Annotated in this window: 53 protein-coding genes (2 of these 53 only partly in view); 30 read left to right on the top strand and 23 right to left on the bottom strand. The window is 54.1% G+C overall.

Features of this window, described 5'->3' with window-relative positions; genetic code table 11:
- Together CMR03_RS16130 and sbcD are read right to left on the bottom strand one after the other, a co-directional pair.
- On the bottom strand, nt 1–490 hold the start of the coding sequence (locus CMR03_RS16130) for an SbcC/MukB-like Walker B domain-containing protein (RefSeq protein ID WP_096012017.1). It extends 3,185 nt beyond the left edge of the window; only the first 490 of its 3,675 coding nucleotides appear in the window; its start codon is at nt 488–490; its stop codon lies off the left edge, out of view.
- Complete coding sequence (sbcD, locus tag CMR03_RS16125; RefSeq protein WP_096012016.1) at nt 487–1,683, bottom strand: exonuclease subunit SbcD; 1,197 nt, start codon at nt 1,681–1,683, stop codon at nt 487–489. The genes CMR03_RS16130 and sbcD overlap by 4 nt, the downstream gene beginning before the upstream one ends.
- A 197-nt stretch (nt 1,684–1,880) precedes the next feature.
- Between sbcD and phoB the strand changes: the two genes are divergently transcribed.
- The 6 genes from phoB (at nt 1,881) to proY (ending at nt 9,440) form a co-directional block, all read left to right on the top strand.
- A complete protein-coding gene (gene phoB, locus CMR03_RS16120) occupies nt 1,881–2,570 on the top strand; it encodes a phosphate response regulator transcription factor PhoB (protein ID WP_014606457.1) in 690 nt (229 codons plus the stop codon).
- 14 nt (nt 2,571–2,584) lie between these two features.
- Nucleotides 2,585–3,898, top strand: coding sequence for a phosphate regulon sensor histidine kinase PhoR (gene phoR / locus CMR03_RS16115; RefSeq protein ID WP_096012015.1), 1,314 nt, complete (start codon nt 2,585–2,587; stop codon nt 3,896–3,898).
- 19 nt (nt 3,899–3,917) lie between these two features.
- A complete protein-coding gene (locus CMR03_RS16110) occupies nt 3,918–4,838 on the top strand; it encodes a PstS family phosphate ABC transporter substrate-binding protein (RefSeq protein WP_096012014.1) in 921 nt (306 codons plus the stop codon).
- A 371-nt stretch (nt 4,839–5,209) separates the two neighbouring features.
- Nucleotides 5,210–6,313, top strand: coding sequence for a cobalamin-independent methionine synthase II family protein (locus CMR03_RS16100; RefSeq protein ID WP_063878615.1), 1,104 nt, complete (start codon nt 5,210–5,212; stop codon nt 6,311–6,313).
- Nucleotides 6,314–6,703: 390 nt separating this feature from the next.
- A complete protein-coding gene (gene brnQ / locus CMR03_RS16095) occupies nt 6,704–8,023 on the top strand; it encodes a branched-chain amino acid transport system II carrier protein (protein ID WP_096012012.1) in 1,320 nt (439 codons plus the stop codon).
- A 70-nt stretch (nt 8,024–8,093) separates the two neighbouring features.
- Entirely contained in the window at nt 8,094–9,440 is a 1,347-nt protein-coding gene (proY, locus tag CMR03_RS16090; protein WP_096012011.1) for a proline-specific permease ProY, read from the top strand.
- A 234-nt stretch (nt 9,441–9,674) separates the two neighbouring features.
- On the opposite strand, the gene CMR03_RS16080 is transcribed toward proY, so the two are convergent.
- The 3 genes from CMR03_RS16080 to CMR03_RS16070 form a co-directional block, all read right to left on the bottom strand.
- Complete coding sequence (locus CMR03_RS16080) at nt 9,675–10,946, bottom strand: histidine-type phosphatase (RefSeq protein ID WP_096012010.1); 1,272 nt, start codon at nt 10,944–10,946, stop codon at nt 9,675–9,677.
- Nucleotides 10,946–11,758, bottom strand: coding sequence for an inositol monophosphatase family protein (locus CMR03_RS16075; RefSeq protein ID WP_063878619.1), 813 nt, complete (start codon nt 11,756–11,758; stop codon nt 10,946–10,948). The genes CMR03_RS16080 and CMR03_RS16075 overlap by 1 nt, the downstream gene beginning before the upstream one ends.
- 221 nt (nt 11,759–11,979) lie before the next feature.
- A complete protein-coding gene (locus CMR03_RS16070) occupies nt 11,980–12,561 on the bottom strand; it encodes an ACP phosphodiesterase (RefSeq protein WP_096012009.1) in 582 nt (193 codons plus the stop codon).
- Between the two features lie 101 nt (nt 12,562–12,662).
- Here CMR03_RS16070 and queA point away from each other — a divergent pair, with 101 nt between their 5' ends.
- The 5 genes from queA to secF are packed head-to-tail and all read left to right on the top strand — an operon-like array spanning nt 12,663 to nt 18,110.
- Nucleotides 12,663–13,733, top strand: coding sequence for a tRNA preQ1(34) S-adenosylmethionine ribosyltransferase-isomerase QueA (gene queA / locus CMR03_RS16065; RefSeq protein ID WP_096012008.1), 1,071 nt, complete (start codon nt 12,663–12,665; stop codon nt 13,731–13,733).
- A 44-nt stretch (nt 13,734–13,777) separates the two neighbouring features.
- A complete protein-coding gene (tgt, locus tag CMR03_RS16060) occupies nt 13,778–14,926 on the top strand; it encodes a tRNA guanosine(34) transglycosylase Tgt (RefSeq protein WP_096012007.1) in 1,149 nt (382 codons plus the stop codon).
- Nucleotides 14,926–15,258: a preprotein translocase subunit YajC gene (yajC, locus tag CMR03_RS16055; RefSeq protein ID WP_006117993.1), complete on the top strand. Its 333-nt coding sequence runs from the start codon at nt 14,926–14,928 to the stop codon at nt 15,256–15,258. Before tgt ends, yajC begins: the two co-directional genes overlap by 1 nt.
- Before the next feature lie 25 nt (nt 15,259–15,283).
- Nucleotides 15,284–17,131: a protein translocase subunit SecD gene (gene secD / locus CMR03_RS16050; RefSeq protein ID WP_096012006.1), complete on the top strand. Its 1,848-nt coding sequence runs from the start codon at nt 15,284–15,286 to the stop codon at nt 17,129–17,131.
- 10 nt (nt 17,132–17,141) lie between these two features.
- Nucleotides 17,142–18,110 carry a protein translocase subunit SecF gene (secF, locus tag CMR03_RS16045; RefSeq protein WP_063878624.1) on the top strand — a complete coding sequence of 323 codons (969 nt, stop codon included), beginning with the start codon at nt 17,142–17,144 and terminating at the stop codon, nt 18,108–18,110.
- A gap of 56 nt (nt 18,111–18,166) precedes the next feature.
- Here the strand turns inward: secF and CMR03_RS16040 are convergent, their stop codons facing one another.
- On the bottom strand, nt 18,167–18,721 hold the full coding sequence (locus CMR03_RS16040) for a SadB/YajI family lipoprotein (RefSeq protein ID WP_096012005.1): 555 nt from the start codon (nt 18,719–18,721) through the stop codon (nt 18,167–18,169).
- Between the two features lie 543 nt (nt 18,722–19,264).
- On the opposite strand from CMR03_RS16040, the gene nrdR reads away from it, so the two are divergent.
- The 6 genes from nrdR (at nt 19,265) to pgpA (ending at nt 23,337) form a co-directional block, all read left to right on the top strand.
- Nucleotides 19,265–19,714 (top strand): transcriptional regulator NrdR, encoded by a 450-nt coding sequence (nrdR, locus tag CMR03_RS16035; RefSeq protein ID WP_006117986.1) that lies wholly within the window; start codon nt 19,265–19,267, stop codon nt 19,712–19,714.
- A 3-nt stretch (nt 19,715–19,717) separates the two neighbouring features.
- A complete protein-coding gene (gene ribD / locus CMR03_RS16030) occupies nt 19,718–20,821 on the top strand; it encodes a bifunctional diaminohydroxyphosphoribosylaminopyrimidine deaminase/5-amino-6-(5-phosphoribosylamino)uracil reductase RibD (RefSeq protein ID WP_063878626.1) in 1,104 nt (367 codons plus the stop codon).
- A 90-nt stretch (nt 20,822–20,911) separates the two neighbouring features.
- On the top strand, nt 20,912–21,382 hold the full coding sequence (gene ribH / locus CMR03_RS16025) for a 6,7-dimethyl-8-ribityllumazine synthase (RefSeq protein WP_063878627.1): 471 nt from the start codon (nt 20,912–20,914) through the stop codon (nt 21,380–21,382).
- Between the two features lie 19 nt (nt 21,383–21,401).
- Nucleotides 21,402–21,821 (top strand): transcription antitermination factor NusB, encoded by a 420-nt coding sequence (gene nusB / locus CMR03_RS16020; RefSeq protein ID WP_063878628.1) that lies wholly within the window; start codon nt 21,402–21,404, stop codon nt 21,819–21,821.
- 54 nt (nt 21,822–21,875) lie between these two features.
- The gene (gene thiL / locus CMR03_RS16015; protein ID WP_096012004.1) at nt 21,876–22,853 is read left to right on the top strand and encodes a thiamine-phosphate kinase; all 978 of its coding nucleotides are present in this window, start codon (nt 21,876–21,878) and stop codon (nt 22,851–22,853) included.
- The gene (pgpA, locus tag CMR03_RS16010) at nt 22,840–23,337 is read left to right on the top strand and encodes a phosphatidylglycerophosphatase A (protein ID WP_096012003.1); all 498 of its coding nucleotides are present in this window, start codon (nt 22,840–22,842) and stop codon (nt 23,335–23,337) included. The genes thiL and pgpA overlap by 14 nt, the downstream gene beginning before the upstream one ends.
- Before the next feature lie 172 nt (nt 23,338–23,509).
- Here the strand turns inward: pgpA and CMR03_RS16005 are convergent, their stop codons facing one another.
- The 4 genes from CMR03_RS16005 to xseB all read right to left on the bottom strand — a co-directional run bounded on the left by CMR03_RS16005 (nt 23,510) and on the right by xseB (nt 27,588).
- Nucleotides 23,510–24,484: an aldo/keto reductase gene (locus CMR03_RS16005; RefSeq protein WP_096012002.1), complete on the bottom strand. Its 975-nt coding sequence runs from the start codon at nt 24,482–24,484 to the stop codon at nt 23,510–23,512.
- Nucleotides 24,485–24,561: 77 nt separating this feature from the next.
- Nucleotides 24,562–26,427 (bottom strand): 1-deoxy-D-xylulose-5-phosphate synthase, encoded by a 1,866-nt coding sequence (dxs, locus tag CMR03_RS16000; protein WP_096012001.1) that lies wholly within the window; start codon nt 26,425–26,427, stop codon nt 24,562–24,564.
- A gap of 19 nt (nt 26,428–26,446) precedes the next feature.
- Nucleotides 26,447–27,346, bottom strand: coding sequence for a (2E,6E)-farnesyl diphosphate synthase (gene ispA, locus CMR03_RS15995; RefSeq protein WP_063878633.1), 900 nt, complete (start codon nt 27,344–27,346; stop codon nt 26,447–26,449).
- Nucleotides 27,346–27,588: an exodeoxyribonuclease VII small subunit gene (xseB, locus tag CMR03_RS15990; RefSeq protein WP_063878634.1), complete on the bottom strand. Its 243-nt coding sequence runs from the start codon at nt 27,586–27,588 to the stop codon at nt 27,346–27,348. Before xseB ends, ispA begins: the two co-directional genes overlap by 1 nt.
- A 232-nt stretch (nt 27,589–27,820) precedes the next feature.
- On the opposite strand from xseB, the gene thiI reads away from it, so the two are divergent.
- Entirely contained in the window at nt 27,821–29,269 is a 1,449-nt protein-coding gene (gene thiI, locus CMR03_RS15985) for a tRNA uracil 4-sulfurtransferase ThiI (RefSeq protein WP_096012000.1), read from the top strand.
- A 99-nt stretch (nt 29,270–29,368) separates the two neighbouring features.
- Here thiI and yajL read toward each other — a convergent pair whose 3' ends face one another.
- Nucleotides 29,369–29,968: a protein deglycase YajL gene (gene yajL, locus CMR03_RS15980; RefSeq protein ID WP_096011999.1), complete on the bottom strand. Its 600-nt coding sequence runs from the start codon at nt 29,966–29,968 to the stop codon at nt 29,369–29,371.
- A complete protein-coding gene (gene panE, locus CMR03_RS15975; protein ID WP_063878637.1) occupies nt 29,922–30,842 on the bottom strand; it encodes a 2-dehydropantoate 2-reductase in 921 nt (306 codons plus the stop codon). Before panE ends, yajL begins: the two co-directional genes overlap by 47 nt.
- A gap of 133 nt (nt 30,843–30,975) precedes the next feature.
- On the opposite strand from panE, the gene CMR03_RS15970 reads away from it, so the two are divergent.
- Nucleotides 30,976–31,467, top strand: a complete 492-nt coding sequence (locus CMR03_RS15970) for a YajQ family cyclic di-GMP-binding protein (protein ID WP_063878638.1) — start codon at nt 30,976–30,978, stop codon at nt 31,465–31,467.
- Here CMR03_RS15970 and CMR03_RS15965 read toward each other — a convergent pair.
- Complete coding sequence (locus CMR03_RS15965) at nt 31,464–33,245, bottom strand: sigma-54-dependent Fis family transcriptional regulator (RefSeq protein ID WP_063878639.1); 1,782 nt, start codon at nt 33,243–33,245, stop codon at nt 31,464–31,466. The two genes, CMR03_RS15970 and CMR03_RS15965, sit on opposite strands and share 4 nt — an antisense overlap.
- A gap of 273 nt (nt 33,246–33,518) precedes the next feature.
- Here CMR03_RS15965 and exaC point away from each other — a divergent pair, with 273 nt between their 5' ends.
- Together exaC and adhP are read left to right on the top strand one after the other, a co-directional pair.
- Nucleotides 33,519–35,039 (top strand): acetaldehyde dehydrogenase ExaC, encoded by a 1,521-nt coding sequence (exaC, locus tag CMR03_RS15960; RefSeq protein WP_063881116.1) that lies wholly within the window; start codon nt 33,519–33,521, stop codon nt 35,037–35,039.
- Nucleotides 35,040–35,066: 27 nt separating this feature from the next.
- A complete protein-coding gene (adhP, locus tag CMR03_RS15955; protein WP_063878640.1) occupies nt 35,067–36,107 on the top strand; it encodes an alcohol dehydrogenase AdhP in 1,041 nt (346 codons plus the stop codon).
- A gap of 142 nt (nt 36,108–36,249) precedes the next feature.
- On the opposite strand, the gene CMR03_RS15950 is transcribed toward adhP, so the two are convergent.
- From CMR03_RS15950 to CMR03_RS15915, 8 genes are all read right to left on the bottom strand, one after another.
- On the bottom strand, nt 36,250–37,614 hold the full coding sequence (locus CMR03_RS15950) for an MFS transporter (RefSeq protein ID WP_063878641.1): 1,365 nt from the start codon (nt 37,612–37,614) through the stop codon (nt 36,250–36,252).
- Nucleotides 37,615–37,746: 132 nt separating this feature from the next.
- Nucleotides 37,747–38,634, bottom strand: coding sequence for a heme o synthase (cyoE, locus tag CMR03_RS15945; RefSeq protein WP_096011998.1), 888 nt, complete (start codon nt 38,632–38,634; stop codon nt 37,747–37,749).
- A 12-nt stretch (nt 38,635–38,646) separates the two neighbouring features.
- Nucleotides 38,647–38,976, bottom strand: a complete 330-nt coding sequence (locus CMR03_RS15940; protein WP_013024878.1) for a cytochrome o ubiquinol oxidase subunit IV — start codon at nt 38,974–38,976, stop codon at nt 38,647–38,649.
- Entirely contained in the window at nt 38,976–39,590 is a 615-nt protein-coding gene (locus tag CMR03_RS15935; protein ID WP_063878643.1) for a cytochrome o ubiquinol oxidase subunit III, read from the bottom strand. Before CMR03_RS15935 ends, CMR03_RS15940 begins: the two co-directional genes overlap by 1 nt.
- Nucleotides 39,590–41,572 (bottom strand): cytochrome o ubiquinol oxidase subunit I, encoded by a 1,983-nt coding sequence (cyoB, locus tag CMR03_RS15930; RefSeq protein ID WP_063878644.1) that lies wholly within the window; start codon nt 41,570–41,572, stop codon nt 39,590–39,592. The genes CMR03_RS15935 and cyoB overlap by 1 nt, the downstream gene beginning before the upstream one ends.
- Nucleotides 41,573–41,576: 4 nt before the next feature.
- Nucleotides 41,577–42,503: a cytochrome o ubiquinol oxidase subunit II gene (gene cyoA / locus CMR03_RS15925; RefSeq protein ID WP_063878645.1), complete on the bottom strand. Its 927-nt coding sequence runs from the start codon at nt 42,501–42,503 to the stop codon at nt 41,577–41,579.
- A 433-nt stretch (nt 42,504–42,936) separates the two neighbouring features.
- Complete coding sequence (gene ampG, locus CMR03_RS15920; protein WP_096011997.1) at nt 42,937–44,424, bottom strand: muropeptide MFS transporter AmpG; 1,488 nt, start codon at nt 44,422–44,424, stop codon at nt 42,937–42,939.
- Between the two features lie 46 nt (nt 44,425–44,470).
- Nucleotides 44,471–45,049, bottom strand: coding sequence for a lipoprotein (locus CMR03_RS15915; RefSeq protein ID WP_063878647.1), 579 nt, complete (start codon nt 45,047–45,049; stop codon nt 44,471–44,473).
- Between the two features lie 265 nt (nt 45,050–45,314).
- On the opposite strand from CMR03_RS15915, the gene bolA reads away from it, so the two are divergent.
- The 9 genes from bolA to CMR03_RS15870 all read left to right on the top strand — a co-directional run bounded on the left by bolA (nt 45,315) and on the right by CMR03_RS15870 (nt 55,698).
- Complete coding sequence (gene bolA / locus CMR03_RS15910; protein ID WP_063878648.1) at nt 45,315–45,629, top strand: transcriptional regulator BolA; 315 nt, start codon at nt 45,315–45,317, stop codon at nt 45,627–45,629.
- A 294-nt stretch (nt 45,630–45,923) separates the two neighbouring features.
- On the top strand, nt 45,924–47,228 hold the full coding sequence (tig, locus tag CMR03_RS15905; protein ID WP_063878649.1) for a trigger factor: 1,305 nt from the start codon (nt 45,924–45,926) through the stop codon (nt 47,226–47,228).
- A 335-nt stretch (nt 47,229–47,563) separates the two neighbouring features.
- Nucleotides 47,564–48,187: an ATP-dependent Clp endopeptidase proteolytic subunit ClpP gene (clpP, locus tag CMR03_RS15900; RefSeq protein WP_096011996.1), complete on the top strand. Its 624-nt coding sequence runs from the start codon at nt 47,564–47,566 to the stop codon at nt 48,185–48,187.
- Nucleotides 48,188–48,319: 132 nt separating this feature from the next.
- Nucleotides 48,320–49,591: an ATP-dependent protease ATP-binding subunit ClpX gene (gene clpX, locus CMR03_RS15895; protein WP_063878651.1), complete on the top strand. Its 1,272-nt coding sequence runs from the start codon at nt 48,320–48,322 to the stop codon at nt 49,589–49,591.
- Between the two features lie 186 nt (nt 49,592–49,777).
- Complete coding sequence (gene lon, locus CMR03_RS15890) at nt 49,778–52,132, top strand: endopeptidase La (RefSeq protein WP_063878652.1); 2,355 nt, start codon at nt 49,778–49,780, stop codon at nt 52,130–52,132.
- Between the two features lie 215 nt (nt 52,133–52,347).
- On the top strand, nt 52,348–52,620 hold the full coding sequence (gene hupB / locus CMR03_RS15885) for a nucleoid-associated protein HU-beta (RefSeq protein WP_014606441.1): 273 nt from the start codon (nt 52,348–52,350) through the stop codon (nt 52,618–52,620).
- Between the two features lie 249 nt (nt 52,621–52,869).
- Nucleotides 52,870–54,738, top strand: coding sequence for a peptidylprolyl isomerase (gene ppiD / locus CMR03_RS15880; protein WP_096011995.1), 1,869 nt, complete (start codon nt 52,870–52,872; stop codon nt 54,736–54,738).
- A 139-nt stretch (nt 54,739–54,877) separates the two neighbouring features.
- On the top strand, nt 54,878–55,201 hold the full coding sequence (locus CMR03_RS15875; protein WP_063878654.1) for a helix-hairpin-helix domain-containing protein: 324 nt from the start codon (nt 54,878–54,880) through the stop codon (nt 55,199–55,201).
- Nucleotides 55,202–55,299: 98 nt separating this feature from the next.
- Nucleotides 55,300–55,698, top strand: coding sequence for an acyl-CoA thioesterase (locus CMR03_RS15870; RefSeq protein WP_063878655.1), 399 nt, complete (start codon nt 55,300–55,302; stop codon nt 55,696–55,698).
- A gap of 46 nt (nt 55,699–55,744) precedes the next feature.
- On the opposite strand, the gene queC is transcribed toward CMR03_RS15870, so the two are convergent.
- Together queC and CMR03_RS15860 are read right to left on the bottom strand one after the other, a co-directional pair.
- Nucleotides 55,745–56,440, bottom strand: a complete 696-nt coding sequence (gene queC / locus CMR03_RS15865) for a 7-cyano-7-deazaguanine synthase QueC (RefSeq protein WP_063878656.1) — start codon at nt 56,438–56,440, stop codon at nt 55,745–55,747.
- Between the two features lie 393 nt (nt 56,441–56,833).
- Nucleotides 56,834–57,671 carry the 3' portion of a PLP-dependent cysteine synthase family protein gene (locus tag CMR03_RS15860; protein ID WP_063878657.1) on the bottom strand. 197 nt of this gene lie beyond the right edge of the window, so 838 of the gene's 1,035 nt are visible here — the last part of the coding sequence; its start codon lies beyond the right edge, outside the window; the stop codon is at nt 56,834–56,836.

Genomic DNA, 57,671 nt, shown 5'->3' with positions numbered 1-57,671 from the left:
CATTGAGAAACGCGGCGAACTGGCCCTGTGACAGCATCATTGAGCGGGTAAAGCGCGCAAAATCCAGACCACTGAGCGTTTCGGTGAGCTTGAGTTTGTCGCCCACTTTGTCTGCAACAATCTGGTTATCCGCACAGCGTGCCAGCTCGACGCGCGGTGCCTGCAGTTTGCCGTCTGCCGTACCCCGTGCGCGGTTCTGGCTCCAGAATGCACGCCAGGCTTCACCTTTAATTTCAAATTCGACTTCAGCCAGGCATTCTGCGCAGTCACGCGTCATCAGCGGATTGTGCCCCTGAGAGAGCACGCCCAGTCGCGGCGTCTGGTGATACAGCGCCAGACAGATCGCATCCAGCAGGGTGGTTTTACCCGCGCCCGTCGCCCCGGTAATGGCAAACAGACCATTGCTGGCGAAAGGCTCGGTGCGAAAGTCGATAAACCATTCCCCTTTCAGCGCATTAAGGTTTTTGAATCGCAGCGTGAGGATCTTCATGGGTTCTCCTCCAGGTCGGCCAGCGTCTGCCTGAACAGCGTTGTCACCTGGGCCATCTGCTCATCGTCAAGCGCATCGTTTAGTGCCAGACGCCGGGCAAAAACCTCTTCAACATTCAGTTCGCTCAGGGTTTCATTATCCGTTTGCGTCAGGCTGTGCTGACGCTGTTCACGACTGCGCCGTAACAGCAGCACTTCCACCGGTAACTCTGCGGTCAGGGCTTCCACCTGGCGCTGCAGGTCACTTAAGTACTCCTGAGTCGTGACTTCAATATCCAGCCAGACCGGTTTTTCGCCGCTCGGATGGGAAAAGTCGGCTAGCTGCTGGCTGATTTGCGCCAGTGAACCTTTGAGCTTCTTCATCGGCTGGAACAGCGGAATGGGCAGGGCATCGATCTCCAGGCCTGCGGAGCCGAACGTCAGCAGATACACACTCTTTTCGCTGCCCAGCTCGTCAAAGCTAAGTGGAATAGGGGAACCGCTGTAGCGAATATGGTCGCTGTTAGCCACACGCTGAGCACGATGAATATGCCCAAGGGCGATGTAATCCGCTGGCGGAAATGCCGAGGCAGGGAAGGCGTCCAGCGTGCCGATGTAGATATCACGCACCGAATCACTTTTGCTGACGCCAAGGGCCGTAAGGTGGCCGGTTGCAATGATGGGCAGGTGCTTGTTCCACGCCTGCGCCGCCGCAAAACTGCGCTGATAATGCGCGGCAATCGCTTCCAGTAGACTGATCTGTTTGTCCCGCCCCGACTGACCGGCCTGGCTGCGCATGATGTCGCGCGGACGCAGGTAAGGAATCGCGCACAGTAACGCGCCGGGTTCGCCCTGACGGGTGGTCAACATCAGCACATCATCATTTTCTTGCGGCGTGGCAACCACTCGCGTATTCAGACAGGCCAGCAGTTCACGCGACTCGTTTAACGTCGCCACCGAGTCATGATTACCTGCCAGCACCACCAGCTGACAGCCGCTGGGCTGTAATGCCACCACGAAGCGGTTAAACATTTCACGCGCATAACTGGGCGGCGTACCGGTATCGAATAAGTCGCCCGCCACAATCAGGGCATCAACCTGGTGCTGCTCAATCTGGATTAACAGCCAGTCAAGAAAGGCCTGGTGTTCAGCGCCACGGCTCTTGTTATAAAAGAACTGCCCCAGGTGCCAGTCCGCGGTGTGGATAATGCGCATAACACTCCCTGCCATAACAATTTGCCCGGCAATTATACTGGCTCTATCACTAAAGCCACAAAACATGTCGTCATGTTGTCATAAATGGTTGTTGCAAGCCGACTTTTATGGCTAACTTTTTCATAAAACTGTCACAAAACTGACGCATAATGACGCCGCAAATATCAGTGAAAGCCGTCCTACCTGCAGGAGTAATAATGGCTAAGCGCATTTTAGTTGTGGAAGATGAAGCTCCAATCCGTGAGATGTTATGTTTTGTTCTGGAACAAAACGATTATCAGCCGATTGAGGCCGAAGATTATGACAGTGCTGTCAGCAAGCTGATTGAACCCTGGCCTGATCTGATCCTGCTGGACTGGATGTTACCCGGCGGTAGCGGCATACAATTTATTAAACATCTTAAGCGTGAAGCCATGACGCGCGATATTCCGGTTATGATGCTGACCGCGCGCGGCGAGGAAGAAGATCGGGTTCGTGGGCTGGAAGTCGGGGCGGATGATTACATCACTAAACCCTTTTCGCCTAAAGAGCTGATGGCACGCATCAAAGCGGTTATGCGTCGTATTTCGCCGATGGCGGTTGAAGACGTGATTGAAATGCAGGGCCTGAGCCTGGACCCGTCATCGCACCGCGTGATGTCAGAAACCACACCGCTGGAAATGGGGCCGACAGAATACAAGCTGCTGCATTTCTTTATGACCCATCCTGAGCGTGTTTACAGCCGTGAGCAGCTACTCAATCACGTCTGGGGCACCAACGTCTATGTTGAAGATCGCACCGTTGACGTTCATATTCGTCGTTTACGTAAGGCGCTGGAACTGACCGGCCACGATCGCATGGTACAAACCGTACGCGGAACAGGCTATCGTTTCTCTGCCCGCTTTTAAACGGAGCTTTAACCGTGCTGGAACGCCTCTCCTGGAAGAGATTATTGTCCGAACTGGTGCTGGCGTGTCTGCCTGCGCTGGTGCTTGGCCTGCTGTTTGGCTATTTGCCGTGGCTCTTGTTACTTAGCGTCGTCGGCATGTTATTGTGGCATTTTTACAACCTGATGCGCCTTTCTCACTGGCTATGGCTCGATCGCACGATGACGCCGCCTTCAGGCCAGGCTAGCTGGGAGCCGCTGTTTTACGGGTTGTATCAAATGCAACTGCGCAACCGGCGGCGGCGGCGCGAGTTAGGTAATCTGATTAAGCGCTTTCGTAGCGGCGCGGAGTCGCTGCCTGACGCCGTAATCCTGACCACGGAAGAGGGCACTATTTTCTGGTGCAACGGCCTGGCACAGCAACACCTGGGGCTGCGCTGGCCAGAGGATAACGGGCAAAATATCCTTAACCTGCTGCGTTATCCTGAGTTTTCACGCTACCTTCGCCAGCGGGATTTCGATAAGCCACTGACGCTGGTGCTGAATAACCAGCACCATATGGAATTCCGTGTCATGCCTTACAGCGAAGGCCAGTGGTTAATGGTGGCGCGCGATGTTACTCAGATGCATCAGCTTGAGGGAGCACGGCGTAACTTCTTCGCCAACGTCAGCCACGAACTGCGCACGCCTTTAACGGTGCTTCAGGGCTATCTGGAAATGATGAACGACTCTGTAATGAATCAGCGCTCACGGGACAAAGCGTTGCAGACGATGTCGGAGCAAACCCGACGGATGGATAGCCTGGTCAAACAGCTCCTGACGCTGTCGCGTATTGAGGCTGCCCCGGTCATCAACATGAAAGAAAAGGTTGATGTGCCCGTCATGCTAAAACTGCTGCAGCATGAGGCTGAAACCCTGAGCGGCGGACGTCACGCTATCCATTTTCATACCGATCCCCATCTGAAAGTGTTTGGCAATGATGAGCAATTACGCAGTGCCATTTCCAACCTCGTTTACAACGCGGTTAACCATACGCCAGAGGGCACGCGCATCGATATCAGCTGGCTACGCAGCAAGCAGGGCGCGGTATTCAAGGTGTGCGATAACGGCCCCGGCATTGCTTCTGAGCATATCCCACGTCTGACAGAACGTTTTTACCGCGTGGACAAAGCGCGTTCACGCGCCACCGGCGGCAGCGGGCTTGGGCTGGCCATCGTGAAGCATGCACTGAGCCATCATAATGCGCGGCTGGAGATCACCAGCATCCCGCATCAGGAAACCTGTTTTACGTTTACCCTGGCACCACGGTTGATTGTTACTAACGGGATGCAGGAGAATGCCGTCCATTAACTGCTGACGGATCGGAACAATGCGCGCGCTTTTTTTGCTGCTCTTCTCTCTGTTGCCTGCCGTGGTGCAGGCGCAGCCTGTTATGCTTTCAGGCAATCTGAGCAGCGCAGGCTCGGACACGCTCGGCTACCTGATGACCTTATGGGGCGATGACTTTAGCCGTCAGTCGCCCGGCGTAAACGTCCAGGTCCAGGCATCGGGCTCGTCAACCGCGCCCACCGCGCTCACCGCCGGTAGCGTCCAGATTGGGGCCATGAGCCGGCCCATGCAGGCGGATGAGCGCCAGGCATTTGAGGCGCGATATGGTTATCCTCCGCTGGCAGTACCGGTTGCGATGGACGCGCTGGTGGTGGTGGTGAATCAGCGCAATCCGCTGCAGTCTGTCGATCCCCGCCAGCTTGATGCCCTGTTCTCTGTCACCCGTCTCTGTGGCGCGCAGCAGGTGCCTGAGCGCTGGGGCGATCTGGGCCTGCATCAGCCAGAGTGGCAGCAGCGTGCTATCCAGCGTTATGGCCGCAACTCGGCCTCCGGAACATGGGGATTCTTCAAGCAGCAGGCACTGTGCCAGGGCGATTTTCGCAACGACGTGGCGGAATTTCCCGGATCGGCGGCGGTGGTTCAGGCCGTCGCCGGCGATCTGCGCAGCATTGGCTATGCCAGTTTTGGTTTTCACCTGAGCGGAGTAAAACTGCTGCCGGTGATGACAAAAAGCGGTGAAGCGGTTGCTCCCGATCCGGATTCTATCCGCAGTGGTCGCTATCCCTGGGCGCGCCCGCTCTATCTGTATGTGAATAAAGCCCCCGGTAAGCCCTTGCCGCCGCTGTTAGCCGCTTTTTTACAACAGGTGCTGTCTAAAGCGGGCCAGCAGCGCGTGAGTGAAGCGGGTTATCTGCCGCTGTCTGAGACGCAAATGGCCGGGGCGCGTAAGGCTCTCCAGTAGGCTTTCCTGACTGTGCAGAACCCAAGGATCACCAGGCATCCTTGATAAAGAACATTCTACGTTTTAGCCGCGTACCCTGTGCGCGGGCTACATCCTGGCTATGCTGTTCAGCGTCCATAGCATCCACAGATTCCACAGCGTCAGTTGCGCCGGGTAATAATGCTGATGCGTAAAAGGACGACCGCAAAATCCACTCTTCTCGCCGCAACATGAATCTTTTTCATCCCCAGTGAATTTTTTTCGTTTGCGCAGAAGCAGGTCACATGACAATCTGCATTCAGACGTTTAGCCATCTGGAAGGCTAAAATTACATTGTGTAACTATTCCCGCCCGAAATTATCTACTGATCTGGCGGGTGATCAGGAGTCATTATGCAAAGACAAACCGCCCCGTTTCGTGCCGATACCGTTGGCAGCTTCCTTCGTCCCGTCGCCATTAAGCAGGCTCGTGAAAAATTTCATGCGGGCGAGATCAGCGCTGACGAACTGCGTGATGTTGAAAATGAAGCGATTCGTGACGTGGTGGCGAAGCAGCGTGAAAATGGCCTTCAGGTTGTTACCGACGGGGAATTTCGTCGTGGCTGGTGGCACTTTGACTTTTTCTACGGCCTGAAAGGTGTTGAACATTATGAAGCGGATCAGGGCATTCAGTTCAACGGCGTTCAGACCAAAGCGCACGGCGTAAAAATTACCGGCAAGCTGGGTTTTGATGGGCATCCAATGCTGGCGCATTTCCGCTTCCTGCAGAGCGTAGCGGGGGATGCGGTGGCAAAAATGACCATCCCCAGCCCAAGCGTGCTGCATTTCCGCGGCGGACGTAAAGTGATCGACGCAAAGGTTTACCCCGATCTGGATGTGTACTTTGACGATCTGGCGCAGACCTACAAAGAGGCGATTAAAGCCTTTTACGATGCAGGCTGTCGCTATTTACAACTGGACGATACCGTCTGGGCCTATCTCTGTTCAGAGGAGCAAAAGCGTGAGATCCGTGAGCGCGGCGACGATCCCGAGCAGTTGGCTCGCACCTATGCACGTGTACTGAACAAGGCGTTAGAAGGCAAACCGGCCGACCTGACCGTCGGTCTGCATGTGTGCCGTGGCAATTTCCGCTCGACCTGGATTTCTGAAGGGGGCTACGAGCCGGTGGCTGAAATCCTGTTCGGCTCTGTGAATGTGGATGCGTTTTTCCTTGAATATGACAATCACCGTTCTGGCGGCTTCGAACCGCTGCGTTTCATCAAGCCTGGCCACCAGAAGGCGGTGCTGGGTTTGATTACCACCAAGGTCGGTGAACTGGAAGACGCCGCGCAGGTAAAAGCGCGTTTACAGGAAGCGACACAGTACATCAGCCTCGACCAGATTTGCCTCAGCCCGCAGTGTGGATTTGCCTCAACGGAAGAGGGCAACAGCCTGACCGAAGAGCAACAGTGGCAGAAGATTCGTCTGGTAGTGGATGTCGCCAGCCAGGTGTGGTAAGCGCTGAATCTGTGCAACGTGGCGCAATACATGCGCCACTTGTGCACAAAAACCCGCATGTATGCTGATATTTCCCATCGCCTGTTTATTTTTAAAGCACATCATCTGATGCGCTTTCTGCGAATATTGATGTGATCCTCTGATATTGGTTTAAATTGCGAAATAAGCCTCTGGTTTTCCGATCCTGTATTGCCTTTCTCCGCTATAAACGTTTTACTTACCGCCGTTGTCGATTTATCCCTCTGTGAACAGAAAAAAAGCAGCTCAAATCACCTGCGCTAAACCAGACGCTACGCATAATGCGCTGTTATTGTCTGGCAAGTCGTCGTATTAACGCAGCGAGGGGACAACGCAAACTTATCTTTCATCGCAACATCAGTGACAGGCCGTATGACACATCGTTTAACCGTTAAAGACATTCTCGCGCTGGGCTTCATGACGTTTGCCCTGTTTGTTGGCGCGGGTAACATCATCTTTCCTCCCATGGTCGGTATTCAGTCAGGCGAACATGTCTGGGTGGCCGCTGTGGGCTTTCTGCTTACCGCCGTGGGCTTACCTGTTATCACCGTGATCGCCCTGGCGCGCGTCGGCGGCGGTATTGATGCGCTGAGCACGCCCATTGGCAAAGTCGCTGGCGTGGTGCTGGCAACGGTCTGCTACCTTGCGGTCGGGCCGCTTTTTGCCACGCCGCGCACCGCCACGGTCTCATTTGAGGTGGGCATTGCACCTATCACTGGCGATGGCCCGCTGCCGCTGTTTATCTACAGCCTGATTTACTTTGCGCTGGTGATGGTGATTTCCCTCTATCCGGGTAAATTGCTGGATACGGTCGGCCATTTTCTGGCCCCGCTAAAAATTGCAGCCCTGACGCTGCTGGGCGTCGCGGCTTTGCTGTGGCCGGCGGGCGGAACGATTCCCGCGACAGCGGACTATCAGCGCGCCGCATTTTCCAGTGGTTTTGTGAACGGCTATCTCACCATGGATACGCTGGGCGCGATGGTCTTCGGCATTGTCATCGTCAACGCGGCACGTTCGCGCGGCATTGATAACGCGGCGCTGTTAACCCGCTACACGGTTTTAGCTGGGGTGATCGCTGGCGTCGGTTTGACGCTGGTCTATCTCAGCCTGTTTAAACTGGGCGCGGGCAGCGGTGCGTTAGTGGATCAGAATGCCAACGGTGCGGCGATTCTGCATGCTTACGTCCAGCAGACCTTCGGTGACATGGGCAGCTTCTTCCTGGCCGCACTGATTTTCATTGCCTGTATGGTGACGGCTGTGGGCCTGACCTGTGCCTGCGCAGAGTTTTTTGCGCAATATCTGCCCTGGTCTTACAAAACGCTGGTCTTTGTACTGGGCCTGTTCTCGATGGTGGTGTCTAACCTGGGGCTGAGCCATCTGATTCAGATTTCCATTCCGGTGCTGACGGCCATTTATCCGCCGTGTATCGTGCTGGTCGTACTGAGTTTTACGCTGAACTGGTGGAACAAAAGTAGCCGTATCATCGCACCGACTATGCTGGTCAGCCTGCTATTTGGTATCCTTGACGCCATCAAAACCACCGGGTTTAAAGAGGCGTTACCCGCATTTAGCCAGCATCTGCCGTTAGCCGACCAGGGCCTTGCCTGGTTGCCGCCATCGCTGGTGATGTTGCTGGCTGTGGCGCTGGTCGATCGGTTGAAAGGGCCAGAGCAGGTGTCGGTTCACTCGTAACGGCTAAGATTGATTCTTCTTTAACCACGGGCTTGCCCGTGGTTTTTTCATTTCACAGGTACAGGTTGTTATGCAAGAAACCAACAAGCTCAAACGCGGACTGAGCACGCGCCACATCCGTTTTATGGCGCTGGGATCGGCGATTGGCACCGGGCTGTTTTACGGCTCGGCGGACGCCATCAAAATGGCAGGACCGAGCGTACTGCTTGCCTATATCATTGGCGGCGCGGTGGCGTACATCATCATGCGCGCGCTGGGTGAGATGTCGGTCAACAACCCGCAGGCCAGCTCGTTTTCCCGCTATGCGCAGGATTATCTTGGTCCGCTGGCGGGCTACATCACCGGCTGGACCTACTGCTTTGAAATTCTGATCGTGGCTATCGCGGACGTAACGGCGTTCGGTATCTATATGGGCGTCTGGTTTCCGGAGGTCCCGCACTGGATCTGGGTGCTCAGCGTGGTGCTGATCATCGGCGCGGTCAATTTAATGAGCGTGAAGGTGTTTGGTGAAGTGGAGTTTTGGTTCTCCTTCTTCAAGGTCGCCACCATCGTTGTGATGATCCTGGCCGGGTTTGGCATGATCATCTGGGGGATAGGCAACGGTGGCCAGCCCACCGGCATTCATAACCTGTGGACCAATGGCGGCTTTTTTGCGCACGGTCTCGTGGGAATGTTGCTGTCGCTGCAGATGGTGATGTTTGCCTACGGTGGCATTGAAATCATCGGTATCACGGCGGGTGAAGCCAACGATCCGGCCATCTCTATCCCGCGCGCTATCAACTCCGTCCCGATGCGTATTCTGGTTTTTTATGTGGGTACGCTGTTTGTCATTATGTCGATTTATCCCTGGAATCAGGTGGGCACCAACGGCAGCCCGTTTGTTCTGACATTCCAGCATATGGGGATTGCGGCGGCAGCGTCTATCCTGAACTTTGTGGTGCTGACCGCCTCGCTGTCGGCGATCAACAGCGATGTGTTTGGCGTGGGACGTATGCTGCATGGCATGGCACAGCAGGGCCATGCACCCAAAATGTTTATGAAGGTCTCTTCGCGCGGTATTCCCTGGGTGACGGTGGTGGTGATGATGTTTGCCATGCTGATTGCGGTGTACCTCAACTACCTGATGCCAGAAAAAGTCTTCCTGGTTATCGCCTCGCTGGCGACTTTTGCCACCGTCTGGGTTTGGATCATGATTCTGCTGTCACAGATGGCGTTTCGACGCAAGATCGGCAAAGCCGCCGCCCGTGGGTTAACCTTTGCGCTGCCTGGCGGAAGCTGGACAGCAGGCTTTGGCGTGGCATTTCTGTGTTTTATTATTGGCCTGATCGGCTACTTCCCGGACACCCGCATTTCACTGTATGTCGGGATGGTATGGATTGTGGTACTGCTGCTGGGCTATAAGCTGGTGCGTAAATAACGCGGTTGATTTGTCCCAGCCCGGATATCAACGGGTTGGGGCAAAACAGGATTGGCGGTAAGGCAAAATAAAATCGGCGAAATGACTCGCCGAAAACAGATATGGCAAATGAAACAAATAGAGGGATGATTGACGAAATCATGCTAATGCAAAACGCGCCGCCATTAAATAAGTTGCCGTAAAATAAGACAAAGGCCAGCGCTACGCCCGGCGAAACCGTCCGGGCCGCGTGGGTTATCCGTCCGAAGACGGCAATATCATGCTGACCGGAACGCGCGCGCTGTTATCTGTCTGCTTACCCAACTGCGTAATGGCCGCCTGTAACGGGCAAAGCGTTCCGACCGCTGTGATTTTGCATCCGGGTTGCCGCCATTCCTGACGCAACAGGGGATGGCTGTCGCTCACCGGTTGCAACTGACGCAGGCCATCCAGACTTTGTGCCTGAAAATAGAGGCGTAGATAGCGCTGATGCGTATTTCGGTCCCGCCAGCGTTCCAGCACCAGGCCGCTTCCTGGTGGAATATTGCCGCGCGTATAGCCGGGCAGTTGCCATTCAAATCCCATTAAGCGGCGCACCATCGCAATGTTGGTGTCATGTGCCACCAGAAGCAGCCAGCGCACGTCGGGATCATTACCTTTAATAGCCTCAAGCATCTGGGACAGCAGCAGGGAACCGTGACGTTGTGCCATGTAGAGCACATCATTGCTGAGATCATAATTGGCTGTCAGCAGCGGGAGCAGGGCGGTGATCTGTTGGGCGGACGTAATGTGCCCCCAGGCCAGCTTCGCGAACGGTAAATTTTCGCTGTAACCCAGCCGCAGTGTCTCGACCATGGCGGCCATGGCGCTTAAGCCTTCAACATAAACGCTGCCGCTTTTTGTCTGTTTGAACTGCCAGGGGCGATCGAAAAACGGACAATCGCTGCTGGCCGGACATACCGACTGTTTAAGCAGCGCAATCGCAGGCTGAAGCTGCTGCTGACGTTGGGCTAAATCGCCCGCCACGCGATGTTTTGCCGCCAGTTCGCGCTGCGGATCGGTCTGGGCAAAGGGGAGCTTTTCCGTCTGAAACAGCGGATCGACATCGCCCTTAACGGTATGAACCGCCACACCACAGCCGGGAAAGGCACCGTCCACCAGCGCCTCGGCGGTAGCGTGCGTTCGCTGCAGCGGGCTGGCGCGCACGTAGAGCGCTGTCGCATCAGGGCAACCCGCGTTGAGTAAACCCAACTGGCGATAGTGCTTCCCTTCCCAGCGTGCTTTATTCACCACCGCGCTGTAGCCATGGCCCGTCAGTTCACCGTCTGCCGTGCTCCAGACGTACCATGGCTGCTGGCTTGCCGCTTCAATCTCTTTACGATTACCGGGCGTCGGCGGACGTACCCCGTGTCGGCTCAGTTCTACCACTTTCTCAAGTTGGTATTCCGGGGCCGCGTGCAGCGGCCCCGCCAACAACCACAACGCGCAGAGCGCAATTAAGCGCCGGGGAACATGGGCAGGCATCATCAATCCTCAATTTCATGCGTCGCAAGCAGCGCTTTAATTTGCGGATAGATTACCGCATTCGCCAGCAAAACAGGATTGCCCTTTTTCAGACCGTCGTTGCGCAGATAATCGTTGGTCACGCCGCCGGCCTCACGCATTAACACGATGCCGGGCAGGCTGTCCCAGGGATGCATATGTGCTTCATAATAGCCAATCAGACGGCCTGCGGCGGCCCAGGCACTGGTTAAAGCCCCGGAGCCGATGCGAATAAACATCCCACCTTCCCTGAGCAGGGCATCGATGAGCTGCGTCACTTTTTCACCGGGAACACGGCTGGAGTTACTGATCCCCAGCAGGCCTTCATTGAGGTGCCGGGCTTTATGCACTTCGAGCCGGGTCTCGTTGAGCCAGGCGCCGTTTCCTTTGCGGGCGTGAAACAGCTCGTGATGATTGGGATCGCAAATCACGCCAACGACCGGCTCGCCATCGCACACAATCGCCAGCGAGACGCACCAGTTATGCAGGCCGTTAACAAAGCAGGCTGTGCCATCAATGGGATCGATCACCCATACAATACGGGCACCTTGCGTGTCACCGCCGCTCTCCTCGCCTAAAACGGCATCATCTGGATAACGTTCTGAGATCAATGATTTAATTAATTCTTCAACGTTGCGGTCAGCTTCACTGACCACATCCTGAAGATCCCTTTTATGTTCCACCACCAGTTTTTGACGCTGTTGATACCATGACCAGGCGCGGCTTGCCGCCGCACGGGCGATTTCGCAGGCGTAATGATAGCGCGCGTCAATTTCAGAATGCGAAGCGGATGACATGTTTCCCTCTTATGATTTTAAACCATATCGGATAAAGGAAGCGCCTGAACAGGCGGTCTGACAGTGAGAGCAACGTAAATCATAGTTAAGCAAGGCTTATTAAGCCGCAGACCGGAAGTAATGGCAATACGGCTGTATGACTGACTGCGCGCTTTTTCAGCGTTACAGGTTGATGGTGCAATGAAAAGCGCTCACAAACCCGATGTAAAAAGGAGGGGAGGTTATAGCTGCTGCTCGACAGCCAGGGTCATCAGGCGCGGATAAAACTGGAAAAAGCAGGCTTCAAACGCAGCATAATGCGCCCTAAAGTCGTGGTAAGAGTCGCGCAGAGCGGCCAGTTTTGGCCGACGGCTCGCCATCCCGTTCAGCACCCGTTCAAGACGCTGTGGATCAGCGTAATGCTCGAACCAGCGTTCACGCCACATCACCGCATTGAGGGCTTTAAATTCGTCAGGCGTGGCCGCCAGTTGCGGAAGGATTTCGCTTTCGGCTTTGGCGGTAAATTGTTGCAACGTGTGTGCCTGATGAAAGCGATCCCAGTGGCGCGCCAGAAAATGGTCCCAGATAACATCCAGGGTAATGGGCGCGACACGGTAGGTTTCAGCCCGAAACCGCTGACGCGCCTCTCGCACTTCCGGCAAGGCATCGGTCATAACATCCAGGCGACGATGCATCAGAATGCCGTCGGCCACCGGTTTGGGCCAGTGTTGATGCGGCGCACCGCGAACGAAATCCGCCATCAGATTGCCGAGTAGCGAGCTGTCTGCAAGATGGGCTAAGTGAAGATGAGCAAGAAAATTCATGCGCCATTATAAGCGCAACTCGCTTTGCGCAGCCAGTTGTTCAGAATTGAGCGATTTTCCGCTAAACTGTGCCGCCTGTTTTTCTGAGTAAGAAGTCTGTCATGCGTGTCGCCGATTTTGCTTTTGAATTGCCCGAATCCCTTATCGCCCATTATCCCCAGGCGCAGCGTAGCGGTTGCCGCTTACTGTCGCTGGACGGTACAAGTGGTGCACTGAGCCATGGCGTGTTTACCGATGTGCTGGACAAGCTGCAACCTGGCGATCTGCTGGTGTTTAACAACACGCGCGTGATCCCGGCCCGGGTGTTTGGTCGCAAGGCAAGCGGCGGTAAAATCGAAATGCTGGTTGAGCGCATGCTTGATGACAAGCGCGTGCTGGCACACGTGAGGGCGTCCAAAGCGCCAAAGCCTGGCGCAGCGCTGCTGCTGGGCGACGATGAAAGCGTTAACGCCACGATGGTCGCGCGCCACGATGCTCTGTTTGAGATTGCGTTCGAGGACGATCGGGCCGTTCTGGACATCCTCAACAGCGTAGGCCATATGCCGCTGCCGCCGTATATTGATCGTCCCGATGAAGAGGCCGATCGCGAGCTTTACCAGACGGTATACAGCGCCCGCCCGGGGGCCGTCGCGGCCCCGACCGCCGGTCTGCACTTTGATGAACCCCTGATTCAGGCGCTGAAAGACAAAGGCGTTGAAATGGCCTTTGTTACCCTGCACGTTGGGGCAGGGACGTTCCAGCCGGTGCGCGTAGAAACGATTGAAGAACACCATATGCACGCCGAATATGCGGAAGTTCCGCAGGAGGTTGTGGATGCGGTGCTGGCCTGTAAAGCCCGTGGCAACAAGGTCGTCGCGGTGGGGACAACCTCAGTACGCTCGCTGGAAAGTGCAGCCAAAGCCAGCCAGGATGCGCTGATTGCGCCGTTCTTCGATGACACCCAAATCTTTATCTATCCGGGCTATGAGTATCAGGTGATTGATGCGTTGATCACCAATTTCCATCTGCCCGAATCGACGTTGATCATGCTGGTATCGGCCTTTGCCGGTTATCAGCACACCATGGCTGCTTATCGTGCGGCGGTGGCGGAAGAATACCGTTTCTTCAGCTACGGCGACGCGATGTTTATCAGCAAAAACCCACAGGCTCCGCAGGAAAAAGTGGGTGCCTGATCTGTTTAATTTGAACATCGGACTGTTTCTCCGATGGAGGTCTTGTGAAATTTGAACTTGATACCACAGACGGTCGCGCGCGTCGCGGTCGTCTGATTTTCGATCGTGGCGTGGTGGAAACCCCGGCGTTTATGCCCGTGGGTACCTATGGCACCGTGAAGGGCATGACGCCGGAAGAAGTGCAGGAAACCGGCGCGCAAATTATTCTGGGCAACACTTTCCACCTCTGGCTGCGTCCCGGCCAGGAAATCATGAAGCTGCACGGTGATTTGCATGATTTTATGCAGTGGAAAGGCCCGATACTGACCGATTCTGGCGGCTTCCAGGTGTTTAGCCTGGGCGACATTCGTAAGATCACCGAAGCCGGTGTTCATTTCCGCAATCCGATCAACGGTGACGCGATTTTCCTCGATCCGGAAAAATCGATGGAGATCCAGTACGACCTGGGATCAGACATCGTGATGATCTTCGATGAGTGCACGCCGTACCCGGCAGACTGGGATTATGCCAAGCGCTCTATGGAGATGTCTTTGCGCTGGGCGCAACGCAGTCGTAACCGTTTTGACAGCCTGGGGAACAAAAATGCGCTGTTTGGCATTATTCAGGGCTCGGTTTACGAAGATTTACGTGATGTCTCTGTGAAAGGTCTGGTAGAGATTGGCTTTGATGGGTACGCTGTGGGCGGCCTGGCGGTCGGTGAGCCTAAAGAGGATATGCACCGTATCCTTGAGCATGTTTGCCCGCAGATTCCCGAGGACAAACCCCGTTACCTGATGGGCGTCGGTAAACCTGAAGATCTGGTTGAAGGCGTGCGTCGCGGCGTGGATATGTTTGACTGCGTCATGCCAACGCGTAATGCGCGTAACGGCCACTTATTTGTGACCGATGGCGTGGTAAAAATTCGCAATGCGAAGCATAAAGACGATGTTTCGCCGCTGGATGCGGAGTGTGATTGTTACACCTGTCGCAATTACAGCCGTGCGTACTTGCATCATCTTGATCGCTGTAACGAAATACTGGGCGCACGTCTGAACACGATTCATAACCTGCGCTATTACCAGCGTTTGATGGCGGGTTTACGCCAGGCTATCGAAGAGGGTAAATTAGAGCGCTTTGTTAGCGAGTTCTACCAACGGACGGGCAAAGCGGTTCCGCCTTTAACGTCTGATAATTCATCAATGAGGGAAATTTAATGAGCTTTTTCATTTCTGACGCTGTGGCTGCAGCAGGCGCACCGTCTCAGGGAAGTCCGTATTCTCTGGTGATCATGCTGGTCGTCTTTGGCCTGATCTTTTACTTCATGATCCTGCGCCCGCAGCAGAAGCGTGCAAAAGAGCACAAGAAGCTGATGGATTCTATCTCCAAAGGTGATGAAGTCCTGACGAACGGTGGCCTGGTGGGTCGCGTAACAAAAGTGGCAGAAACCGGCTACATTGCTATTGCGCTGAACGACACTACTGAAGTGGTTATCAAACGTGATTTCGTGGCTGCCGTCCTGCCGAAAGGTTCTATGAAGGCGCTGTAATTTTTACTTCCCTAAGGGAACTGCCGTGTTAAATCGTTATCCTTTGTGGAAGTACATAATGCTGGTCGTGGTGCTTGTCATTGGCCTGGTGTATGCACTTCCCAACCTTTATGGTGAGGATCCGGCTGTTCAGATCACTGGCGCGCGCGGAAGCGCCGCCAGTGAGCAAACGTTGGATCAAATTCAGAACGTATTAAAACAAGACAATATTCAAACTAAGTCTGTTGCCCTGGAAAATGGCGCGATCACTGCGCGTTTTGCCAATACGGATGTGCAACTGCGCGCCCGTGAAGCGATCATGAAAGCGCTGGGCGAAAACTATGTGGTTGCCCTGAACCTCGCACCGGCAACGCCGCGCTGGCTGGCTCTGCTGGCGGCACAGCCAATGAAGCTTGGCCTCGATCTGCGTGGTGGTGTGCACTTCCTGATGGAAGTGGATATGGATACTGCCCTGAGCAAACTGCAAGAGCAGAATGCTGACAGCCTGCGCAGCGACCTGCGCGAAAAAAATATTCCCTATACCAACGTCAACAAGATTGCTAACTACGGCGTGGAAATTCGTTTCCGTGATGCTGCCAGCCGCGATGCTGCGGTGAAGTGGTTGTCATCCCGTCATCAGGATCTGGTCATCAACAGCAGCGGCGATGATTCGCTGCGTGCCACCATGACCGATGCGCGTCTCAGCGAAGCACGTGAATACGCTGTTCAACAGAACATCACTATTCTGCGTAACCGTGTCAACCAACTGGGCGTCGCTGAACCCCTGGTACAGCGTCAGGGTTCTGACCGCATCGTGGTTGAACTGCCAGGTATTCAGGACACCGCACGTGCCAAAGAGATTTTGGGCGCGACAGCGACGCTGGAATTCCGTCTGGTTAACACCAGCGTGGACCCAAGCGCCGCCGCCAGTGGCCGCGTACCGGGCGACTCGGAAGTGAAAGACACGCGCGACGGACGCCCTGTGGTGCTCTATAAGCGTGTCATCCTGACGGGGGACCATATTACCGACTCCACATCCAGCATGGATGAGTACAACCAGCCTCAGGTGAACATTTCACTGGACGGCGCGGGCGGTAATATTATGTCTAACTTCACCAAGGACAACATCGGTAAGCCGATGGCGACCCTTTTTGTGGAGTACAAAGACAGCGGTAAGAAAGATGCTAACGGTCGAGCCATTCTGGTGAAACAGGAAGAGGTGATTAACGTCGCCAATATCCAGTCGCGCCTTGGCAACAGCTTCCGTATTACCGGTATCGGCAACCCGAACGAAGCACGTCAGCTGTCGCTGCTGCTGCGCGCTGGTGCGCTGATTGCGCCTATCCAGATTGTGGAAGAGCGTACCATCGGTCCAACCATGGGTCAGCAGAACATTACTCAGGGTCTGGAAGCCTGCCTGTGGGGCCTGGTCGCCTCTATCCTGTTTATGGTGCTGTACTACAAGAAAGTGGGCCTGATTGCCACCAGCGCGCTGCTGGCAAACCTGGTGCTGATTGTCGGTATTATGTCCCTGTTACCGGGTGCGACGCTGACGATGCCAGGCATTGCCGGTATCGTCCTGACGCTGGCGGTGGCAGTCGATGCTAACGTACTGATTAATGAACGTATTAAAGAAGAACTGCGCAACGGGCGTTCCGTACAGCAGGCAATCCATGAGGGCTATAAAGGCGCCTTCTCCAGTATTGTCGATGCTAACGTAACCACCCTGATCAAAGTGGTGATTCTGTATGCGGTGGGTACGGGGTCCATTAAGGGCTTTGCGATTACAACGGCTATTGGTATCGCGACCTCAATGTTCACATCGATTGTCGGTACCCGCGCCATCATTAACCTGATGTACGGTGGCAAGCGCGTCAAAAAGCTGTCTATCTGAGGAGTGCGTTGTGGCACAGGAATATAACATTGAGCAGTTAAACCACGGCCGTAAAGTCGTCGACTTTATGCGCTGGGATACGCTGGCATTTATTATTTCGGGATTGTTAATCATCATCTCGATTGCCATTGTTGGCGTACGTGGCTTTAACTGGGGTCTCGATTTCACCGGCGGTACGGTGATTGAGATCAACCTGGAGAAACCTGCCGATCTCGACACGATTCGTGGCGAGCTGGTTAAGGCCGGTTTCCAGGAGCCGCTGATCCAGAACTTTGGCAGCAGCCGTGACGTGATGGTGCGTATGCCACCAGTTACTGGCCCTGCAGGCACCGAGTTAGGTAATAAAGTGGTGACGGTAATTAACCAGACCACGCAGCAAAACGCGACGGTAAAACGTATCGAGTTTGTTGGACCCAGCGTAGGCAGCGATCTGGCGCAGGCCGGTGCGTTAGCTTTGATGTCGGCACTGATTGCGATTCTGATCTATATCGGTATTCGCTTTGAGTGGCGTCTGGCGCTGGGGACGGTGCTGGCACTGGCACATGACGTGATCATCACCTGTGGCCTGCTGTCGCTGTTCCGGGTGGAGATCGACCTCACCATTGTGGCCTCGCTGATGTCGGTTATCGGTTATTCGCTTAACGATAAAATCGTGGTGTCGGACCGTATTCGTGAGAATTTCCGCAAGATCCGCCGCGGGTCCTCTTACGATATTACCAACGTGTCCCTGACCCAGACCTTGAGCCGTACCTTGATCACCTCGCTGACGACGTTGGCGATGATCCTGATTCTGTTCATCTTTGGTGGTGCGCTGCTGAAAGGCTTCTCGCTGACCATGCTGATCGGTGTCACTATTGGTACGATTTCATCGATTTACGTCTCTTCAGCGCTGGCGCTGAAGCTGGGCATGAAACGCGAACACATGCTGGTGCAGAAAGTCGAGAAAGAGGGCGCAGACCAGCCTTCCATCCTGCCGTAATAATCTGTGCATCATGGAAAAGCCGCCAGCGCAATCTGGCGGCTTTTTTTTTGTCGTTAAGACCAGGGCGCAGCCGTTTTGGCCAGCACCTGATGAACCCGGATATAGCCGAGCTGCTCTGGCGTAATACCGCTCAAACGTAACGGAACCGTGACCGAACTGCGCGGCGTCAGCGCGGTGGGCACCGCGATGGTCTGAGTCAGGCTGTCGGCTTCAAGCGGCTTGCCCGTTGCGGGGTCAAGCTGGCCCCACACCACGGTGGCCTCCAGCGCAGGCAGCGGCTGATTATCGCGTGTCTGCAGAGTCAGGTTAGCGCGTGATCCGCCAGCTTCTGCCTCAACCTTTGATAACGATAAGCGCAACGTACCGGCCTGGGTTTGCAATTCAACAGGCGTATTGGCCTGCGGTAATAGCCATGCGCCCTGCTGCGAGTGCGCGTTAAGCTGTCCCTGAATCTCCACCGCGCCTGCCTGGCTGGTGAGCTGCTGCATCTGCTGATTGAGTTGGCTGACTTCCTGATGGAGCTGTTTCACCTGCGGCTGTTGCGTTGTGCTGCAACCACTCAACAGAACCAGCGACAGGGCCGCAGGTGCCCAAACCGTCCTGATCATCATTTATCCTTTTCCGTTATAGAGAAATACCTAAAAACCGCCCCGGCACAGGTTGTCCGTGGGGCTGCAATGATTTATCGAAATCAATGGCGTTCACGTATCCGGTCGTGCCTTTTAACCTGACCGTTGCCGACATCACGTTATCTTCTACGTGAGCGATGGCGTCAAGACTGCCTTTAGCGACCAGGCGTTTCTTTTTCCGTTAACGGAATAGTCTGACGACCTGAGGTTCACCCTTGACGTCCCCATCCAGATTCTTTCTGTCGCGTAATCCGGCCGTGTAAACCCACTGCCGCGTTGCGTCCGGGTTATCGCCAATAAGCAAGCCGCACCGGCGTTTGTGCCAGCTTCTTTGCAAAGATAACGCCTGCTGCCGGGGATAACATTTAGCGCATGACGCGGTAAGCGGCCTGCTTTTTGTCTTCGTGAGCGTTTTGCTCCCTCAGGCTGTAAGGACGACAGGGTAAAGCACGGGAATCGATTTTGTTGACCTGCAGTTCGCGCTACACTGTATGACCTATTTATCTCGTGTCAGGAAACGTCATGCATTGCCCATTCTGCTCCGCTGTAGACACTAAAGTGATTGATTCTCGTCTGGTTAGTGAGGGTTCATCAGTGCGGCGCCGTCGTCAATGTCTGGTGTGCCATGAGCGTTTTACGACGTTTGAAGTGGCTGAGCTGGTGATGCCGCGCGTGGTGAAAAGCAACGATGTGCGTGAACCTTTCAATGAAGACAAACTCGCCAGCGGCATGATGAAAGCGCTGGAAAAGCGTCCGGTCAGTGCGGATGCGGTAGAGAGTGCGGTAAGCCATATTAAAACCCAGTTGCGCGCGACCGGTGAACGTGAAATCCCCAGCAAGCTGATTGGGAACCTGGTCATGGATGAACTGAAAAAGCTCGATAAGGTGGCCTATATTCGCTTTGCTTCCGTTTATCGCAGCTTCGAAGATGTGCGTGATTTTGGCGAAGAGATTGCCAGATTACAGGATTAAATCATGACTGATGAACACGCTATGGCGCGCGCGCTGGAACTGGCGCGGCGCGGCCGCTTTACGACCACGCCCAATCCGAATGTCGGCTGCGTGATTGTACGCGACGGCCAGATTGTTGGAGAAGGCTGGCACCAGCGCGCCGGTGAACCCCATGCAGAAGTGCATGCGCTACGTATGGCGGGTGACCGCGCCCGGGGGGCGACCGCCTATGTGACGCTGGAACCCTGCAGCCATCACGGCCGCACGCCGCCCTGTTGCGACGCGCTTATTGCCGCTGGCGTAACGCGGGTAGTTGCTGCCATGCAGGACCCCAATCCGCAGGTGGCTGGGCGGGGATTGCATCGTCTGCGCCAGGCGGGCATTGAGGTCAGCCACGGACTGATGATGCAGGAAGCGGAAGCCCTGAATCGCGGTTTTCTGAAACGCATGCGCACCGGCTTTCCCTGGATACAGTTAAAACTGGGCGCATCGCTGGATGGCCGCACAGCAATGGCAAACGGTGAAAGCCAGTGGATCACCTCGGCGGCTGCCCGGCGGGATGTACAGCGGTTGCGCGCCCAGAGCTCTGCCATCCTCAGCACGAGCGCAACGGTTCTGGCGGATGATCCCTCGTTAACGGTGCGCTGGTCAGAACTGGACAGCGACAGCCAGCGTCTGGTGGATGAAGCACAGCTGCGTCAGCCGGTCAGAGTGATCGTCGATAGCCAGAATCGCGTAACGCCTCAGCACAAACTTATTGAACAATTGGGCGAAACCTGGCTGATGCGTCAGCAGGCCGACGATCTGCGCTGGCCCGAAACGGTCACGCAAATTCCTGTTCCGCTGCGCGACAGCCAGCTGGATTTAGTGGCCCTGATGATGGTGCTGGGCCAGCGGCAAATTAACAGCGTCTGGGTAGAAGCGGGTGCCACGCTGGCGGGTGCGCTACTTCAGGCAGGCCTGGTTGATGAGCTGATTTTATATGTCGCCCCGAAATTACTCGGCAATGACGCGCGTGGTTTATGCCAGCTGGCGGGCCTGACAGCGTTGGCCGATGCGCCAGTCTTTGCCTTCAGCGATATCCGTCAGGTCGGCAGCGATGTGCGCCTGACCCTGACACCGCAATAACAGAGGCGGAAAAGCGAGAGCACGCCGTCAAAGAGTATGTTAGAATCCGCCCCCCTGCGCGGGGCCAAACAAACCCCTGAAAGGATATGTATGAAAGTTATCGAAGCTGCCGTTGCAACGCCTGAGGCAAACCTTGCCATCGTTATCGCGCGTTTTAACAACTTCATCAATGACAGCCTGTTAGACGGCGCAGTCGATGCCCTGAAGCGCATCGGCCAGGTCAGCGATGACAATATCACCGTTGTCTGGGTGCCTGGTGCTTATGAACTGCCGCTGGCAGCGCGTGCGCTGGCAAAAACCGGCAAATACGATGCCGTTATTGCTCTGGGTACCGTGATTCGTGGTGGCACTGCGCACTTCGAATATGTCGCAGGCGAAGCCAGCTCCGGTATTGCCAGCGTTGCCATGGACTGTGATATTCCTGTGGCATTTGGCGTACTGACGACCGAAAATATCGAGCAGGCCATTGAGCGTGCTGGAACCAAAGCGGGTAATAAAGGTGCCGAAGCGGCCCTGACCGCGCTTGAAATGATCAACGTATTGAAAGCCATTAAAGCCTGATTTTTGTAAGGGGAATTTTGTGAAACCTGCTGCTCGTCGTCGCGCCCGTGAGTGCGCTGTCCAGGCGCTTTACTCCTGGCAGTTGTCCAACAACGACATTGCCGATGTGGAATACCAGTTTCTGGCGGAACAAGACGTCAAAGACGTCGACATTACCTATTTCCGCGAACTGCTGACCGGTGTGGCGACCAACAGCGCGTACCTGGATGGCTTAATGAAGCCCTATCTGTCGCGTCAGCTGGAAGAGCTGGGGCAGGTGGAAAAAGCCATTCTGCGTATTTCGCTGTATGAATTGAGCAAGCGTTCTGATGTGCCCTACAAAGTGGCCATCAACGAAGGTATCGAACTGGCGAAAGTATTTGGTGCCGAAGACAGCCATAAATTTGTCAACGGCGTACTGGATAAAGCTGGTCCACAGATTAGACCCCAACGCAAATAATCAATAAGGCCGGCTTGCCGGCCTTTTTCATTAATGGTTAAGCGGAACGCAATTATGTCATGTGGTGAATTTGAACTCATCGCACGCTACTTCAACCGCAGAACGCGGAGCCGCCGTGATGTCGAACTCGGCATCGGCGACGATTGCGCGTTGCTTAGCGTGCCCGAAAAACAGACGCTGGCGGTCAGCACCGATACGCTGGTTTCAGGCGTCCACTTCCTGCCTTCTATCCATCCTGCCGATTTAGCCTATAAATCTCTGGCGGTTAACCTGAGCGATTTGGCTGCAATGGGGGCCGATCCTGCCTGGCTGACGCTGGCGATGACCTTGCCTGAGGTCAATGAAGCCTGGTTAAGCAGCTTTAGCGAAAGCCTGTTCGACCTGCTGGAATATTACGACATGCAACTGGTCGGTGGTGACACGACGCGCGGGCCGCTCAGCCTGACGCTGGGAATTCATGGTTTGATCCCGCACGGCAAAGCATTGAAACGATCGGGCGCTAAACCGGGCGACTGGATCTACGTGACCGGCACGCTGGGTGACAGTGCCGCCGGACTGGCGTTATTACAACATCACTGTCGCATTGACGATCCGGCGATACATGAAGCCCTGATCAAGCGCCATTTGCGCCCGATGCCGCGCATTCTGCAGGGGCAGTCGTTGCGTTCCCTGGCGTCATCGGCCATTGATTTATCGGACGGGTTGATCTCCGATTTGGGTCATGTGCTGAAAGCCAGCGGCTGTGGTGCCAGGATCAATCTTGATGCGCTGCCGCTGTCTTCTGCACTGCGTGAAAACTTTGATGCCGCGCAGGTACTGCGCTGGGCGCTGAGCGGCGGAGAGGACTACGAACTGTGCTTTAGCGTACCGGAAGTCAATCGCGGCGCGCTGGACGTGGCACTGGGTCATCTTGGCGTGCCTTACACCTGTATCGGCCAGATGGCACCGGAGTCAGAAGGACTGTCCCTGCTGGACAACGGCAAACCGACAGAATTCCGCCATAAAGGATTCGACCATTTTGACCACAGATAAAAGCCTCGCCAAAAGTCGCCTGCGCCTGCGCAATCCCTGGCATTTACTGGCGACCGGCTTCGGCAGCGGACTCAGCCCGTTTATGCCGGGTACGGTGGGATCGCTGGCTGCCATTCCGTTTTGGTGGCTCATGACCTTTCTCCCTCATGACCTGTACTCGCTGGTCGTGTTATTGGGCATTAGCGTGGGCGTTTACCTCTGCCATCGCACCGCCAAAGATATGGGCGTGCATGACCACGGTAGCATTGTCTGGGATGAGTTTATCGGGATGTGGATTACCCTGATGGCGATTCCGGTTAACAGCTGGCAATGGGTGGTCAGCGGCTTTGTCCTGTTCCGGGTGCTGGATATCTGGAAGCCCTGGCCGATTCGCTGGTTTGACCGCAACGTGCACGGCGGTATGGGCATCATGGTGGATGATATTATCGCAGGTATTATCGCGGCGGCGATGCTGTACGGTACAGGCGTTTATCTGGCGGGATAACCTTGCCGGGTGACGTAAAACAACATCGTCTTAACCTGCATATTGTCTTACAGCATAATGACCGTTCCCGTGCAATCGCGGGAACGGTCGTCACCATCACGTCAGTGCTCAGATTTGCGCATATTCAACAGACAATGCCGCTGCCCGGATAGCGCACCTCCCTGAAAATCCCTTACTGATAGCCCGTTGCGGGATGCGGTTGATAAGCCTCTTCCAGTTTGGCGATATCATCTGGCGTCAGCTCGACGTTTACCGCATTGACCAGATTGGCAAACTGCTCTGCACGGGAGGCACCGATAATCGGCGCGGTGACGGCAGGCTTGCTAAGCAACCAGGCCAGAGCCACCTGTGCACGCGTCGCGCCTTTATCTGCCGCAACCTGCGCCAGGCGCTCGGCTATCACGGCGTCGTTTTCCTCGGTTGAGGCATAGAGCGATTTGATGACCTCATCCGACACGGAGCGTGCAGTCGTTTCTCCCCACGGACGGGTAAGCTTGCCGCGCGCCAGCGGACTCCAGGGCAGAACCGCAATGTTTTCCCGCTGGCACAAGGGGTGCATCTCACGCTCTTCTTCACGCTGAATCAGATTGTACTGATCCTGCATGGTGACAAAGCGCGCCCAGCCCTCCTGGTCCTGCAGTGCCAGGGCCTGAGCAAACTGGTTGGTATGCATTGAGGAGGCACCGATATAACGCGCCTTTCCGGATTTCACCACCTCATTAAGCGCATCCAGCGTCTCTTCCAGCGGCGTGTCATAGTCCCAGCGGTGAATTTGCAGCAGATCGACATAGTCCATGCCGAGCCGTTGCAGGCTGTCGTCAATGGATTGCAGGATATTTTGACGGGATAAGCCCTGCGACAGATTGCTCATGGGAAAGAAAACTTTGGTGGCGACCACCACCTCGTCACGCCGGGCGAAATCGTGAAGCGCCCGGCCTAAAATTTCCTCGCTACTGCCATCCGAATAGCTGTTCGCAGTATCGAAAAAATTGATCCCGGCGTCGAGTGCCTGGCGGATGAGCGGACGGCTGCTGTCTTCAGGCAGTGTCCAGGCGTGCTTGCCACGATCGGGTTCGCCGAAGGTCATACAGCCCAGGCAAAGCCGTGAAACCCTTAAGTCGGTATTCGCTAATTGAATGGTTTTCATGGTGACTCCTGCTATGTCTTTCCCAGGGGATCAAGCATAGCAGGAATACCGCTCTCCGCAGAGAGCGGGGCAGGGAACTATTGCGCCAGCCAGCGACTGATTTGCTGTTGAATACCGTCAACGTCCAGTTGGTAGACGTGACGCATCTCTTCCTGCGTGCCGGGTGGAATAAACTCATCAGGCAGGCCGATATTCAGCACCGGCACACCCAGGCGCTTAGCCATGACATACTCATTCACGCCGCTACCGGCGCCGCCTTTAATCGCGCCTTCTTCCAGCGTAATCAAGGATTCGTGACGGGCCGCCAGCTCAGTGATCAGTGCCGTATCCAGCGGTTTCACAAAGCGCATGTCAACCAGCGTGGCATTGAGCGCTTCCGCCACCTGGCTCGCTTCTGGCAACAGCGTACCAAAGTTGAGGATAGCCAGTTTTTCGCCCTGACGTTTTACCACGCCTTTACCCAGCGGCAGGCTTTGCAGCGGCGTTAATGCCGCGCCAGTGCCGGTGCCGCGCGGATAGCGAACCGCAGCCGGGCCATCCTGATAGTGATAGCCGGTATACAGCATCTGGCGACATTCGTCCTCGTCGCTCGGCGTCATAATCACCATGTCCGGAACGCAGCGCAGGTAGGCGAGATCGAACGCGCCCTGGTGCGTTTGACCGTCAGCACCCACGATGCCGCCACGATCGATGGCAAACAACACCGGCAGCTTCTGAATCGCCACATCGTGAATCACCTGATCGTAGGCGCGCTGCAGGAAGGTGGAATAGATAGCCACCACCGGTTTATAGCCGCCAATGGCCAGGCCCGCTGCAAAGGTTACCGCATGCTGTTCCGCAATAGCGACATCAAAATATTGATTGGGATACTTGCGAGAGAAACCCACCATGCCGGAACCTTCGCGCATGGCTGGCGTAATGGCCATCAGTTTCGCATCGTCAGCGGCCATCTCGCACAGCCAGTTACCGAAAATTTTGGAATAGCTCGGCAAACCTTCGGCGCTTTTTGGCAGCTCGCCGCTGGCAACGTCAAATTTTGGCACCGCATGCCAGGCGATAGGGTCCTGCTCCGCCGGCGCATAACCTTTGCCCTTTTTGGTCATAATATGCAGGAACTGCGGGCCTTTCAGGCTGCGCATGTTGCTCAGCGTATTCACCAGCGTCAGGACATCATGTCCGTCAACCGGGCCGATATAGTTAAATCCCAGCTCTTCGAACAGCGTACCGGGCACGACCATGCCTTTCAGGTGCTCTTCGGTGCGCCGGACTAACTCTTTGATCGGTGGCAGGCCGGTCAGGACGCGCTTACCGCCCTCGCGCAAACGGGCATAGGTTTTGCCGGATAAAATCTGCGCCAGTCGGTTATTCAGGGCACCCACGTTTTCGGAAATCGACATTTCATTGTCATTCAGAATGACGAGCATATCGGACTTGATATCGCCCGCATGGTTCATGGCTTCAAACGCCATGCCGGCAGTGATTGCGCCATCACCGATAACGCAGGCGGTGCGGCGGCCTTTGCTTTCACGTTCGGCAGCCGCAGCCATCCCCAGTCCGGCACTGATGGAGGTGGAGGAGTGGCCCACGCTCAGCACGTCGTATTCACTCTCACCGCGCCAGGGAAACGGATGCACGCCGTTCTTTTGGCGAATAGAGCCAATGCGATCGCGACGACCCGTTAAAATTTTGTGCGGATAAGCCTGATGACCGACGTCCCAGACCAGGTGATCGAACGGTGTGTTATAAACGTAATGCAGCGCCACCGTCAGCTCGACCACGCCCAGGCCCGACGCAAAATGGCCGCTTGAGCGGCTCACGCTGTCTAATAAATACTGGCGCAGCTCGTTGCAAAGCGCAGGCAATTTCTCTTTAGGCAGGGCTCGCAGCGCCTGAACCGTTTCTGCCTGCGCCAGTGTCGGGTATTTTGTAGTATCAAAACTCATCAGTGACTCATCATGGAAGTTATTTATCGCGTTCAATTACGAAGCTCGCCAGCGCCTTCAAGGCTTTAGTGTTATAGGATTTTGCAGAGAGCATATGCAAAGCATCGACGGCTTCCTGATACAAATCCAGTGCCTTAGTGCGGGCATTATCCAGACCCATCAGTGAAGGATAGGTGCTTTTTCCAAGATCTTGATCGGCACCTTGACGTTTTCCGATGACAGCTGTGTCGCCCGTCACATCCAGGATGTCATCCTGCACCTGAAAAGCCAGGCCAATCGCATCGGCATAGCGGTCAAGATGCGGGAGCGCTTCACGACCTTTTTCCCCGGCGGCAAAGGCGCCGAGCCGAACGGCTGCGCGAATTAATGCCCCGGTTTTATGACGATGAATCTGTTCAAGTTGGGTCAGGCCCACTGACTGACCTTCAGCGGCCAAATCCAACGCCTGTCCACCGCACATGCCGGCTACGCCGCTGGCTTTTGCCAGCTCGGACAGCATGGCCAGTCGGTATTCCGCGCTTACGCCAGGCATCGGCTGGTCGGCAAGAATCGAAAAGGCCAGCGTTTGCAGCGCATCCCCGGCAAGGATAGCCGTGTCTTCACCATATTTGATATGGCAAGTCGGTTGACCACGACGCAGGGCGTCATCGTCCATTGCCGGAAGATCGTCATGAATCAGTGAATAGGCATGAATACACTCAACTGCCGCAGCGGGCGCATCCAGGCTGGCGTTGTCGGCGTGAAGCATTTCGCCGGTGGCGTAGACCAGAAACGGGCGCAGGCGTTTTCCGCCTAATAATGCCCCATACTGCATGGCATTCACCAGAGGAGAACTCTGAAAAGGCAAGGCATCTAATAAGCCCGTCAACGCGCGGTTCACCTGCCGGTGATAGGCGTCGAGCAGTTCAGGAAAATCCATTAGCTGTTTTCCGGCGTAAAGGAGGAGAGGTCGGCGTCTTTATCATCGCTGAGTAAAATACGAACGCGCTGCTCAGCCTGTTGCAGCGTCTGTTGGCCGTTGCGTGCTAACTGCACGCCGCGCTCAAATTCATTGAGTGCCTCTTCCAACGGCAGTTCACCACTTTCCAGACGGCTGACAATCTGTTCCAGCTGCTGCAATGACGTTTCAAAGCTGGCTGGCTGTTCGGCTTTTTTCGGCATAGTTAGGATCGACTCACGGTTGGGACGTTATCTTGCAATCGGTCATGGTAGCTGACAGAGAATGATTAGCAAAATAATCAATGCGCATGCTGTTGCAGAAGCAGTCACCGGGTAAAGGTGATATACTCTCGCGCCTCGGATGCGGATGCGCCTGGCACCCCGCAATTTTATGATCTTACCAGCTAAGTGCAGCCTGTTTTAGCACTTATTTGCCCAACGAAGCTGTATCGCCATGAAGTTTATCGTCAAGTTATTTCCCGAAATCACCATCAAGAGTCAGTCGGTGCGCCTGCGCTTTATTAAGATTCTTGCCAGCAATATCCGTAACGTGCTCAAAACGGTCAGCGATGAGATCGCGGTCGTGCGTCACTGGGATCATATTGAAGTGCGCTGTAAAGATGAAGCCATGCGCAGGGTCATTCCTGATGAGCTCATGCGCATCCCCGGTATTCATCATGTCCTTGCGGTTGAAGATCGTGAATATACCGATATCCACCATATTTTTGAGCAGACGCTGGCGCAGTATCGCGATGCTCTTGAAAACAAAACGTTTTGCGTGCGGGTTAAGCGCCGGGGCAAACACAGCTTCAGTTCGCAGGATGTGGAACGCTATGTGGGCGGTGGTCTGAATCAGCACATCGACAGCGCGACGGTACAGCTTAAAAAGCCGCAGGTGACGGTCAATCTGGAAGTGGAAGAAAACCGTTTAACCCTGGTCACCGCACGCTATGAAGGGCTGGGCGGTTTCCCGATCGGCACGCAGGAAGACGTGCTGTCGCTGATCTCGGGCGGCTTTGACTCCGGCGTTTCAAGCTACATGTTGATGCGTCGCGGTTGCCGGGTGCACTACTGCTTCTTTAATCTTGGTGGAGCAGCGCATGAAATCGGCGTGCGTCAGGTGGCGCATTATATCTGGAACCGTTTTGGCCGTTCGCATCGGGTCCGTTTTGTGGCGATTAACTTCGAGCCGGTCGTGGGCGAAATTTTAGAAAAAGTCGACGATGGCCAAATGGGCGTGGTGCTGAAGCGCATGATGGTTCGCGCCGCGTCGATGGTGGCTGAACGTTATGGCGTGCAGGCGCTGGTGACCGGTGAAGCGCTGGGGCAGGTATCCAGCCAGACGCTGACTAACCTGCGTTTGATCGACAATGCTTCTGATACGCTGATTCTGCGCCCGCTGATCTCCCATGATAAAGAACACATCATTAAGGTCGCGCGTGAGATCGGCACCGAAGATTTTGCCAGCACCATGCCGGAATATTGTGGTGTGATTTCCAAAAGCCCGACGGTTAGGGCGGTAAAAGGCAAAATCGAAGCCGAAGAAAGCCATTTTGACTTCTCGATTCTGGAACGCATGGTGGCCGAAGCCACTAACGTTGATATTCGCGACATCGCTGAGCAGACCCAGGAAGACGTTGTCGAGGTAGAAACGGTCGGCTTACTGAACGAAAACGACAGCGTGCTGGATATTCGCTCGGTGGATGAGCAGGAAGACAAACCGCTGCAGCTGGTGGGCACCGAAGTGAAATCGATGCCGTTCTATAAACTCAGCACGCAGTTTGGCGATCTCGATCAGAACAAAACCTGGCTGCTGTATTGCGATCGCGGCGTGATGAGCAAGTTACAGGCGCTGTACCTGCATGAGCAGGGTTTTAAAAACGTCAAAGTTTACCGCCCGTAAGACGATCCGAGACAGTATGACTGTTTCGGCGGTGCCCGCGTCCACCTGAGAGTGATGCGGGCACCGGGTCCGCTGTATCTGCTGTCTTAACGCCCAATCCTAACTTGCCTGATAGTCATAAATGCCGGGTGCCAGTACCAACTGGGCTGCAACCTCACGCGCTTTATCACTGCCTGCTAATAAATCAATTAACTTCAGCGCAAAGTCCATCGCCGTGCCCGGTGCCTGGCTGGTTAACAGATTAACCCGTGGGTCCCATACGACGCGACGCTCCATCCATTTATCCTCCGGTATCCTGTCTTTCAAACCGGGAAAGCCCGTCATATTTCCTACCGGAAACAGATTGTGTGGCACCAGTACCGTGCCGGCCGCCGCGCAGATGGCGGCAACAATGCGTCCTGACTGATGGAACTGGCGGACGGTTTCCACCAGCAGCGGGCTGTCGCGAAACGTCTCGGCTCCTTTCAGGCCACCGGGTAGCACAATGGCGTCATAGTCATTGTCCGCCACCTCAACCAGCGGCACATCGGCCAGCAACCTTACGCCGCGGGAACAAACAATTTCCCGGCTTCCGTCGCTTTCTACGCTAGCGGTGAGGGTTTTTATACCGCCGCGAACCAGGAGATCTAGCGTGGTCACCGCTTCGATTTCTTCACTGCCATGAGCCAGACAGACCAGTACTGAGGCGCTCGCGCCCATAATAAGACTCCTTGCGTTTAATCATGTCATACAGGCGCGTGTTTTCTGTCAACACTAAGCCGTGCGTGCGTGCGCGGCGCAACAGAAAACCGGTAATGTACTCAATTTCCGTTAGCCGCTGTGCGCGAATATCCTGCAACATCGATGAGGTGTTAGCCGCCGTGGTTTCAATCACATCAAAGACGTGATCCTGCAGGCTCTGACTGGCAACGGACTGGCCTTCGCGTTCCATCACCCAACTGATTTCATCGCATAACGTCGTTATTTCACCGCTGTAATGACGCAACGCGCCGTTCTGACAGTCGTGCTCCACGCTCAGGGCGTTAATCACGCAGTTAACCGCCAGTTTGCGCCAGCAGGCGGCGCGGATGTTGTCGTGCCAGGCGACGTCGGGCAGTGCGTCATGCAGGATATCGGCGATCTCACTTCCGCCCTCGCTTTTACGGTTGCCGGGGCCAATGTGCGTGACGCCGTTGGCGACATGCTTGATCACCGTGCCGTCTCGCATAGCGGCGTGCGTGGTGATACCGCGCAACAGCGGTTGCCGAAGCCCTTTGAGTTCTCCCAGCGTGCCCATCCCGTTGTGCAGCAGCAGGACGGGGCAGTTTTCCGACATCACGCTTTCCAGATTTTTAACAGCGGTCGATACCTGCGGCGCTTTAAGCGTCACCAACAGCAGTTGGCTCTGGGCCAGAAACAGCGGATCGTTAGCGATAAATGTCCGGTTTGACACGCGGCCCAACGGATCAATCACATTAGCAGAACAGTAGGGCTGAGGCACGCGCAGCCAGCCCTGAACATCGTGTCCGCAATGGGCAAGGGCGGTGAGCCAGACCTGACCTAGCGCACCACATCCTAATACGGTTATTTTCATGCTGCCTCCCGCTCGCGGGCTTATTATTTATGCGCTGTGACAATGAGTTAAGTATAGCGCTGCACAGCGTGATTTTATTTAGTGCCGTAAGACGCGTATTATGCATGCCAGTTTAGCCTCAGGAGAAGAAGAGATGCCATCTTTCGATATCGTTTCAGAAGTCGACATGCAGGAAGTTCGCAATGCGGTAGAGAATGCTAACCGTGAACTGGCAACGCGTTTCGATTTCCGCAACGTCACCGCCAGTTATGAACTCAATGAAAAAAATGAAACCATTAAAGTCATCAGTGAATCTGACTTTCAGGTTAAGCAACTGGTCGATATTCTGCGCGAAAAAATGCTCAAGCGCGGCATTGAAGGCGCGGCACTGGACGTGCCAGAAGAGATTGAACACAGCGGCAAGAGCTGGAGCCTGGATGCCAAAATGAAAAAAGGCATTGAAGCCGATGTGGCGAAAAAGCTGGTGAAGCTGATCAAAGACAGCAAGCTCAAAGTGCAGACGCAGATTCAGGGGGAATCCCTACGCGTTACCGGTAAGTCACGCGACGATCTGCAGGGCGCGATGGCGCTGGTGCGCGGCGGCAATCTGGGGCAGCCGTTCCAGTTTAAAAACTTCCGCGATTAACCGTATTTATTGCGTGCAGCGCGGCGATACAGCGTGCTGCGCGCAACGCCTAACGCCTGTGCGGTTTTGCTGATATTGCCGTTAAACTGCTGCAGCGTGGCGTTTATCAGCTGATCGTCATGTTGCTGACGCGCAGGTAACGCCGGCGCTTCCTCGTTACGGTACGCTTCCGGCAGGTGCATTATCCCCACGGTTTCCCCATCTTCAGCCAGCGCCAGCAAGACTTTCATCAGGCTACGTAACTGGCGTACGTTGCCCGGCCAGCGGTAACGCGTTAATGTCGTCATGACCTCAGGTGACAGCCCAATCTGGCGCGCATCGCCGCCCAGTTCACCCCAGAGCTGTGTGATAAAGGTCGATAGCGAAGGCCAGTCACGCAGCGGCGGAATGGTTAATGAAAACTCCTGTAAGCGATAAAGAAGATCCTCACGAAATGTGCCCTGGCTGACGCGCTGGGCCAAATCCCGGTGCGTTGCGCTGATCACGGCCAGGTTCACCGGCCAGCTCTGACTGGAACCCAGCGGTGCGACCTCTTTTTCCTGAAGCACCCGCAGGAGCCGGGTTTGCAGCGCCAGCGGCATATCGCCAATTTCATCCAGAAACAGGACGCCGCCATCGGCCTCACGAATTTTGCCGATATAGCCATTTTTGCTGGCCCCGGTAAACGCCCCAGGCTGATAGCCGAACAGCTCGGATTCAATCAGCGATTCTGGAATCGCGGCGCAGTTAATCGCCACAAATTTGCCCGCACGCCAGCGGCTCTGCTGATGCAATGCGCGGCTCACGTACTCTTTCCCGCTGCCGGTTTCCCCGCGAATGCACAATGCCACTCCGGCATTCAACAGGCGCACCATTTTGTCGCCCTCATTTTGCAGGGAGAAAGGAAGCGGTGGCGCAGGACGTGCGGCGACGCTGAAGCGCGTCCGGGTCGGTGCCCGCAGACGATAGTAATAAGGCTGATGGCCGGTTATTACCGGCGTCGGCAGGGCCGTGGCCTGCAGGTTACGCTGGGGAAACAACTGCTCAAAGGTCGTGATGCCAAGCTGCTCGGCGTGCAGACCCAGTTCACGCATCGCCAGGCGGTTTGCGGCAGTCAGTACGTTATCCGAAAACACCAGCAGCAACTCATCCAGGCTATCGAGTTTATGCACATCGGGGTGCAGGCTCATCAGCCACTGCTGCGGATGCAGGCTTTGCTTAACCCACAGGTACTCAATCTGCCGCGCGGCCTGCTTTACCCAGGCAAAGCTGTGATCGTGCGAGAAATGGGCGGGGCCGGAGATATCCAGCACGCCCGCGATGTGTCCGTTGGGCATTTGCAGCGGCATCGCGGCGCAGTAAAGGCCCTGGTTGCGGGTCAGGAAGTGTTGATTACCGTCAACTTCGCATCCATCGTCTATCGCCAGGGCTGTGCCAATGGCGTTCGTGCCCCGGCCACATTCGCTCCAGATGTTACCGGGAGCGAGGGCAAAGCGCTGTGCCTTTTGCATCGCCTGCATATCACCAAACGTATGCAGCACCCGGCCCGCAGCGTCAGACAGAATGACCACCGACTGCATCGGTGCCACCTTCTGTGCCAGCTTGCGCATCACCGGCTGAGAAAACTGTTGCAGGTCGGTATTGCTGGCGACCAGTTCTGTCAGCTCTGTCTGGGGCAGGCGAGGAAAATCATCGGCCGAACGCTCCAGCCCGTAGAGTTGGCTGCGTAACCAGGAATCACTCAGCAGTGGGTTATTGTCGATAGCGGGCAGTGTGGCATCGGAAACCTTGTCCTGCATGAATGACCTCGTGCGTTCGAAAAAGTGTTGCGGAATTGTAGCGTCTTGGTTTTTCCAGTGTTGCGATTTGCAACACAAAGCCAGATGAAACCCCTGATTCTGCGCTTAACGTTGGTTTGCCTGATGAGCAGGTTACTGATTACTCTCTGTTTTAATGCGCTTCCCCGCTTCGCCCCGGAGTTGGCACAGGCCGTGCAAGCGTCAGGTTACAGCGAGCTGTCCGTTAAAAAAACATCATGCCGCTGCCTGTCTACCCTACAGAAGGAGTTTGCAATGCGTTATGCCCATCCCGGTTCACCAGGTGCGTTAGTCACGTTCCAGTCTGCCTACGGCAACTACATTGATGGCAAATTTATTGAGCCACTGAACGGGCAATATTTCATGAATACTTCGCCCGTCAACGGCAGTGATATTGCTCACTTCCCGCGCTCCGATGCACGCGATATTGATTTGGCCCTGGATGCCGCGCATCGTGCTGCAGAAGCCTGGGGGAAAACCTCGGTACAAACCCGATCCAACCTGCTGCTTCAGGTGGCTGACCGCATTGATGCCAACCTGGAAAAGCTGGCCGTGGCGGAAAGCTGGGATAACGGCAAACCGATTCGGGAAACGCTCAATGCCGATCTGCCCCTGGCCGCCGACCATTTTCGCTACTTCGCGGGATGCCTGCGTGCGCAAGAGGGCAGCACCGGTGAGATCGATGAGAAAACCGTGGCCTATCACTTTCATGAGCCGCTGGGCGTAGTGGGACAGATTATCCCCTGGAACTTTCCCTTGCTGATGGCGGCATGGAAGCTGGCCCCTGCGCTGGCTGCCGGTAACTGTGTGGTGCTGAAGCCTGCTGAGCAAACCCCGTTGGGCATTACGCTGTTGATGGAGCTGATCGGCGATCTGTTTCCTGCCGGGGTGCTAAACGTGGTGCAGGGCTTTGGCCGTGAGGCGGGGGAAGCGTTGGCGACCAGTAAGCGTATCGCCAAAATCGCCTTTACCGGTTCAACGCCGGTGGGGCGTCATATTATGGCCTGTGCCGCAGAAAATATTATCCCCTGTACGGTAGAGTTGGGAGGGAAATCCCCCAACATCTACTTTGCCGACATTATGAACGGCGAGCCAGATTTTATTGAGAAGGCAGTAGAAGGGCTTGTGCTAGGCTTTTTTAATCAGGGCGAAGTCTGTACCTGTCCTTCCCGCGCGCTCATTCATGAGTCTGTGTATGCGCCTTTCATGGAGCGGGTGATGGCTAAAGTGGCGACGATTCGGCGCGGCGATCCGCTCGACACCGACACCATGATTGGCGCGCAGGCTTCGCGTCAGCAGTTCGATAAAATTTTGTCGTATATCGAGATTGCCCGCAACGAAGGGGGCGAGATCCTGACCGGGGGTGAGCGGGCCTTGATATCGTCCGAACTGGATAACGGTTTCTATATTCAGCCTACGCTGATTAAAGGCAGCAACAACATGCGCTGCTTTCAGGAGGAAATTTTTGGCCCGGTTATCGGTGTGACTACCTTTAAAGATGAGTCAGAAGCCTTGCGCATCGCCAATGAAACGCAGTTTGGTTTAGGCGCGGGCGTCTGGACGCGGGACAGCAATTTAGCCTACCGTATGGGGCGCGCCATTAAAGCCGGGCGTGTCTGGACCAACTGTTACCACATTTATCCGGCCCACGCCGCCTTTGGCGGTTACAAGCAATCCGGTGTTGGCCGTGAAACCCATAAAATGGCGCTCAGCCAGTATCAGCAAACGAAAAATTTGCTGGTCAGCTATGACACGGCACCGCTGGGGCTGTTTTAAGTCCGTAACCTATCTGGAGCGTAAATCATGACGATGAAAATCAACACGATGATGAAAGCCGCGGTCGTGAAGGCCTTTGGTGAGCCGTTAGTCATTGAGCAGGTCCCCGTGCCACAGCCGGGCGCAGGACAGATTCTGGTGAAAATCGCGGCGACGGGCGTGTGTCACACCGATCTGCATGCGGCAGAGGGCGACTGGCCGGTGAAGCCCGTTCCTCCCTTTATCCCGGGACATGAGGGCGTCGGGCAGGTGGTCGCGGTGGGCGATAACGTACATCATCTGAAGGTGGGCGATCGGGTCGGCGTGCCTTGGCTCTACTCCGCCTGCGGTCACTGCGAGCACTGTCTCGATAACTGGGAAACGCTGTGCCATAGCCAGCAAAATACCGGCTATTCGGTGAACGGCAGTTTTGCCGAATACTGCGTGGCGGACGCCAACTATGTCGGCATCATCCCCGAAAACCTCGCATTCAACGAGGTGGCACCGGTGCTCTGTGCGGGCGTGACGGTCTATAAAGGTTTAAAAATGACCGACACCAAACCCGGTGACTGGGTGGTGATTTCCGGCATCGGTGGGTTAGGGCACATGGCTATACAGTATGCCGTCGCGATGGGGCTGAACGTGGCGGCTGTCGATATCGATGACGATAAGCTGGCCTTTGCCCAACGCCTTGGTGCCAGCGTGGTGGCGAATGCCAGAAACGTCGATCCGGCCAAGGTGTTTCATGAGCACTTTGGCGGCGCGCACGGCGTGCTGGTCACGGCGGTGTCGCCTAAAGCCTTTGAGCAGGCGATCGGCACGTTACGTCGTGGGGGCACCATGGTGTTAAATGGCTTGCCGCCTGGCAAATTCGATCTGTCTATTTTCGATATGGTGCTGGACGGCATTACGGTGCGCGGTTCTATCGTCGGAACGCGTAAGGATTTACAGGAGGCGCTGGATTTTGCCAGCCGTCATAAAGTGAAAGCCAGCGTGGCGATTGAACCGCTCAGCAATATTAACGATATCTTTGCCCGGATGCATGCAGGCAAGATTGAAGGCCGTATTGTGGTGGATATGTCATTGTAAACCCGAGGCAGGATGCGATGACTACCTGATGAAAAAAGGTGCCAGCGTTAAACGCGGCACCTTAATGCATCTGGGCTGTTACCGCGTATCTGACGGCAACTGAGGTAATCTTCCCCTGCCAACACAGACAGTGCAGCCCGTTTTAACAACTGCCGATGAGCGCTTCCAGTTCAGGACGACTGGTGACTTTACTGTCTATCTTGATGTAAGCGCTTTTCTCTTCCGGCACAATCAGCACCGATGAGACGCCAGGCTGTGCTTTCAACCGTTTTTCCAGATTAGGCACAGCCAGTGCGGCATCGCTCAACACCAGACGCAGGCTGCTGACATAAGGCGGTTCCTGCATTGTCATACTGACAAACAGCCAGGCTGCGGCCACGATCGCCCCCACCATAAATACGGTTTGCGCATCGAAATGGCCAAACAGCCAACCGCCCAGGCTACCGCCGATGGCAACGCCTAAAAACTGGCTGGTGGAATAAAGCCCCATTGCGGTGCCTTTATAACCGGCAGGTGACTCCTTGCTGACCAGCGAAGGCAGAATCGCCTCCATCAGGTTAAACGCCAGGAAGAACAGCTGCACGCCGACGACCAGCGTCCAGAAATGCCCCTGCGCGCCCCATAAGACAATTTCTGCGATAACCATCATGCCGACGCAGCCGACAAAAACCCGCTTCATGCGGCGTTTAACTTCTGCATAAATGATAAAGGGCACGACGCCCGCAAACGCAATCAGCATGGTGGTCAGATACACTTTCCAGTGTTCCGACGGCGGTAATCCAGCCTGTTCAAACTGGTCGGGCAGGGCGATAAAGCTCGACATCAGCAGAATGTGCAAAAAGAAAATGCCCAGGTTCAGTTTGACCAGCCTTGGGTTGGCCAGCACTTTGCTAAAGCTGCCGCGCACCATGCCCGACTCACGATTAAGCACGTGATGAGAGGAGGAGGGCACGATCCATAACGTAATCGCAATCCCCATTGTCGCAAGGAGCGCGATCATCCAAAACAAGGCATGTAAGCCCAGCTTGTGGGTCACTATTGGACCTAAGACCATCGCAATGGCAAAGGTGACGCCAAAGCTGATGCCGATAAACGCCATCGCTTTGGTGCGGTTCTGTTCGCGCGTCAAATCAGACAGGAGTGCCATGACGGCGGCGGCAATCGCCCCGGAACCCTGCAGTGCACGTCCCAGTATGATGCCCCAAATGGACGCCGTGCTGGCAGCAATCACACTGCCGAGTACAAACAGCAGCAGGCCGCCCACAATCAGGGGCTTACGCCCAATGCGATCGGACAGCAGGCCAAAGGGGATCTGGAAAATCGCCTGTGCCAGGCCGTAGATGCCAATGGCCAGGCCAATTAAGGTTTCACTCGCGCCCTGGAGTGCCATGCCATAGGTGGTCAATACCGGCAGGACCATAAACATTCCCAGCATACGCAGGGAAAAGACCGTGCCGAGGCCCCACGTGGCGCGCAGCTCCACCGGAGTCATTTTGTTATCGTTCATTCCAACCTCTGTTGTTGTGCTGCGTTTATTCTAGGGAGGGAGAGCGGGCGGGTAAAACAATAGTTCTTAAGCAGTGGTAACAAAAAGAAAGGGCGCGAAAATCGCGCCCGTTTCATGCTGTTTTAGTACACATTAGCGCACGTAGGTCAGCAGGTCTTTCGAGGCTGGCGTCATAAAATCAACCGACATCATGACGCTCAGGGCCGTAATCGCCACAATCGAGAAGACGAACAGCTTACGTGCCCAAACCCGATCGTTTGAGGTTTTATAGCCTGACAGTGCCATTCCCAGCCACCACACGCTAACAGCAGACGCGACGACCAGATATTTGTAGCCCGCGTAGCCGCCCAGCGTCAGCATCAGCGTGGCAATCATAAACGCCAGGATATAGAGCGTAATGTGATTTTTTGCCACGGAAATGCCTTTCACCACCGGTAACACCGGGATGTTGGCAGCCTGGTAATCTTTAAAGCGGAAGATGGCAATCGCATAGGAGTGCGGCATCTGCCACAGGCTAAAGATAGCCAGCAGGATTAAAGCACCGGCATCAAACTCATTGGTCACTGCACAGTAGCCAATGACCGGCGGCGCAGCGCCGGACAGGCTACCAATCAGCGTACCGTAGACGGAGTGACGCTTCATATACAGGCTGTAAATGCCAACGTATACCACGAAGCCCATCACCGCCAGCCACATGGCCAGCGGGTTAGCACCGAAATACAGCAGTGCAAAGCCAGCAATACCCAACACAGTGGCGTAAACCAGGCTAACTTTCGCGGAGATAAGGCCTTTTACCAGCACCCGATTCCTGGTTCTCTCCATCTTGATATCAATGTCACGGTCGATCACGTTGTTGAAAACACAACCTGATGCAACAACCAGCGACACGCCAACCAGTGAGGTGAGAAACAGGGCGTAATCAATGCTGCCCTTAGAGGCCAGCAAAAATCCGCCGATCACAGAAATTAAATTCCCGAAAATAATTCCTGGCTTTGTAACTTGCAGGTATTGCTTAAACATTACACAGACTCTTTAGTGGGGCATCATGTTGTAGTTGAGGTTCCACATGATCCACAGTGAGCCAACGACAACAATCAGAATAATGATTGCTGAGAAGACAATGGCCACCATGTTCCAGCCACCTTCAGATTTGCTGTCCAGATGCAGGAAGTAAACCAGGTGAACCAGCACCTGAACTACTGCACAGACCAGCACAACACCGAGGATGGTTCCATGAGAAGCGCTACCATCCATTACCATCCAGAACGGGATTCCCGTCAGGATGATAGAGAGGATGAAGCCGATCATGTAAGACTTCACGCTACCGTGTGATGCACCATGTTCGTTAACAGAATGACTCATTACATGGCTCCCATCAGATAAACTACGGTAAACACGCAAATCCAAACCACGTCCAGGAAGTGCCAGAACAGGCTCAGACACATGATACGGGTACGGTTAGTGGCGTTCAGACCGCGTTTCGCGATCTGGAACATCAGCACGGCCATCCAGATTAAACCAGAGGTTACGTGCAGACCGTGAGTACCGACCAGCGTAAAGAAGCCAGACAGGAAACCACTGCGATCAGGACCAAAGCCTTCAACAATCAGGTGATGGAACTCATAGATTTCCATCCCGATGAAGCCAGCACCAAACAGGAAGGTCAACGCCAGCCAGCCGATAACGGTGCCTTTGTTTTCCTTGTTCATGGCGATAACCGCCATGCCGTAGGTGATGGAGCTTAATAACAGCAGGGCGGTTTCAACCAGCACGAACGGCAGTTCAAAGATATCTTTGCCTGCCGGACCACCGGCGGTGCTGTTAACCATAACTGCATAGGTCGCAAACAGCGTTGCGAAGATAATGCAGTCACTCATCAGGTAGATCCAGAAGCCAAAGACTTTATTGGCTCCTGCATCGTGATGCCCATGCTCCGCATGGGCGTCGTGGTGGTGTTTTACGGTTTCAGTTGACATTATTTCAGACCTGCTTTGCTGATTTCGTCAAAGTGCTGCTTTTCAATCTTCTCTACTTCGGCAACCGGAACGTAGTAATCCACGTCTTCGTCGAAGCTCTTCACAATCCAGGTTACGATCATGCCGAGGAAAGAAAGACCTGCCAGCCACCAGATATGCCAGATCATCGCAAAACCGAAGATGGTCGCAAACGCGGCAATAACAATCGCAGCACCGCTGTTTTTCGGCATATGAATTTCTTCATAATGAGCCGGTTGCTTGTACGCTTCGCCTTTCTCTTTCATTTCCCAGAAAGCGTCACGCTCATGCACATGCGGGATAACAGCAAAGTTATAGAACGGCGGTGGTGAAGAGGTTGCCCACTCCAGCGTACGCGCGCCCCATGGGTCACCGGTCAGATCGCGGTTCTGGTCGCGGTCACGCACAGAAACGTAGAACATAATGATCTGGCAAAGGATACCGCATGCAATCAGTGCCGCACCGCCTGCCGCTACCACCAACAGAGGGTGGAACTGCGGGTCGATGTCCTGGCTCAGACGACGTGTCATCCCCATAAAGCCCAGAACGTACAGCGGCATAAAGGCGACGAAGAAGCCGATAATCCAGAACCAGAATGCACGCTTGCCCCAGGTTTCGTTCAGCGTAAAGCCGAACGCTTTCGGGAACCAGTAAGTCACGCCTGCCATACAACCGAATACCACACCACCAATAATCACGTTATGGAAGTGAGCAATCAGGAACAGACTGTTGTGCAGCACGAAGTCCGCACCTGGCACCGCCAGCAGAACACCGGTCATACCACCGACAGAGAAGGTGACCAGGAAGCCTACGGTCCACAACATCGCAGAGTGCATCTGAATGCGGCCCTGGTACATGGTGAACAGCCAGTTAAAGATTTTAACCCCGGTAGGAATGGCGATAATCATCGTCATAATACCGAAGAAGGCGTTTACGTTCGCACCCGCACCCATGGTGAAGAAGTGGTGCAGCCAAACGATGAACGACAACACGGTGATGGCGATAGTTGCCCATACCAGTGAGGTGTAACCAAACAGACGTTTTTTCGAGAAGGTCGCAGTGACTTCAGAGAAGACACCAAAGACCGGCAGAACAAGTATGTACACCTCTGGATGACCCCAAACCCAGATCAGGTTGACGTACATCATCATGTTACCGCCCATATCATTGGTAAAGAAATGGAAGCCGAGGTAACGATCAAGTGTCAACAGTGCCAGCGTTACGGTCAGAACCGGGAACGCAGCGATGATCAGGACGTTGGTGCACAGGGAAGCCCAGGTAAATACCGGCATTTTGAACAGGTCCATGCCCGGTGCACGCATCTTCAGAATGGTCACGAAGAAGTTAATACCGGTCAGCGTGGTACCAATACCGGAGAGCTGGAGACTCCAGATCCAGTAGTCTACCCCCACGCCAGGACTGTATTCTGCCCCCGACAGCGGTGGATAGGCCAGCCAGCCAGTTTGTGCGAATTCACCGACACCCAGAGACAGGTTAACCAGGATTACACCAATCGCGGTAAACCAGAAGCTCAGGTTGTTCAGGAACGGGAAGGCAACGTCACGCGCACCAATTTGCAAAGGTACGGCAATGTTCATCAGGCCCACGACGAACGGCATCGCCACGAAGAAGATCATGATCACGCCGTGCGCGGTGAAGATCTGGTCGTAGTGATGCGGCGGCAGTATGCCTGCTTCCCCGGCCGAAGCCAGAACCTGCTGGGTACGCATCATTACCGCATCGGCAAAGCCGCGCAGCAGCATGACGAACGCCATGATGATGTACATGATACCCAGTTTTTTGTGGTCGATGGAGGTGAACCATTCTGACCACAGATATTTCCACTTACCGAAATAAGTGATGGCAGCGACAAGCGCCAGACCTGCGATGATGATACCGGCAACCGTGACCATGACAATCGGCTCATGGAACGGTACCGCATCCAGTGTTAATTTTCCGAACATCGTATTATTCCTCGGCTCCCGCGGTAGCGGTGTGACTCATGTCCATGCCTTTATGCTCAGGCATGTCCATCTTCCCGTGGCTATGCATGAACTTGTTGATGACCTGCAAGAACAGTTCAGGATTAGCAGAAGAGAAATATTCCACCGGGTGATTTTCGCTTGGTACGGCTACTTTCTCGAAATCATCCATCGTTGTCAGCGTGTTAGGTGCCGCTTTAACTTTAGCAACCCACTGCTGGAACTCCGCGTCGTCTTTGGTGGCAATGGCTTTAAACTTCATACCAGAGAAACCGCGACCACTGAAGTTGGCGGAAATACCGTCGAAAGTTCCTGGCTCGTTGGCAATCAGATGCAGTTTAGTCTGCATGCCTGCCATCGCGTAGATCTGGCTACCGAGCGTAGGAATAAAGAAGGAGTTCATAACGGAATTAGAGGTGATTTTGAAGTTAACCGGTGTGTTTGCCGGGAAGGCAATCTGGTTAACTGTCGCAATACCTTGTTCTGGATAAATGAACAGCCATTTCCAGTCCAGGGCAATCACATCAATCTCAACCGGTTTCACGTCTGACGCCAGCGGTTTGCTCGGCTCCAGGGCGTGGGTTGATTTCCAGGTCAGCACACCAAGGAAAACGATGATCAGGATCGGAATGGTCCAGACCACGGCTTCCACTTTGTTAGAGTGTGACCAGTTAGGGCTGTATTTGGCATTAGTGTTCGACGCCCGATATTTCCAGGCAAACACCACGGCCATCAAGACTGCAGGTATCACGACGATCATCATCAGACCAAAAGCGGTCAGTATCAGCGAACGTTGCTCCAGCGCAATCTGTCCTTTGGGATTTAACAATGCATTATCGCAGCCACTCATTAATAAAGTGCCTGCGATTAATGACAAAATCCCCAAACTTTTATTGTATTTACTGAGTCTCATTTAACGACCTCAATGACAAAGGGCTCTATTGTCGTTTAAGTGTGCGCGCATTTTACGGGAAGGTTTATGCAGTGTAAACCAGCTTAAGGATGTGTCAGAACCATGTTGACACCTTTTGCTAAGGGTGTCACAGATGTTGTTCTCGGTGACAAATTATTAACGTGGACAAGCAGTTGGCGGCAATATAACAAAAAGAGATGGATATAGGGTTAAACAAAAGTGGTAATGGTATAACCCTGACTTTAATCACCCAATTATTTAACAATATTGCATCATTTATTCGATTAATTTTAACCTAATTAATTGCGCACCGGTTTTAAATATTCTGATCGAAAGCACCCACTGACCGAAATATTTTTTTGTAAATTGACACGCAAAGACAAATTAGGCGCGCTTAACCGACTGTGCGAAATTTAACCAAAATCCCACCCTGTTAGCGAATGCCGGGAAGATCCCCACGCTGATGCAGCGAGCGATAATCCAGCACCACGCCGCAGAGTACACCACAGAGTGCCAACGTCATGCCGGCTTCAAACAGCGGGACCAGTGCTGTCGACAGACGGGGTAAGCCCGCTGCATTCAGCGCCAGTGCCAGCAGCCATAAAGCCAGCAACCCGCAGCCGCTGGCGAACAGCCGGTTTGTCCAGCGGTAGCCCGCTGTGAAACGGGTACGCGGCAAAAACTGCCCGGTTGTTTGTGTGAAATCCAGCGTGCCACGGCAAAATGCTAACAGCACCAGACCCGGTAAGCCAGCCAGTACCGTAAACGCATAGAAAATCGGCCAGCCCCACAGTTCAACTAAGAAACCCGCCGCAGGGCCAACGTAAACCCGGCCTACCGCCGACAGGGCCGACAGCAGCGCGAACTGCGTTGCCGAAAAGGACTTGTTGCACAGCGTCATCAGCAGCGCGACAAACGCAGCCGTGCCCATACCGCCACACAAGTTTTCGATAAATACTGCGCCTGCCATGCTCCACAGATGCTTGTCGGTGACTGCCAGCAGCCAGTAGCCAAAATTGGATACCGCCTGTAGCAGGCCAAAAATCATCAGCGCGCGAAACAGGCTCAGGCGCTGCATCAGCACGCCGCCATACAGCGCCCCGATGATAGTCGCCAGCAGGCCGAGCGTCTTATTAACCAACCCGACATCGCCCGGATTAAAGCCCACGCCGCGAATCAAAAAAGTGGTAGTGAGCGAGGCGGCAAACGCATCGCCGAGCTTGTAAAGGATGATCAGCGTTATCAGCAGCCAGGCATTATTACGGTTAAAAAAGTCCCGTAGGGGATCGACCACCGCCTGACGAAGCGACTGAGGCGCGGACTGTCGGTTATCCGGCTCGTTAGCGATAAAGGTTGCGACGATGCAGGGAACCAGCAACAGCGCCATCAGCCAGTAAGTTGCCCGCCAGCCCAGATAGCGATCGGCCAGCCACAGGGCGAGTCCACCCGATATCAACATGGCCAGTCGGTAGCCTAACACCGTGATAGCCGCGCCGCTTCCGCGTTGCTCAGGTGGCAAAACGTCCGTCTTCCAGGCGTCAAACACAATATCCTGAGACGCGGAACAGAACGCAATCAACACCGCCAGTGCCGCCATCAGGGTCAAATCCCGGCTGGGCTGCATAAATCCCATCGCGATGATGCTGGCGACCAGCGCTAGCTGAGTGATCAATAACCACCCTTTACGACGGCCCAGAAACGGCGGTGTGTAGCGATCCATCATCGGTGACCAGAGAAACTTAAACACGTAAGCCTGGCCCACGAGAGAAAAGAAACCGATGGTTTTCAGATCAATATTATCAACGGTCATCCACGCCTGTAAGGTCCCGCTCGTTAATGCCAGGGGCAAACCTGACGCGAATCCCAGAAGGAGCAACACAGCGGCATTTTTTTGACGGAAGACGCGGAAATAGTGATTCATACTGACCTTGAAAAGCGCCCGGCATCATGCCGGGCGAGGGGCAAAATTAGTGAGAGTTTTGTTTAATAAATTCGTTGACGCTGGTGTCCTGCGCCATATCGGCAATCACATCGCTCAGCGTTGAGTTCACCGCATTGGTGATTTTCTGGTTACTGGCGCTGAAGGCACCTTCTACGCTGTAGGTCTGACGGTAGTTTTTAATCTGCTTGTTGCCGTTTTTCGCGGTGGCAACAATAGAGATATCTGCCTTGGTCGTAATGCTGTAACGCACGTCACCCTGGGTCACGTCGGCATACAGATTATTAACAATGATTTGCAGATCGACTGCGCCATTGGGGCCGACCATATAGCCGCGTGCCGTCATCTGTTTTTCCAGCACTTCCTGCAGTAAGAAGCGCAGGTCGCGGGACGGTGTGAGGCTGACCAGTTGCCCGTCGCGGTTCACTTTTGCCAGCGCCTGATCGCGGCGTTGGTCAGCACCGTTGATACTTACGGTGACGCCCATCAGGCTGGGATCGCGTTGCGGCAGCTGAATTTTAGGTTGAATCGTCAGTGTGTTGTTGCTGGAAGCACAGCCGGCCAGGATGAAGGCAGCCAGCAGTGGGAATAACAGTTTTTTCAACATACGCTTTCTCGTTAATGTAATGGGTTGGTGTGCAAAAACTGCGGCCATCATAGCAAAGCGGTGCAGTGAATAAAGCCCCCAGCGCGAGGTAAAGTCGCGGCAACGGTGTTTCGTCCGCGTTGTGTTGCGTAAAACGGCGACCGATAAGGCGCGCGCGCAGAAACCGCGGGAATGATAATATTCTGCCCGCCATCGCGTAGTGTGGCAGAAAACCGACTAATATTTAAACAGATGGGGCACCGCGCTCGCCATTGAGGGTAAAACCATGATTCGAGAACAGATAGAAGAAAAGCTGCGGCTGGCTTTTGCGCCGGCTCATCTGGAGGTCCACGATGAAAGCTACCGACACAATGTGCCTGCGGGTTCGGAAAGCCACTTTAAAGTTGTGATCGTCAGTGACAGTTTTACCGGCCAGCGTTTCCTGGCGCGTCATCGGGCGATTTACAGCGAACTCAGTGCAGAACTGGCGGGAAGCGTTCATGCCTTAGCGCTGCATACGTACACGCTTAAAGAGTGGGAAGGATTGCAGGATACTGTCCTGGCATCACCCAACTGCCGCGGTGCCGGAACGCTAGCCTGAGTGCGCCATTTTTAAACGGCCTGCGGGCCGTTTTTGGCGTTTAATTGTGGCTAAACGCGATCTGCGGCTCAAAAAAGCAGCAAACTCCCTAAAAAGTGGTGACTTAGCATCCTCGACTCATCTCAGCGATGCCGCTATAATGCTGCGTCTATTTTTCCGGAATGTCTTCGGGACGCTTCTGGTAACAGGGATCAGGTTCTCTTCACGGAAGCCGTCCCGGTTGTTAGATACGGCGCATTAACCAATGTGTGGTGTCTGAAGTTGACCGAGCACGTGATTTTTTGAGGTAACAAGATGCAAGTTTCTGTAGAAACCACTCAGGGCCTGGGCCGTCGCATTACGATTACTGTCGCTTCTGACAGCATCGAAAGCGCTGTTAAAAAAGAACTGGTGGATGTGGCGAAGAAAGTCCGTATCGATGGTTTCCGTAAAGGCAAAGTGCCAATGAACATCGTGGCACAGCGCTACGGTGCGTCTGTGCGCCAGGACGTGCTGGGCGATCTGATGACGCGTAACTTTGTTGACGCCATCATCAAAGAGAAAATCAATCCGGCTGGCGCACCTAACTACGTGCCAGGCGAATACACTGAAGGTCAGGACTTTACCTATGCGGTAGAATTCGAAGTGTATCCAGAAGTTGAGCTGAAAGGCCTGGAAAACATCGAAGTCGAGAAGCCACAGGTTCAGGTTACTGACGCTGACGTTGATACCATGCTGGAAACCCTGCGTAAGCAGCAGGCTAACTGGATTGAAACCGACGCCGCTGCGGGCGCAGAAGACCGCGCGACTGTCGATTTTACCGGTTCAGTTGACGGCGAAGAGTTTGAAGGCGGTAAAGCCTCAGATTTCGTTCTGGCAATGGGCCAGGGCCGCATGATCCCAGGTTTTGAAGAAGGTGTTGTGGGTCATAAAGCAGGTGAAACCTTCACTATCGATGTGAAATTCCCTGATGACTACCATGCTGAAAACCTGAAAGGGAAAGACGCTAAGTTCGAAATCGTGTTGAAGAAAGTTGAAACGCGCGAACTGCCAGAACTGACTGAAGACTTCATCAAACGTTTCGGCGTAGAAGATGGCTCAGTTGACGGTCTGCGTGCCGAAGTGCGTAAAAACATGGAACGCGAGCTGAAAGGCGCTATTCGTAACCGCGTGAAAACGCAGGCTATCGATGGTCTGGTTGACGCTAACCCAATCGACGTGCCTTCTGCACTGATCGACAGCGAAGTCGACGTTCTGCGTCGTCAGGCTGCACAGCGCTTCGGTGGTGATGAGAAGCAGGCGCTGGAACTGCCACGTGAACTGTTCGAAGAGCAGGCGAAACGTCGCGTTGTTGTCGGCCTGCTGCTGGGCGAAGTGATTCGCACCCACGAGCTGAAAGCTGACGAAGATCGCGTGAAAGTGCTGATCGAAGAGATGGCTTCTGCGTATGAAGATCCGCAGGAAGTGATCGAGTTCTACAGCAAAAATAACGAGCTGATGAACAACATGCGCAATGTCGCGCTGGAAGAGCAGGCTGTTGAAGCCGTGCTGGCAAAAGCCAAAGTTTCTGAGAAAGAAACTAACTTCCAGGAACTGATGAATCAGACCGCTCAGGCCTAATCGTCCGTTTAACCGGTTGTGCTGAAGCCCGCGCCTGAAAAGTCGCGGGCTTTTTTCTGTATCAGGCTCGCTGTCTGCCGGTTTGCCGCTATTTGGTTAATTTTTGGGCAAATTGTTCACGCATCGCTTTTTCCGGGTTAGCGATTGATGAAAAGGTTGTTATGCTTGAAACAACTGAGCAGCATCCCAAGATACAGGGAGTATGCAAAAAACAGTTCGGCTGACTGATTAACCGTCCTTGAGTTGTCGGTAAGAGGCAGAGCATAGTTTTTGACGCTCGTCTTACGTAAAATCGGTACAGAATGTTGCCAATGAAATTTATCCAGGAGACGGTAATGTCATACAGTGGCGATCGTGAGTTTACTGCACCGCACAATGCGTTGGTGCCAATGGTGGTCGAGCAAACCTCGCGCGGCGAGCGTTCATACGACATCTATTCCCGTCTGCTTAAAGAGCGCGTAATCTTCCTTACCGGTCAGGTAGAAGATCACATGGCGAACCTGATTGTGGCCCAGATGCTGTTTCTGGAAGCAGAGAATCCGGAAAAAGATATTTACCTTTATATCAACTCGCCGGGTGGCGTGATTACGGCAGGGATGTCAATTTATGACACCATGAAGTTTATCAAGCCGGACGTCAGTACAATTTGTATGGGCCAGGCCTGTTCAATGGGGGCTTTCCTGTTGACGGCCGGGACTAAGGGCAAGCGTTTCTGTCTGCCAAACTCACGCGTAATGATTCACCAACCGCTGGGTGGCTATCAGGGACAGGCGAGTGACATTGAAATCCATGCGCGCGAAATCCTGAAAGTGAAGCAGCGTATGAATGAACTCATGGCGGAGCACACCGGCAAGTCACTGGAAGAAATTGAGCGTGATACCGAGCGTGACCGTTTCCTCTCCGCCAGCGAAGCGGTAGAGTATGGATTGGTCGATTCAATCCTGACCCATCGCCAATAAGCCCTAACTTCGCCTTGTCTCTGGTCTATAGTTAACAGGACAGGGTTATAATGGGTTGAATGAACATCGGCCGTGTACCCACGGCCAGTGCTGTACCCCTGGTACGGCCTGAGAACAAGAAGAGGTTAACTGATGACAGATAAGCGCAAAGACGGTTCAGGAAAGTTGCTGTACTGCTCTTTTTGCGGCAAAAGCCAGCATGAAGTGCGTAAGCTGATTGCCGGGCCGTCAGTGTATATCTGCGATGAGTGCGTTGATCTGTGTAACGACATTATTCGCGAAGAGATTAAAGAGGTTGCCCCGCATCGCGAACGTAGTGCACTGCCTACGCCGCATGAGATTCGCCATCACCTCGACGATTACGTTATTGGTCAGGAAAGGGCCAAGAAAGTCCTGGCCGTGGCGGTGTATAACCACTACAAACGTCTGCGCAACGGGGATACCAGCAACGGAATCGAACTGGGCAAAAGTAATATCCTGCTCATCGGTCCTACAGGTAGCGGTAAAACGCTGCTGGCTGAAACCCTTGCCCGTTTACTGGATGTGCCTTTCACCATGGCGGATGCCACCACGTTAACCGAAGCCGGTTATGTGGGTGAAGACGTTGAAAACATCATCCAGAAACTGCTGCAAAAATGTGACTACGATGTGCAGAAAGCACAGCGTGGTATTGTCTACATCGATGAAATCGACAAAATTTCACGTAAGTCAGACAATCCTTCTATCACCCGTGATGTGTCGGGCGAAGGGGTACAGCAGGCGTTACTGAAGCTGATTGAAGGGACAGTGGCTGCGGTTCCTCCGCAGGGCGGCCGTAAACATCCGCAGCAGGAGTTTTTGCAGGTCGATACCTCAAAGATTCTGTTTATCTGTGGCGGTGCGTTTGCCGGGCTGGACAAGGTGATTTCCCAGCGCGTTGAAACCGGTTCGGGCATCGGATTTGGTGCAACGGTAAAAGGCAAATCGCAAAAAGCAACGGAAGGCGAGCTGCTGGCGCAGTGTGAGCCGGAAGATTTGATCAAATTTGGTCTGATCCCCGAGTTCATTGGTCGTCTGCCCGTCGTCGCAACGCTCAATGAACTGAGTGAAGAGGCGCTGATTCAGATCCTGCGTGAGCCAAAAAATGCACTGACCAAGCAGTATCAGGCGCTGTTTAACCTGGAAGGCGTGGATCTGGAATTCCGTGATGAAGCCCTGACGGCGATTGCGAAAAAGGCGATGTCACGTAAAACCGGTGCGCGTGGTCTGCGTTCGATAGTGGAAGGTGCGCTACTGGAAACGATGTACGATCTGCCCTCTATGGACGACGTCGAGAAAGTGGTGATTGATGAGTCAGTTATTGAAGGTCAGTCCGAACCTATGCTGATTTATGGCAAGCATGAAGCTCAGGCTTCTGGCGAATAAATAAACAAATCGTCCACATTGTGCCATCTAAAAAGGGGAAAATCTTTCCCCTTTTGCATTTCTCACCGTTGTGACATTGAATGTCTGACAATCATCCCCATATACTCAGACACCTGTGGGTTTGACCGCATACCTGCCTGATGCGGTACCCATCACCTGGCGGACACTAAACTAAGAGAGAGCTCTATGAATCCTGAGCGTTCTGAACGCATTGAAATCCCCGTCTTGCCTTTGCGCGACGTGGTAGTTTATCCGCACATGGTAATTCCGTTGTTTGTTGGCCGGGAAAAATCAATTCGGTGCCTCGAAGCCGCAATGGATCATGATAAAAAGATCATGCTGGTCGCACAGAAAGAGGCTTCAACGGATGAACCTGGCATAAACGATCTTTTTTCAGTGGGTACAATTGCCTCCGTCCTGCAGATGTTAAAACTGCCAGACGGTACGGTGAAAGTGCTGGTTGAAGGCTTGCAGCGTGCCAACATCACTACGCTTGCTGACAACGGCGACCACTTTGTGGCCCAGGCTGAATATCTGGTCTCACCAGAGATCGAAGAGCGCGAGCAGGAAGTGCTGGTGCGCACGGCGATCAATCAGTTTGAAGGCTATATCAAACTGAATAAAAAGATCCCACCTGAGGTCTTAACCTCACTGAATAATATTGACGATGCGGCACGCCTGGCGGATACCGTTGCGGCGCATATGCCATTGAAACTCGCAGATAAACAGTCAGTGCTGGAGATGTCAGACGTGAACGAACGTCTGGAATATCTGATGGCGATGATGGAATCTGAAATCGATCTGCTGCAGGTTGAAAAACGCATTCGCAACCGCGTTAAAAAGCAGATGGAAAAGAGCCAGCGTGAGTACTATCTGAATGAGCAGATGAAGGCCATTCAGAAAGAGTTGGGCGAGATGGATGATACGCCTGATGAGTACGAAGCATTAAAACGCAAAATCGATGCGGCCAAAATGCCGCAGGAAGCGCGTGAAAAAGCGGAAGCTGAACTGCAGAAGCTGAAAATGATGTCACCGATGTCTGCGGAAGCGACGGTGGTGCGTGGCTATATCGACTGGATGGTGCAGGTTCCATGGAACGCGCGCAGCAAAGTGAAGAAAGATCTGCGCAAGGCTCAGGAAACCCTGGACATTGACCACTACGGTCTGGAACGCGTTAAAGACCGCATCCTTGAATATCTTGCGGTGCAAAGTCGCGTCAGCAAAATCAAAGGACCTATCCTTTGTCTGGTGGGACCGCCGGGCGTCGGTAAAACCTCGCTGGGTCAGTCCATTGCGAAAGCCACCGGGCGTAAGTACGTTCGTATGGCATTGGGTGGCGTCCGTGACGAAGCGGAAATCCGTGGTCATCGCCGTACCTATATCGGTTCAATGCCGGGCAAGTTGATTCAGAAAATGGCGAAAGTGGGTGTGAAAAACCCTCTGTTCCTGTTAGATGAAATTGACAAAATGTCATCAGACATGCGCGGCGATCCGGCATCAGCCCTGCTGGAAGTGCTGGACCCAGAGCAGAACATTGCGTTTAACGATCACTATCTGGAAGTGGATTACGATCTCTCCGATGTGATGTTTGTGGCGACCTCTAACTCCATGAACATCCCGGCACCGCTGCTGGATCGTATGGAAGTGATCCGTCTGTCGGGTTATACCGAAGATGAGAAGCTCAACATTGCGAAACAGCATTTGCTGCCTAAGCAGATTGAGCGCAACGCATTGAAAGCGTCAGAGATCAGCGTCGATGACAGCGCGATCGTCGGTATCATTCGTTACTATACGCGTGAAGCCGGTGTGCGTAGCCTGGAACGTGAACTGTCCAAGTTGTGCCGTAAAGCAGTGAAAACGCTGCTGATGGATAAAACCAAAAAGCACATCACCATTAATGGTGAAAACCTGAAGGATTTCCTTGGGGTTCAGCGCTTTGACTATGGCCGCGCCGACAGCGAAAACCGTGTTGGTCAGGTTACCGGTCTGGCCTGGACGGAAGTTGGCGGTGATTTGCTGACTATCGAAACCGCCTGTGTGCCTGGTAAAGGGAAACTGACCTATACCGGATCGCTGGGTGAAGTGATGCAGGAATCCATTCAGGCAGCCTTGACCGTGGTACGCGCACGTGCAGAAAAACTGGGTATCAACGGCGATTTCTATGAAAAACGTGATATCCATGTGCACGTACCGGAAGGGGCAACGCCAAAAGATGGTCCAAGTGCCGGTATTGCGATGTGTACTGCACTGGTATCCTGTCTGACCGGTAACCCGGTGCGCTCTGATGTGGCGATGACAGGTGAGATCACCTTACGCGGTCAGGTGTTACCTATCGGCGGGCTGAAAGAGAAGCTGCTGGCAGCACACCGTGGTGGCATCAAAGTGGTTCTGATCCCGGACGAGAACAAACGCGATCTGGAAGAAATTCCACAGAACGTGATTGCCGATCTGGAAATCCATCCGGTCAAGCGCATTGAAGAAGTGCTGAATCTGGCACTGGAAAATGCGCCTTACGGCATGCAGGTTGCTACCGCAAAATAGTGATTAATGGCATAAACCGTTAAAAAGCAGAGCTGGCAACACCAATTGGTGCTTGCCAGCTTTTTTTTGTGCCGTTAATTTAGGTTGCTGCTGGACTGACGTTATAAGAGGATTACCGTTGTTTCAGCTAATAAGGCTTGATATAACTTGCTGCGCGTTCGTACCCGACAGGAAGCGTGGGTACGATGTGAAATAATAAAGAGGGGATGAATAGAGTGAATAAGTCACAACTGATCGATAAAATTGCTGCCGATGCCGACATTTCTAAAGCAGCAGCAGGACGTGTGTTAGATGCATTTATGGGCTCTGTTTCTGATGCGCTGAAAGGCGGAGATGAAGTGGCGCTGGTGGGTTTCGGCACTTTCTCAGTACGTGAGCGCGCAGCGCGCACAGGCCGTAATCCGCAAACCGGTAAAGAGATTACTATCCCGGCAGGTAAAGTACCGGGTTTCCGTGCAGGTAAAGCACTGAAAGACGCTGTCAACTAATGACAACGCCACCACTCATTAACACATTTTCTTGAGTGGATTAGAGGACGGTTAACGCGTTCTCATGTAACATACGGGCACATCGATGAGATGTGCCTTTTTTATATCCAGAGAGGCAGTAAAGGTCGCGAGGCTTGTCTCAACAGGATTATTGCTGCCAGCCAGATTTGCAGCTGAGTAATGCGCCGGGAAGATGGCGTTATTGCGACAGGGCTTTACATTCACACTACAGCGGAGTGTTGTCATACCATGATGGACAATTTACGCGCGGCGTCGAACCATGTCGTGCTCAAGATTATTTTGGGGTTGATCATTCTCTCCTTTGTGCTGACCGGCGTTGGCAACTATCTGATTGGCGGCAACAATGATTATGCGGCCAAAGTTAACGGTCAGGAGATCAGCCGGGCGCAGTTAGATCGGGCATTTAACAGCGAACGGAACCGTCAGCAGCAGATGCTGGGCGATCAGTTTTCACAACTGGCAGGTAACGACGGTTACATGCAGCAGATGCGCCAGCAGGCACTGTCTCAGCTGATCGATCAGGCTTTACTGGACACCTACATTAAAGATCTGCACATCGCTATCAGTGACGATCAGGTCAAGCAGGCTATTTTCAATCAGGCCGCTTTCCAGACCAACGGTAAGTTTGATAACGCCAAATATAACGCGATGATTACCGATATGGGTTTCAACGCTGACCAGTACGCGGAAGCGCTGCGTAAACAACTGGCCACCCAGCAGTTGATTAACGCCATCGCGAACACCGACTTTATGCTTAAAAATGAAACCAGCAAGCTGGTGGATTTGGTGGCACAGAAGCGTGATATTCAGACCGCGACGATCGACGTGAATGCGCTGGCGGCAAAGCAAACCGTCAACGATGACGAAACCAGCCAGTACTATCAGCAGCATAAAAACAGCTTTATGGCCCCTGAGCAGTTCCGGGTCAGCTATATCAAACTGGATGCCGCCGGTATGCAGGAAAATGCCAGCGATGCGGATATTCAGGCCTGGTATGATAAAAATAAAGCGGACTACACGCAGCCACAGCGCGATCGTTACAGCGTGATTCAGACCAAAACGGAAGCCGATGCCAATGCGATTTTGGCTCAGCTGAAGAGCGGTGCTGATTTTGCCGGGCTGGCGAAGACCAAATCCATCGACCCGATTTCTGCCCGTAAAGGTGGAGACATGGGTTGGCTGGAGCCGTCAACCACGCCGGATGAGCTGAAAAATGCAGGGCTGAAAGAGAAAGGCCAGCTGTCAGGTGTGATTAAGTCTTCCGTTGGCTTCCTGATTGTGCGCCTTGACGATATCAAGCCTGAGCAAATCAAGCCGCTGGCTGATGTGCGCAGCGAAGTGGCGGATAAAGTTAAGCAGGAAAAAGCGCTGGACGCTTTCTATAAACTGCAGCAGAAGGTGAGCGAAGCAGCCAGCAATGACAATGAGTCGCTGGCCGGTGCTGAGCAGGCGTCAGGCATTAAAGCCACAGAAACAGGCTGGTTTAACCGTGATGACGTGCCAAAAGATCTCGACTTCGACGCGGTGAAGCAGGCTATTTTTAACGGCGGCCTTGTTGGTCAAAATGGCGCGCCGGGGAATAACTCTGACATCATCAGTGTCGATGGCGATCGCGCTTTTGTGTTGCGTATCAGCGAGCATAAACCTGAAGCGGTAGAGCCGCTGGAAAAGGTTAAAGCACAGATTGTCGATACGTTGAAACACGATAAAGCGACGCAGCAGGCAAAAGCCCAGGCAGATAAACTGTTAGCCGACCTGAAAGCCGGAAAACAGGATGTGCTAAAAGCCGCAGGCCTGACGCTGAGCGCCAGCAAAACGGTTGATCGTAATTCTCAGGACCCGGTGGCGCAGGCGGCGTTTAATCTGCCACAGCCTGCGGACAACAAACCGTCCTGGGGCGTAAGCGAAGATATGCAGGGCAATGTGGTACTGGTGGCGGTTAATAAAGTCAGCACCGGTAGCATGCCTCAGGCTCAGATTGATGAAATGGTCAAAGGTGTCACGCAGAACAATGCGCAACTTGCCTTTGAAGCATTGCTGCAAAATCTGCGCAAAGAGGCCAAAATTAAATACGGCGCTGCTGCCCAGATGCAGTGATCCTCGCAAAATTCAGGTAATCACTGAAACGACTAAAGGCCGCTTATGCGGCCTTTTCCATTTCTGTCGTTTGCGCTTTGAGTCCATTTTACCGACATGACAACCTGAGCCTGCTGTTTAACACAAGGAGAAACACAGCATGGCTAAAACTAACTTACAGGCCTTTTATCTTTCCCTCGCCCTGTGTGGCGCACTGTATCAAATGCCACTGTCAGCGGCAGAAACCCCAAGTGAAACGCAGGCCGCTCAGGTTTCCCTGCCGCATCAGGAGCAGGTCAGTATCAACGACGCGACGGCAGAACAGCTCTCGTCGGTGATGAACGGTGTGGGTCTGAAAAAGGCGCAGTCCATCGTCAGCTATCGTGAAGAATACGGCCCGTTCACGGCCATCGATCAACTTAAAGATGTGCCCGGCTTTGGTAATGCTCTGGTCGAGAGAAATGCGTCGCGTCTGAAATTGTGAGGTAAGGCGCAACTCTGATGCTTAACCTGCTGGCCTGGCTGTACTCTGCTAAAGTGAACAGGTCCAACCAGTTAATCTTTAGCAGCAGGAGAACAGGAATGCAGACCACGATAAAAGTGCGCGGTTATCATCTGGATGTCTATCAGCATGTTAATAATGCTCGTTATCTGGAGTTTTTAGAAGAAGCGCGCTGGCAATGGCTGGAGGAAGCAGACGCTTTTAACTGGCTGCTTGAGCAAAAACTGGCCTTTGTGGTGGTTAACATCAACATCAACTATCGTCGCCCGGCGGTGCTGGGCGATGTCCTGGAGATCAGCAGCGAGATGACGCAGCTCAATGGAAAAAGCGGCATTATGTCTCAACGTATTCTTTTAGCCGGTGGGGATACGGTGGTTGCGGATGCGGCACTGACTTTCGTGTGTATCGATCTTCGTTCACAAAAAGCCGTGCCGCTTGAAGGCGAAGTGCGGCAGCGGCTGGAAAAATTAATAACCTGACTGACAGGATCAACGCGGCGGCAATCGTTAGCCGCCGCTCACGTCTTTACTGTAAACCGGTTTTTGCTTTCATGGCTGACATGATGCCGGGACTATCCTGCAGATAAGCCTTCAGACCTTTTGCGCGCAGATGACAGGCGGCACATTCGCCACAGCCGTCACCTTTCACGCCGTTATAGCAGGTGAGCGTCTCTTCACGGATTAGCGTGAGCTGCTGCCAGTAATCGGCCAGCGCCCAGGTTTCGGCCTTATCGAGCCACATCAGCGGGGTTTCAAAGCGGATATCGCGCGCCATGCCAAGCGTGACGGCGTGGTTAAGCGCTTTAACAAACTCATCGCGACAGTCGGGATAACCGGAGAAGTCCGTTTCGCAAACGCCGGTGATCACCGCCTCAGCCTCAACCTGATAAGCGTAAACGGAGGCCAGAGTCAGGAACAGAATATTGCGGCCCGGCACAAATGTGCTTGGCAGGCCCGTTGCCTGCGGGTCATAAGCAGGAACCGGGATGTTGTCTCGCGTCAGGCTACTGACGGCCAGCTCATTCAGCATGGTCACATCCAGCACTTTATGCGCCCGGGCGCCCAGTTTTAACGCAAGCTCACGCGCTACCTCAATCTCTTCACGGTGACGTTGACCATAATCGAAGGTCACGCAGTGTACTTCATCGTAAAGCTGTAAAGCCTGAACCAGGCAGGTGGTGGAGTCTTGTCCACCGCTAAATACCACAACGGCGCGTTTCATGGCTCGTCCTAATAACAAAAATTGGTGCTTATGGTAATACCTCAGGGCGTTGCTGAACAGCTGCAAGCGGCGGTCACTATCAGGAGAATACCAATGAACGCTGGTCCTCAACGGTTTCCGCAGCGCGGCGGTCCCCTGGTAACGGGTACAGCACGCGCTCAGATTAGTACCGTGGGGCTGGCGAGAAGCCTAACCGCGTCAGCGGAAAGGGGCAGGTGAGGGCGTCAGGTGACGTCAGTGGAATGGGCGCTAAACAGATTGAGGCCGGCAGCGTCAACAGGATGGACTTGTCATCGCTGAGCCTGCCAGACACGAGCCACGAACCCCGGCACCCTGGTTACTCCGGCCGCTGTTATCCAACCCGCATGCCAGAAGACAGGCTTGATCGCCACCTCAGGCCAGCTCATGCTGCCATGGCGCAATCTCGCCAATATGCTGAGCCACCCATTCGGGTTGATAGTAGGTATCAAGATAACGTTCGCCACTGTCGCACAGGAGCGTCACCAGCGAGCCTTGCTCGTTGTTATCGCGTAAGCGTTTTGCTACCTGCATCATGCCCCAAAAATTCGTGCCGGTAGAGGGGCCAGGTTTACGTCCCAACAGGGTTTCCAGCTTCAGCATGGCGGCAATTGTTGCGCCATCGGGCACTTTGATCATTTCATCAATCACATCAGGCATAAAGGAGGGTTCAACGCGTGGGCGACCAATACCTTCAATCATGCTGCCGCGATTGCTGGTCAGAGTGGCATCACGATTTTGCCAGTAGTCATAAAAAACCGAATGCTGCGGATCGACCACCAGTAAGCGCGTATCGCATCCCTGATAGCGGATATAGCGCCCCAATGTGGCTGACGTACCGCCGGTGCCCGCGCTCATAATTAACGTATGAGGAACAGGAAAAGGCTCGTTCGCCATCTGGCGGAAAATACTTTCGGCAATATTGTTGTTGCCGCGCCAGTCGGTTGCCCGTTCAGCATAGGTAAACTGATCCATAAAGTGGCCGTTCAGTTCCCGGGCCAGACGCTCGGATTCGGCATAGAGCTGACAGGGATCGCTGACAAAATGGCACTGACCGCCGTAGAAGGTAATTTGCTCAATTTTCCGCTTTGCAGTGCTGGCTGGCATCACGGCAATAAAGGGTAAGCCCAACAGGCGAGCAAAATAGGCTTCAGAGACGGCGGTACTGCCAGAAGAGGCTTCAATAACAGGCGTGCCTTGTTTGATCCAACCA

This window comes from Pantoea allii, assembly GCF_002307475.1.
In the GTDB taxonomy this organism is placed as follows: Bacteria; Pseudomonadota; Gammaproteobacteria; order Enterobacterales; family Enterobacteriaceae; genus Pantoea; species Pantoea allii.
Note: the sequence above shows the minus strand (reverse complement) of the source record. Positions and strands in the feature narration are given on the sequence as shown.

What these genes read in the sequence shown, in the direction of transcription:
- sbcD (WP_096012016.1), bottom strand. Translation starts at nt 1,683, where the DNA reads ATGCGCATTATCCACACCGCGGACTGGCACCTGGGGCAGTTCTTTTAT.
- phoB (WP_014606457.1), top strand. Translation starts at nt 1,881, where the DNA reads ATGGCTAAGCGCATTTTAGTTGTGGAAGATGAAGCTCCAATCCGTGAG.
- CMR03_RS16110 (WP_096012014.1), top strand. Translation starts at nt 3,918, where the DNA reads ATGCGCGCGCTTTTTTTGCTGCTCTTCTCTCTGTTGCCTGCCGTGGTG.
- CMR03_RS16100 (WP_063878615.1), top strand. Translation starts at nt 5,210, where the DNA reads ATGCAAAGACAAACCGCCCCGTTTCGTGCCGATACCGTTGGCAGCTTC.
- brnQ (WP_096012012.1), top strand. Translation starts at nt 6,704, where the DNA reads ATGACACATCGTTTAACCGTTAAAGACATTCTCGCGCTGGGCTTCATG.
- proY (WP_096012011.1), top strand. Translation starts at nt 8,094, where the DNA reads ATGCAAGAAACCAACAAGCTCAAACGCGGACTGAGCACGCGCCACATC.
- CMR03_RS16080 (WP_096012010.1), bottom strand. Translation starts at nt 10,946, where the DNA reads ATGATGCCTGCCCATGTTCCCCGGCGCTTAATTGCGCTCTGCGCGTTG.
- CMR03_RS16075 (WP_063878619.1), bottom strand. Translation starts at nt 11,758, where the DNA reads ATGTCATCCGCTTCGCATTCTGAAATTGACGCGCGCTATCATTACGCC.
- CMR03_RS16070 (WP_096012009.1), bottom strand. Translation starts at nt 12,561, where the DNA reads ATGAATTTTCTTGCTCATCTTCACTTAGCCCATCTTGCAGACAGCTCG.
- queA (WP_096012008.1), top strand. Translation starts at nt 12,663, where the DNA reads ATGCGTGTCGCCGATTTTGCTTTTGAATTGCCCGAATCCCTTATCGCC.
- yajC (WP_006117993.1), top strand. Translation starts at nt 14,926, where the DNA reads ATGAGCTTTTTCATTTCTGACGCTGTGGCTGCAGCAGGCGCACCGTCT.
- CMR03_RS16040 (WP_096012005.1), bottom strand. Translation starts at nt 18,721, where the DNA reads ATGATCAGGACGGTTTGGGCACCTGCGGCCCTGTCGCTGGTTCTGTTG.
- nrdR (WP_006117986.1), top strand. Translation starts at nt 19,265, where the DNA reads ATGCATTGCCCATTCTGCTCCGCTGTAGACACTAAAGTGATTGATTCT.
- ribD (WP_063878626.1), top strand. Translation starts at nt 19,718, where the DNA reads ATGACTGATGAACACGCTATGGCGCGCGCGCTGGAACTGGCGCGGCGC.
- ribH (WP_063878627.1), top strand. Translation starts at nt 20,912, where the DNA reads ATGAAAGTTATCGAAGCTGCCGTTGCAACGCCTGAGGCAAACCTTGCC.
- thiL (WP_096012004.1), top strand. Translation starts at nt 21,876, where the DNA reads ATGTCATGTGGTGAATTTGAACTCATCGCACGCTACTTCAACCGCAGA.
- CMR03_RS16005 (WP_096012002.1), bottom strand. Translation starts at nt 24,484, where the DNA reads ATGAAAACCATTCAATTAGCGAATACCGACTTAAGGGTTTCACGGCTT.
- dxs (WP_096012001.1), bottom strand. Translation starts at nt 26,427, where the DNA reads ATGAGTTTTGATACTACAAAATACCCGACACTGGCGCAGGCAGAAACG.
- ispA (WP_063878633.1), bottom strand. Translation starts at nt 27,346, where the DNA reads ATGGATTTTCCTGAACTGCTCGACGCCTATCACCGGCAGGTGAACCGC.
- xseB (WP_063878634.1), bottom strand. Translation starts at nt 27,588, where the DNA reads ATGCCGAAAAAAGCCGAACAGCCAGCCAGCTTTGAAACGTCATTGCAG.
- thiI (WP_096012000.1), top strand. Translation starts at nt 27,821, where the DNA reads ATGAAGTTTATCGTCAAGTTATTTCCCGAAATCACCATCAAGAGTCAG.
- yajL (WP_096011999.1), bottom strand. Translation starts at nt 29,968, where the DNA reads ATGGGCGCGAGCGCCTCAGTACTGGTCTGTCTGGCTCATGGCAGTGAA.
- panE (WP_063878637.1), bottom strand. Translation starts at nt 30,842, where the DNA reads ATGAAAATAACCGTATTAGGATGTGGTGCGCTAGGTCAGGTCTGGCTC.
- CMR03_RS15970 (WP_063878638.1), top strand. Translation starts at nt 30,976, where the DNA reads ATGCCATCTTTCGATATCGTTTCAGAAGTCGACATGCAGGAAGTTCGC.
- CMR03_RS15965 (WP_063878639.1), bottom strand. Translation starts at nt 33,245, where the DNA reads ATGCAGGACAAGGTTTCCGATGCCACACTGCCCGCTATCGACAATAAC.
- exaC (WP_063881116.1), top strand. Translation starts at nt 33,519, where the DNA reads ATGCGTTATGCCCATCCCGGTTCACCAGGTGCGTTAGTCACGTTCCAG.
- adhP (WP_063878640.1), top strand. Translation starts at nt 35,067, where the DNA reads ATGACGATGAAAATCAACACGATGATGAAAGCCGCGGTCGTGAAGGCC.
- CMR03_RS15950 (WP_063878641.1), bottom strand. Translation starts at nt 37,614, where the DNA reads ATGAACGATAACAAAATGACTCCGGTGGAGCTGCGCGCCACGTGGGGC.
- cyoE (WP_096011998.1), bottom strand. Translation starts at nt 38,634, where the DNA reads ATGTTTAAGCAATACCTGCAAGTTACAAAGCCAGGAATTATTTTCGGG.
- CMR03_RS15940 (WP_013024878.1), bottom strand. Translation starts at nt 38,976, where the DNA reads ATGAGTCATTCTGTTAACGAACATGGTGCATCACACGGTAGCGTGAAG.
- CMR03_RS15935 (WP_063878643.1), bottom strand. Translation starts at nt 39,590, where the DNA reads ATGTCAACTGAAACCGTAAAACACCACCACGACGCCCATGCGGAGCAT.
- cyoB (WP_063878644.1), bottom strand. Translation starts at nt 41,572, where the DNA reads ATGTTCGGAAAATTAACACTGGATGCGGTACCGTTCCATGAGCCGATT.
- cyoA (WP_063878645.1), bottom strand. Translation starts at nt 42,503, where the DNA reads ATGAGACTCAGTAAATACAATAAAAGTTTGGGGATTTTGTCATTAATC.
- ampG (WP_096011997.1), bottom strand. Translation starts at nt 44,424, where the DNA reads ATGAATCACTATTTCCGCGTCTTCCGTCAAAAAAATGCCGCTGTGTTG.
- CMR03_RS15915 (WP_063878647.1), bottom strand. Translation starts at nt 45,049, where the DNA reads ATGTTGAAAAAACTGTTATTCCCACTGCTGGCTGCCTTCATCCTGGCC.
- bolA (WP_063878648.1), top strand. Translation starts at nt 45,315, where the DNA reads ATGATTCGAGAACAGATAGAAGAAAAGCTGCGGCTGGCTTTTGCGCCG.
- tig (WP_063878649.1), top strand. Translation starts at nt 45,924, where the DNA reads ATGCAAGTTTCTGTAGAAACCACTCAGGGCCTGGGCCGTCGCATTACG.
- clpP (WP_096011996.1), top strand. Translation starts at nt 47,564, where the DNA reads ATGTCATACAGTGGCGATCGTGAGTTTACTGCACCGCACAATGCGTTG.
- clpX (WP_063878651.1), top strand. Translation starts at nt 48,320, where the DNA reads ATGACAGATAAGCGCAAAGACGGTTCAGGAAAGTTGCTGTACTGCTCT.
- lon (WP_063878652.1), top strand. Translation starts at nt 49,778, where the DNA reads ATGAATCCTGAGCGTTCTGAACGCATTGAAATCCCCGTCTTGCCTTTG.
- ppiD (WP_096011995.1), top strand. Translation starts at nt 52,870, where the DNA reads ATGATGGACAATTTACGCGCGGCGTCGAACCATGTCGTGCTCAAGATT.
- CMR03_RS15875 (WP_063878654.1), top strand. Translation starts at nt 54,878, where the DNA reads ATGGCTAAAACTAACTTACAGGCCTTTTATCTTTCCCTCGCCCTGTGT.
- CMR03_RS15870 (WP_063878655.1), top strand. Translation starts at nt 55,300, where the DNA reads ATGCAGACCACGATAAAAGTGCGCGGTTATCATCTGGATGTCTATCAG.
- queC (WP_063878656.1), bottom strand. Translation starts at nt 56,440, where the DNA reads ATGAAACGCGCCGTTGTGGTATTTAGCGGTGGACAAGACTCCACCACC.